This is a genomic window from Embleya sp. NPDC020630 (genome assembly GCF_044334985.1).
GTDB lineage: Bacteria > Actinomycetota > Actinomycetes > Streptomycetales > Streptomycetaceae > Embleya.
In genome coordinates, this window is sequence record NZ_JBIRUB010000023.1 from 55,905 (window position 1) to 113,575 (window position 57,671).

The 57,671-nt window shown below is 71.5% G+C and carries 42 protein-coding genes and 1 pseudogene (2 of these 43 cut by a window edge); 17 read left to right on the top strand and 26 right to left on the bottom strand.

Translation table 11 applies throughout. The features are described from left to right. On the top strand, window positions 1–353 hold the 3' end of the coding sequence (locus ACH4XV_RS41380) for a DUF6745 domain-containing protein (protein WP_395798581.1). Its footprint begins 865 nt before the window's first position; only the last 353 of its 1,218 coding nucleotides appear in the window; the start codon falls outside the window, past its left edge; the stop codon is at window positions 351–353. 28 nt (window positions 354–381) lie between these two features. Here the strand turns inward: ACH4XV_RS41380 and ACH4XV_RS41385 are convergent, their stop codons facing one another. From ACH4XV_RS41385 to ACH4XV_RS41415, 7 genes are all read right to left on the bottom strand, one after another. Further along, window positions 382–1,338, bottom strand: a complete 957-nt coding sequence (locus ACH4XV_RS41385) for an STM4011 family radical SAM protein (protein ID WP_395798583.1) — start codon at window positions 1,336–1,338, stop codon at window positions 382–384. Beyond that, window positions 1,335–2,678 (bottom strand): STM4012 family radical SAM protein, encoded by a 1,344-nt coding sequence (locus ACH4XV_RS41390; protein WP_395798585.1) that lies wholly within the window; start codon window positions 2,676–2,678, stop codon window positions 1,335–1,337. Before ACH4XV_RS41390 ends, ACH4XV_RS41385 begins: the two co-directional genes overlap by 4 nt. Window positions 2,679–2,811: 133 nt before the next feature. After that, entirely contained in the window at window positions 2,812–3,621 is an 810-nt protein-coding gene (locus tag ACH4XV_RS41395; protein ID WP_395798587.1) for an STM4013/SEN3800 family hydrolase, read from the bottom strand. A gap of 56 nt (window positions 3,622–3,677) precedes the next feature. Next, entirely contained in the window at window positions 3,678–4,841 is a 1,164-nt protein-coding gene (locus ACH4XV_RS41400) for an STM4014 family protein (protein WP_395798589.1), read from the bottom strand. 22 nt (window positions 4,842–4,863) lie between these two features. Beyond that, window positions 4,864–5,841 (bottom strand): STM4015 family protein, encoded by a 978-nt coding sequence (locus ACH4XV_RS41405; protein ID WP_395798591.1) that lies wholly within the window; start codon window positions 5,839–5,841, stop codon window positions 4,864–4,866. Between the two features lie 88 nt (window positions 5,842–5,929). Further along, entirely contained in the window at window positions 5,930–6,913 is a 984-nt protein-coding gene (locus tag ACH4XV_RS41410) for an STM4015 family protein (RefSeq protein WP_395798593.1), read from the bottom strand. 42 nt (window positions 6,914–6,955) lie between these two features. Continuing rightward, window positions 6,956–8,569, bottom strand: coding sequence for a PucR family transcriptional regulator (locus ACH4XV_RS41415; RefSeq protein WP_395798595.1), 1,614 nt, complete (start codon window positions 8,567–8,569; stop codon window positions 6,956–6,958). Window positions 8,570–8,867: 298 nt separating this feature from the next. Here ACH4XV_RS41415 and ACH4XV_RS41420 point away from each other — a divergent pair, with 298 nt between their 5' ends. After that, window positions 8,868–9,983, top strand: coding sequence for a serine hydrolase domain-containing protein (locus tag ACH4XV_RS41420; RefSeq protein WP_395798597.1), 1,116 nt, complete (start codon window positions 8,868–8,870; stop codon window positions 9,981–9,983). Between the two features lie 66 nt (window positions 9,984–10,049). Here the strand turns inward: ACH4XV_RS41420 and ACH4XV_RS41425 are convergent, their stop codons facing one another. From ACH4XV_RS41425 to ACH4XV_RS41460, 8 genes are all read right to left on the bottom strand, one after another. Next, window positions 10,050–10,916: an MBL fold metallo-hydrolase gene (locus ACH4XV_RS41425; RefSeq protein WP_395798599.1), complete on the bottom strand. Its 867-nt coding sequence runs from the start codon at window positions 10,914–10,916 to the stop codon at window positions 10,050–10,052. Further along, window positions 10,909–11,781 (bottom strand): NAD-dependent epimerase/dehydratase family protein, encoded by an 873-nt coding sequence (locus ACH4XV_RS41430; protein ID WP_395798601.1) that lies wholly within the window; start codon window positions 11,779–11,781, stop codon window positions 10,909–10,911. Before ACH4XV_RS41430 ends, ACH4XV_RS41425 begins: the two co-directional genes overlap by 8 nt. A 175-nt stretch (window positions 11,782–11,956) precedes the next feature. Continuing rightward, entirely contained in the window at window positions 11,957–14,902 is a 2,946-nt protein-coding gene (locus ACH4XV_RS41435) for a LuxR C-terminal-related transcriptional regulator (RefSeq protein WP_395798603.1), read from the bottom strand. A 44-nt stretch (window positions 14,903–14,946) separates the two neighbouring features. Further along, the gene (locus ACH4XV_RS41440; protein ID WP_395798605.1) at window positions 14,947–16,077 is read right to left on the bottom strand and encodes an ABC transporter ATP-binding protein; all 1,131 of its coding nucleotides are present in this window, start codon (window positions 16,075–16,077) and stop codon (window positions 14,947–14,949) included. Beyond that, window positions 16,074–17,171 carry an ABC transporter ATP-binding protein gene (locus tag ACH4XV_RS41445; RefSeq protein ID WP_395798607.1) on the bottom strand — a complete coding sequence of 366 codons (1,098 nt, stop codon included), beginning with the start codon at window positions 17,169–17,171 and terminating at the stop codon, window positions 16,074–16,076. Before ACH4XV_RS41445 ends, ACH4XV_RS41440 begins: the two co-directional genes overlap by 4 nt. After that, on the bottom strand, window positions 17,168–18,166 hold the full coding sequence (locus ACH4XV_RS41450) for an ABC transporter permease (RefSeq protein WP_395798609.1): 999 nt from the start codon (window positions 18,164–18,166) through the stop codon (window positions 17,168–17,170). Before ACH4XV_RS41450 ends, ACH4XV_RS41445 begins: the two co-directional genes overlap by 4 nt. A gap of 72 nt (window positions 18,167–18,238) precedes the next feature. Beyond that, a complete protein-coding gene (locus ACH4XV_RS41455) occupies window positions 18,239–20,050 on the bottom strand; it encodes an ABC transporter substrate-binding protein (protein WP_395798611.1) in 1,812 nt (603 codons plus the stop codon). A gap of 80 nt (window positions 20,051–20,130) precedes the next feature. Beyond that, entirely contained in the window at window positions 20,131–21,162 is a 1,032-nt protein-coding gene (locus ACH4XV_RS41460; protein ID WP_395798613.1) for an ABC transporter permease, read from the bottom strand. 699 nt (window positions 21,163–21,861) lie between these two features. Between ACH4XV_RS41460 and ACH4XV_RS41465 the strand changes: the two genes are divergently transcribed. The 3 genes and pseudogenes from ACH4XV_RS41465 to ACH4XV_RS41475 all read left to right on the top strand — a co-directional run bounded on the left by ACH4XV_RS41465 (window position 21,862) and on the right by ACH4XV_RS41475 (window position 24,488). Further along, entirely contained in the window at window positions 21,862–22,638 is a 777-nt protein-coding gene (locus ACH4XV_RS41465; RefSeq protein ID WP_395798615.1) for a GNAT family N-acetyltransferase, read from the top strand. A 24-nt stretch (window positions 22,639–22,662) separates the two neighbouring features. Beyond that, window positions 22,663–23,772: an o-succinylbenzoate synthase gene (gene menC / locus ACH4XV_RS41470; RefSeq protein WP_395798617.1), complete on the top strand. Its 1,110-nt coding sequence runs from the start codon at window positions 22,663–22,665 to the stop codon at window positions 23,770–23,772. A gap of 153 nt (window positions 23,773–23,925) precedes the next feature. Further along, a pseudogene (locus ACH4XV_RS41475) lies at window positions 23,926–24,488 on the top strand (type 1 glutamine amidotransferase domain-containing protein). Between the two features lie 48 nt (window positions 24,489–24,536). On the opposite strand, the gene ACH4XV_RS41480 reads toward ACH4XV_RS41475, so the two are convergent. The 3 genes from ACH4XV_RS41480 to ACH4XV_RS41490 form a co-directional block, all read right to left on the bottom strand. Continuing rightward, window positions 24,537–25,511, bottom strand: coding sequence for an alpha/beta hydrolase (locus ACH4XV_RS41480; protein ID WP_395798619.1), 975 nt, complete (start codon window positions 25,509–25,511; stop codon window positions 24,537–24,539). Window positions 25,512–25,655: 144 nt separating this feature from the next. Next, on the bottom strand, window positions 25,656–26,321 hold the full coding sequence (locus ACH4XV_RS41485) for a hypothetical protein (protein WP_395798621.1): 666 nt from the start codon (window positions 26,319–26,321) through the stop codon (window positions 25,656–25,658). Between the two features lie 71 nt (window positions 26,322–26,392). After that, window positions 26,393–27,958, bottom strand: a complete 1,566-nt coding sequence (locus ACH4XV_RS41490) for a protein kinase (RefSeq protein ID WP_395798623.1) — start codon at window positions 27,956–27,958, stop codon at window positions 26,393–26,395. A gap of 221 nt (window positions 27,959–28,179) precedes the next feature. Here ACH4XV_RS41490 and ACH4XV_RS41495 point away from each other — a divergent pair, with 221 nt between their 5' ends. Together ACH4XV_RS41495 and ACH4XV_RS41500 are read left to right on the top strand one after the other, a co-directional pair. Continuing rightward, window positions 28,180–29,748 carry a glycosyltransferase gene (locus ACH4XV_RS41495; protein WP_395798625.1) on the top strand — a complete coding sequence of 523 codons (1,569 nt, stop codon included), beginning with the start codon at window positions 28,180–28,182 and terminating at the stop codon, window positions 29,746–29,748. Further along, window positions 29,745–31,403: an ArnT family glycosyltransferase gene (locus ACH4XV_RS41500; RefSeq protein WP_395798627.1), complete on the top strand. Its 1,659-nt coding sequence runs from the start codon at window positions 29,745–29,747 to the stop codon at window positions 31,401–31,403. The genes ACH4XV_RS41495 and ACH4XV_RS41500 overlap by 4 nt, the downstream gene beginning before the upstream one ends. Here the strand turns inward: ACH4XV_RS41500 and ACH4XV_RS41505 are convergent. Next, a complete protein-coding gene (locus tag ACH4XV_RS41505) occupies window positions 31,396–31,998 on the bottom strand; it encodes an RNA polymerase sigma factor (RefSeq protein WP_395798629.1) in 603 nt (200 codons plus the stop codon). The two genes, ACH4XV_RS41500 and ACH4XV_RS41505, sit on opposite strands and share 8 nt — an antisense overlap. Window positions 31,999–32,692: 694 nt before the next feature. Between ACH4XV_RS41505 and ACH4XV_RS41510 the strand changes: the two genes are divergently transcribed. Next, window positions 32,693–33,298 carry a helix-turn-helix domain-containing protein gene (locus ACH4XV_RS41510; RefSeq protein ID WP_395798631.1) on the top strand — a complete coding sequence of 202 codons (606 nt, stop codon included), beginning with the start codon at window positions 32,693–32,695 and terminating at the stop codon, window positions 33,296–33,298. 39 nt (window positions 33,299–33,337) lie between these two features. Continuing rightward, window positions 33,338–33,523: an antitoxin gene (locus ACH4XV_RS41515; protein WP_395798633.1), complete on the top strand. Its 186-nt coding sequence runs from the start codon at window positions 33,338–33,340 to the stop codon at window positions 33,521–33,523. Window positions 33,524–33,637: 114 nt separating this feature from the next. On the opposite strand, the gene ACH4XV_RS41520 is transcribed toward ACH4XV_RS41515, so the two are convergent. Then, window positions 33,638–36,031 carry a collagenase gene (locus ACH4XV_RS41520; protein ID WP_395798635.1) on the bottom strand — a complete coding sequence of 798 codons (2,394 nt, stop codon included), beginning with the start codon at window positions 36,029–36,031 and terminating at the stop codon, window positions 33,638–33,640. Between the two features lie 289 nt (window positions 36,032–36,320). Between ACH4XV_RS41520 and ACH4XV_RS41525 the strand changes: the two genes are divergently transcribed. The 3 genes from ACH4XV_RS41525 (at window position 36,321) to ACH4XV_RS41535 (ending at window position 39,344) form a co-directional block, all read left to right on the top strand. Beyond that, complete coding sequence (locus tag ACH4XV_RS41525) at window positions 36,321–36,860, top strand: putative immunity protein (RefSeq protein ID WP_395798637.1); 540 nt, start codon at window positions 36,321–36,323, stop codon at window positions 36,858–36,860. 177 nt (window positions 36,861–37,037) lie between these two features. Further along, window positions 37,038–38,561 carry a carotenoid oxygenase family protein gene (locus tag ACH4XV_RS41530; RefSeq protein WP_395798639.1) on the top strand — a complete coding sequence of 508 codons (1,524 nt, stop codon included), beginning with the start codon at window positions 37,038–37,040 and terminating at the stop codon, window positions 38,559–38,561. Window positions 38,562–38,951: 390 nt separating this feature from the next. Next, the gene (locus ACH4XV_RS41535; protein ID WP_395798641.1) at window positions 38,952–39,344 is read left to right on the top strand and encodes a chaplin; all 393 of its coding nucleotides are present in this window, start codon (window positions 38,952–38,954) and stop codon (window positions 39,342–39,344) included. 252 nt (window positions 39,345–39,596) lie between these two features. Here the strand turns inward: ACH4XV_RS41535 and ACH4XV_RS41540 are convergent, their stop codons facing one another. The 3 genes from ACH4XV_RS41540 to ACH4XV_RS41550 are packed head-to-tail and all read right to left on the bottom strand — an operon-like array spanning window position 39,597 to window position 42,608. Continuing rightward, entirely contained in the window at window positions 39,597–41,033 is a 1,437-nt protein-coding gene (locus ACH4XV_RS41540; RefSeq protein WP_395798643.1) for a hypothetical protein, read from the bottom strand. Further along, entirely contained in the window at window positions 41,030–42,274 is a 1,245-nt protein-coding gene (locus ACH4XV_RS41545; RefSeq protein WP_395798645.1) for a beta-ketoacyl-[acyl-carrier-protein] synthase family protein, read from the bottom strand. The genes ACH4XV_RS41540 and ACH4XV_RS41545 overlap by 4 nt, the downstream gene beginning before the upstream one ends. 1 nt (window position 42,275) lies before the next feature. Further along, entirely contained in the window at window positions 42,276–42,608 is a 333-nt protein-coding gene (locus tag ACH4XV_RS41550) for a phosphopantetheine-binding protein (protein WP_395798673.1), read from the bottom strand. A 396-nt stretch (window positions 42,609–43,004) separates the two neighbouring features. Here ACH4XV_RS41550 and ACH4XV_RS41555 point away from each other — a divergent pair, with 396 nt between their 5' ends. The 3 genes from ACH4XV_RS41555 to ACH4XV_RS41565 all read left to right on the top strand — a co-directional run bounded on the left by ACH4XV_RS41555 (window position 43,005) and on the right by ACH4XV_RS41565 (window position 50,076). Then, window positions 43,005–43,883, top strand: coding sequence for an SDR family NAD(P)-dependent oxidoreductase (locus tag ACH4XV_RS41555; protein ID WP_395798647.1), 879 nt, complete (start codon window positions 43,005–43,007; stop codon window positions 43,881–43,883). Window positions 43,884–44,168: 285 nt separating this feature from the next. Beyond that, window positions 44,169–49,649, top strand: coding sequence for a carboxyl transferase domain-containing protein (locus tag ACH4XV_RS41560; RefSeq protein ID WP_395798649.1), 5,481 nt, complete (start codon window positions 44,169–44,171; stop codon window positions 49,647–49,649). Window positions 49,650–49,821: 172 nt separating this feature from the next. Further along, window positions 49,822–50,076, top strand: coding sequence for a hypothetical protein (locus ACH4XV_RS41565; protein ID WP_395798651.1), 255 nt, complete (start codon window positions 49,822–49,824; stop codon window positions 50,074–50,076). Between the two features lie 85 nt (window positions 50,077–50,161). Here the strand turns inward: ACH4XV_RS41565 and ACH4XV_RS41570 are convergent, their stop codons facing one another. The 3 genes from ACH4XV_RS41570 to ACH4XV_RS41580 all read right to left on the bottom strand — a co-directional run bounded on the left by ACH4XV_RS41570 (window position 50,162) and on the right by ACH4XV_RS41580 (window position 54,491). Beyond that, a complete protein-coding gene (locus ACH4XV_RS41570; protein ID WP_395798653.1) occupies window positions 50,162–51,025 on the bottom strand; it encodes an SDR family NAD(P)-dependent oxidoreductase in 864 nt (287 codons plus the stop codon). A gap of 55 nt (window positions 51,026–51,080) precedes the next feature. After that, window positions 51,081–51,875 (bottom strand): thioesterase II family protein, encoded by a 795-nt coding sequence (locus tag ACH4XV_RS41575; protein ID WP_395798655.1) that lies wholly within the window; start codon window positions 51,873–51,875, stop codon window positions 51,081–51,083. Window positions 51,876–52,094: 219 nt separating this feature from the next. Then, window positions 52,095–54,491: an MMPL family transporter gene (locus ACH4XV_RS41580; protein WP_395798656.1), complete on the bottom strand. Its 2,397-nt coding sequence runs from the start codon at window positions 54,489–54,491 to the stop codon at window positions 52,095–52,097. A 467-nt stretch (window positions 54,492–54,958) separates the two neighbouring features. Here ACH4XV_RS41580 and ACH4XV_RS41585 point away from each other — a divergent pair, with 467 nt between their 5' ends. Together ACH4XV_RS41585 and ACH4XV_RS41590 are read left to right on the top strand one after the other, a co-directional pair. Further along, window positions 54,959–56,053: an SDR family oxidoreductase gene (locus tag ACH4XV_RS41585; RefSeq protein WP_395798658.1), complete on the top strand. Its 1,095-nt coding sequence runs from the start codon at window positions 54,959–54,961 to the stop codon at window positions 56,051–56,053. Window positions 56,054–56,110: 57 nt separating this feature from the next. Next, window positions 56,111–57,671, top strand: the 5' portion of a protein-coding gene (locus ACH4XV_RS41590) for a PfaD family polyunsaturated fatty acid/polyketide biosynthesis protein (protein WP_395798660.1). 26 nt of this gene lie beyond the right edge of the window; only the first 1,561 of its 1,587 coding nucleotides appear in the window; it begins with the start codon at window positions 56,111–56,113; its stop codon lies off the right edge, out of view.

The following is a 57,671-nucleotide window of genomic DNA, read 5'->3' on the forward strand; positions in this document are numbered from 1 at the left end:
TCGTGACCACCCTCGGCCCGGCCGGCAGCGCGCTGAACGCCCAGCGGATCCGCGACGAGGACAACGCCGAACTCCGCCGTGTGATGCTGGAGATCTACGGCTACGACCGCTACCTCGCCGAGGTGGGCGCCCGCCCGCTGCACCGCGACGACACCGGCGTGTTGTGGCGCATCGAACTGCCCGGCGACGAGCCGATCGTGATGGTCGAGGTGCTCAACTCCACGCCCGAGCCCGACGGTTCGATCCGCGTCTACTGGCTGCGCGTGCCGCCGACCACGCGCACCGCCCGCGCCGGCGTCGCCTGGACCTTCGGCCTGACCGAACAGCAATACCGCCCGGCCCGGGAGACCTGAGCCGCCGACGCGGCGACAGGCAGCGGAATCAAGCGGTTTCCGCTCCGGCACCGGTCGGGAGTCGGGTCGCGTCGCCGTGGGGGCGCGGCCCGGTGCCGTACCCCGCCGGAATGCGCTCCAGGATCCCGCCCGCGAAGACGTCGTACAGCGGCAGCGCGTCCATGTGGACGTAGCCGATGTGGCAGTCGCACAGCGCGCGCGGGCACGGACGGCGCCCCAGGGCCGCGCGGAACGAGCCGTCGTAGAGGTTGCCCAGCACCTCGGGGACGAAGTGGCAACGACGCACCGCGCCGTCGCCGTCGACGCTGACCACCGTGTCCCCGGTCCGGCACGCCGCGCCCGCCGAGACGTGGGCGTGCCGGCTGAAGCCGAAGTGCGGGTCGAGGTCGGTCCACGCCTCGGCCTCGGCGTCGGTGTACGTGCGGCCCTCGGCGGCGTTCACCCACAGGTACACCTCGGCCGGCAGGTCGCCGCGCAACCTCCGGGCGGCGGCCAGGTGTTCGGGCAGCCCGACGATCCCGACGGCGAAGCGCACGCCGCGCGCGCGGAGTTCGCGGCAACGACCGAGGAAGCGCTCGTACGGGACCTGGTCCGGGTGGTACGTCCCCCACAGCGCCAACCGCCGCAGGTCCGCCGCCTCGGTCCACGACGGCCGGGCGCCCAGGTTGGTCTGCACGGCGACGCGGTCGACGTTCGGCAGGTGGGACAACTCGGCCAGGGTACGCCGGTACCAGGGCCGGACCAGTGCCTCGCCCCACGGCGTGAACAACACCGAGATCCGCTCCGGGGCCGCCGCGATCCAGCCCGCGAAGCGCGCCAACGCCTCGCGGTCGGCCAGGAGTTCCGCACGCGAGTCGCGGCGTTTGGCGAACGGGCAGTAGCCGCAGTCGTAGTCGCAGGAGGCGAGCGGCCCGCGATACAGGATCGTCAACGGCCGTGCGGCTTCCCGGGCCGAGGCGAGGGAGAGCGACAGCGGCACGCTCACCGCGCCCGATACCCGTCCATGAGCGCCGCCGTGGCCGAGGAGAACAGCGCCGGGCCGATGGCGTCGGACCAGGCGAGGCCGTCCTCGGTGAGCACGACGCGCTCGGCGTCGACGCTCAACAGGCCGCCATCCGCGAGGGGTTCCAGCTCCCGGGCGAAGTCCGCGACCGCGTCGGAGGCGAACCGGGCGCGATACTCGGCGACGTCCAGGCCGTCGGCCTGGAGCAGCGAGGTCAGCAGGTACCTGCGTCGTTGCTCGGCCGCGTCGAGGCGGTAGCCGAACCGGGCCCGGGAGAAGGCGTCCCGGTCCAGGGCCACGTACTCGTCGATGATGCCGCGGACCTCGCCCACGTTCACCGCGTAGTCGAACGAATAGTGCAGCTCGCTCGTGTACGACCTGGCCCCGCAGCCAAGCCCCACCATCCCGTCGCGCTGGCACCGGTATCCGGTGTCCACGTCGGCCGGAGCACCGGCACGGCGGAACATCCGCATCGACACCTGCTCGTATCCGGTCGCGCGCAGGTGATCGCGGCCCGCGCGATAGAGCGCGAGCCGGTCGTCGTCCCAGTCGGCGCGCGAGACGGCGCGTCGGCCCAGGCCGGTGAGCGGGCGCACGTACAGCGGGTACAGGTAGATCTCCTCGGGCCGCCAGGCGAGCGCCGCGTCGAGGGAGGCGAGCCAACTGGCGTGCGTCTGGCCGTCGATGCCGTAGATCAGGTCGATGTTCAGCGTCGGGAAGGCCGCCTCGCGGATCGCGGTGAGCGCCGCCTCGACCTCGGCACGCTTCTGCGGCCGCCCGGCGGCCCGTGCCTCCGCGTCGAGGAACGACTGCACGCCGATGCTCACCCGGGTCGTGCCGTGCGCGGCCAGGACCGCGAGCCGGTCGGGCGTCGCGGTCGCCGGCGAGGTCTCCACGGACAGCGGCATGGATCCGAACTCGGCGCCCATCACCTCGGCGGCGATGCGGAACATCCGGGTCAGCTCGGCGGCTTCCAGGTAGGTCGGCGTGCCGCCGCCGATCGCCCCGACGGCGAAGCGCGCGTCGGGCACGGCCTCGCGTACCGCGTGCGCCTGCCGCTCCAAGGCGTCCAGGTAGCGCGCCACCAACTCCTGCGGCGCGCCGGTGCGGGTGAACAGGTTGCAGAACCCGCAGCGCATCTCGCAGAACGGTATGTGCAGGTACAGGAACAGCGCGGACAGGTCCTGTCCCGCCCAGACCTCGCGCAGCGCGGGCGCGGGTTCGAGCGGCCGATAGGCGGTCTTGTGCGGGTACGAGTAGACGTATCCGGTGTACGGGGACCCGACGGCCACGGACGGGGCCTCGGCGGCGGTCGGGGCCATGGACGGATACCTCCGGACGTACGACGGGTGGTGCGGCGAACTCCGCGAGCCTAGGCGGCGGGCCCGACACGGTGGGCACCCGGGCCCGGCACCGCCGCCGGCCGGGCCCGTTCCGGTCCGCCCGGGATCGTGTTCACCACTCGCCGGGGGTCAGGGTGAAGTGGGCGTACGGCACCGTCCACACCACCTCGTGGCCGAGCCGATGGCCGGTGTAGCCGTCCTCGCCGTAGGCCGTGCCGTGGTCGGAGGTGACGATCGCGAAACACGGACGGCGGCTGCTCATCGCCCGGAACAGCCGGCCGATGTGCCGGTCCACGTACTCCAGTGCCGCGGCGTGCGTCTCCCGGGTGTCGCCGTCGGCCGGGTCGGCGCCCGCCAGGTGGAACCAGTTCGGCTGGTGCAGCGCCGAGACGTTGAGCAGCAGGAACAACCTCCGGTCGGGGTCCAGCGCGCCGACCACCCGCTCGGCGCACGCGACCTGGGCCTCGAACGAGGTGGGCGAGGCGACGCCGAGTTCCGGATCCCAGTGGCTCTCCGCGAACATGCCGGGCAACACCGAGCCGAGCGCGCCCCGCTTGTTGAAGAACCCGACGCCGCCGATACAGGCCGTGTGGTAGCCCGCCGCGGCCAGCGCGGTCGGCAGGTCCGCGTCGTCGAAGACCCACGTGTGCGACGCGGTCGACTCGCTCCCGCCGAACCGGGCGGCGAACAACCGCGGATGCGGACCCTGACCCACCGGCGTCGGCAGGAAGCCGGCGAGGAAGGCGGTATGCGCGGCGAACGTGAAGCTCCCCGGCGTATGCCGGCGCTCCCATCGGCCGTCCGGGAGCACCCGCGCCAGGTTGGGCAGGCGCCCCGCCGCCACGAGTTCGGCGGCGACGTCGTAGCGCAGCGTGTCCAGGGTCACCATCAGCAGGTCGTGCCGGCCGACGACGGCGTTCATGTCCACAGGCGCGGACCGGCTGCCCCGGCTCCCGGGTTCGGGTGATGGTGGTGTCGTCATCTCGGGCACGGAACTCGATCCTCGTCTCGTGGCGCCGCCCCGGTGGATCCGGCCGGCCGCCAACCCGCCACCAGGGCGTGGACCTGCTCCCCCCACGTGTCCCGACCCTGATGCAGCACACCCGGCAGCAGGTCCCCGAACGCGTTGACCTCGCCCACGGCGTGCCGGCGCCGGTCCACCGCGAACAGCAGGTCGACGCCGACGTGCAGCGTACGGGGGAAACACCCGGCCGCCCGGACGCAGGTCGCCATCGCCCGCGCCCACGCGTCCTCCCCGACCGCGCCACGCACCGCCGCGACGTCGCCGCGCGCGTTGCCCAGGTGCAGGTTCGTCATCGGCGACCGGCTCGACCGGGCCACGACGTGCGTGGCCCGCCCCGCGACGACCAGGACGCGCAGGTCGGTCGCGCGCCCGTCCAGGGTCAGCTTCGGCAACCACGCCTCGACGTGCAGGCCGCCCGCGTCGCAGTCCGCGCCGAGCGCGTCCACGAGCGCCGCGACATCGGCCTCATCGCGGTATCTGCTGATCCGCAGCGAGTTGTACAGGGCGACGCCGCCCGCCTCGCGCACGAGTTCGACGGACGTCGTCGCCTGGACACGACTCGTCCCGTGCGTCTCCAGGGCCACCACGCCGGACGCCGACGACCCGTGCGGCGGCTTGACGAACACCCGAGGGCAGCGCGCGTCGGCCATCCGCCGCCGCAGATCGGCGTACGAGCGCACCGGCTCCGCCCCGGGCCCGGTCAGCGCGCGCGGCAGCGCAACGCCGCGCGCCGCCAACACCGCGTGTGCCCGGCGCTTGTCGAACATCACCGCGATCTCGCCGGCGTCGTTCACCGACCACGCCCCGGGCGAGGCCGCCACGGCGGCCTCGATCCGCCCGAGCGCGGCGACGAGCGCGGCATGCCGGGTGCTGCCGCCCTCGACCCGGAACGGGTCGGCGGGCGCGCCGCTCAGCAACGTGTGCACGTCCGCGTCCTCGCCCGGCGAGTCGATTCGCACCGGCCCGGCGGGGAAGGCGAGCGGCTCCCGGGTGAGGACGTCGCGCCAGGCGACCACTCGCGGCTCGGGCAGCCCCGCGGCCTCGGCCGCCGCGGCGAACCCGGCCACGCGGCGGTGGCCGGGATTGCCCACGACGGTGACGGCAGGACGTTCGCTCACGCCGCCACTCCCGCGCGGCGGGTCATTCGGAGACCTCGACGTAGCGACCCGAGCCCCAGTCCCGCAGCTCCTCGGCGCGAGTGATGTCGACGGTGACCCCGTGCGGGCCAAGCGTCTCGCGCAGGCGCGCGGCCATCGTGTCGGACACGAAGTGGTGGTTGATGCGCAGCGTCTTCAGGTGGGTGAGCGGCTGACCCGCGAGCAGCGCCTCGACGCCCTCGTCGCCCAGGGTCCCCATCGACAGGTCGAGGGATTCCAGACGGGCGGTCAGCGGCGCGGCGGCCACGGCCGCGGCCACGGCGTCCTGGATCTCACTGTTCATCAGGCCGAGCCGGCGCAGCGCCGGGACGCGTACGCCGGACAACAACTCCGCGAGGTCGTCGACGGTCGCGGTGCCGTCGTACTGGTTGATGCCCAGCCAGAGCTCCAGGTTCTCCAGCGCCGGGAGGTCGCAGAGGCCGATGGCGCCGACGAGGCGTGCGGACAGGCCGCCGCTCTCGAACCGCAGGGCACGCAGCGCGTCGTGCCGCAGCGGCTCCAGCGCCGGCGCGACATCCGGGTTGCCGTCGAAGGCGCCGCCCCGCACGATGAGTTCTTCGAGCCGCGGGTATGCGTGCAGCACCGGGGTGAGGGTGCCGATGTTCATCCACGAGATCTCGGACTCCTCCTGGACGACGTCGCCGAGGAACAGGTGACGCAGGTTCGGAAACCGGTCCGCGTGCTCCACCAGGAGCCCGAGCGCGGGACTCTCGGCGGACAGGTCGTCCGTCCAGCACCCACACAGCAGCGCGGTGACCCGGGTGGTGTCCACGGTGTCGAGGAAGTACCGGAAGTGCTTCTCGAATTCGGCCTCCTCGTGTTCCCACGGGTCCACCCGGATTCGCCAGGCGACCGCGCCCGGCGCGTCGCCCGGCGTGATCGACGTCGCGGTGGAGTCGCGGGGCCGGAGGTCGGCGACGGGGAGGCCGCCGAAGTGCGAGGTGAACTCGTAGAGTGACATGTGCTGTTCCTGGTTTCCGGGCGGGTTCGGACGGCCGGGCGGCGGAGTGCCTTCGGCCGGAGGGCGGTGTGCGGGGTGTGCGGGTTGCCTACTCGGCGACGGCGATGTAGCGCCAGGTCTCCTCGCCGTCTTCGTCGGGCTGCTGCGGGTCGCCGAGGTCGAGCCTGAGGCCGGGTGTCGCGAGGGTCGCGGTAAGTCGCTCCTGCATGGCGGGGGTGATGAAGTGGTGGCTGAGGTCCAGCACCCGCAGGTGTCCGAGGGGCTGGCCGAGGAGCAGCGCCTCGGCGCCCTCGTTGCCCAACGCGCCCATGGACAGGTCGAGTTCGGTAAGCCGCCCGAGGACGGGGGACGCCGAGACCGCCGCCGCGACCTCGTCCTGGATCTCGCTGTTCATCAGGCCCAGCCGGGTGAGCGCGGGTAGGCCGCCGGCGCGCAGGATGCCCTCGATGTCGCGGACGGTCGCGTCGCCGCCGTACTCGTCGGTGCCCAACCACAACTCCAGCGTGCGCAGCGCCGGGAAGGTGCTCGCGCCGACCGCGCGCACCACGCGCGCGGGGAGCCCGCCGGTGCGGAACTCCAGATGCCGCAGGTTCTCGTGCCGCACGGGCTCCAGCACGAGGTCCTGGCCGCCCTGGACAATCAGCGTCTCCAGCCGGGGAAACGCCTCGAACAGCGGCGTGATGTCGGACTGGAGGATCCACGAGATCTCGTTCTCCTCCTGCGCGATGTCGCCGAAGTAGAGGTGGCGCAGCGCGGGGAGCCGGTCGGCGGCGTCGACGAGCGAGCGCACCGCCTCCTTCGAGCTCTCGCCCGGCTCCCACATGCCGACCAGCAGGGCGGTGACCCGCGGGGTGTCGACGGTGTCGAGGAAACGCGCGACGTGCTCGGCGAACGTCTCCGTGCTCCGATACCCCTCGATCCGCAACCGCCACGCCGCGTCGGCCGCCGCGGGCAGCGGCCTCGCGTTCCTCGCCGCAGCGTTCTCGGCCCGCGTGGCCTTGGGGTTCGCCGGCGGGTGGAGCTCGGCTATGGGCAGTCCGGCGAACCGCTCGTCGCCGTCGTAGTTCGACATGGGCCATGCCTACCAGAGCCCGGTGACCACGGGGCGGGGGGTCTACCAGTCGAGCCTGCCGCCGAGGCGCAAGCGCAGCCACAACACCAGGCGTTCGTCCGGGTCGGCGAGATCGAATCCGAAGATCTCCGTGGCCCGGGACAGCCGGTAGCGGATCGTGTTCGGGTGTACGGACAGCAGCTGCGAGGCGGCGGCGACATCGCCGTCGGCGTCCAGGTAGGCGAGGATGGTCGACGCGTAGGTGGTGCCGTGTTCGAGGTCGTGGGCGCGGATCGCCGGTCCGAGCCTGCGGGGGACCACCTCGTGCGTGGCCAGCATCGCGGCCAGCGCGGACAGTGTCGCGCCGGCCCACATCTCGTCGATCGAGGCCACCTGGCACGGCTCCGGCTCACCCGGCCGCTCGGACAGCGCCCGCAGCACCAGATCCGCGTCGGCGCGCGAACTCTCGATCGAGCGCAATTCCTGGACGAGCGCGCCGAGTCCGGCCCGCACGGGCACCCGCAGCGCGCTGTGCGCCCGCCGTGCGATGTAGGCGACGAGTTCGCGGTGCGCGTTCGGCGACGGTTCGCTCGGGAGCAGCGCGTATACCGTTCCGTCGATCAACGCGCAGCCGTGCCTGCCGTAGCGCGCCTCGCAGTGCAGGCTGACCAGGTCCGCCAGCCGGGTGGCCGCGTGTGCGGTGAGCGCGTCCTCGGTGTCGACCGAGGCTACGGCGAACGCGGCCATGGCGACGGGCAGGTTCGGGTCCAGACCCAGCTGTGGGGCCACCGCCGTGACACTGCTCGGGTCGGCCAGCAGCCGTCGCAGCAGGTCGGCGTACCTGCGCCGGACGGCGGATTCGGTGGTGCGGGCCGCGAGCAGGTGCAGCGCGACGTTGTCCGCCACATCGGACAGGGCCTGTTCGGCGACGGAGTCCAGGTGTTCGCCGGCGTCGACGACCCAGATCGACCCCAGTACCTCGCTGCCCACGCGCACGGCCACGCCGAGCCGGGGAAGTCCGCCGGGAACGGCGGGGAATCGGCAGGTGCGCCCGAGCCGGGTGAGCACCCGGTACTGCTCGTCGTAGTCCGGGCCGTCGGGCACCTGGAGGCCGAGGATGCCCTGCCGGCGGCCCTCGTCGACGGCCTGGCCGGGCAGGGTCGAGTAGGCGAGGATGCGCCGGTGCGGATCCTCGATCACGGTGGCTCCGCCGACCATCCCGGCGATCGCGTTGGCCAGCGCGAACAGGTCGCCGAAGGCGGGGGCGCCGGCGGCCTGCCCGAAGCGCACGGTGGGGGTGAGGGCCGAGGAGATCATGGCGTCCAGGTGGTGCCAGGCCACCGCCTCGTTGGCGGCCAGGAGCACGATGCCGGCCTGCCGGGCGGCCTCCACCAACGCGGTGACCGGCTCGCCGAAGCTCTTCACCACCACGCACGTGTACCCGGCCTGGGCCGCCGAGCCGATCAGGTCCATCGTCCGCGCCTCGTCCATTCCCACGCCGACGGCGAGCAGGATCGCGTCGGTGACGGCGGGGAGGGGGAGCGGGGCGCGTCGTTCGAGGATGAGTACGCCCGAGACCGGGACCGGTTTTTCCGGCGGTTCGGTCAACGGCCGCAACAGTGACGATCCCAATACCTCCAGGACCTGTCCGAGATCGGGAACCCCGGTACCGAGCATTCTCACCTCTTTGGCCGGACACACAAAGCATTCGGGGAATCTCTGGACCGGCGTCACATGCCCCCGGCCGATCCGGGCGCCACGCTTTCCGCATGCACAATTCGGCGGGCTTGCGGCGGGCACTTCCGGTGACCGTACCTGCTGTGACCCCATGGAGCGCAACCGACCGCAGCCGGCCGTGACGAGCCGAATGCCGCAGGTGACCGTCGACCGTTTGCCCGCTCGCCGATATCGAAATCCGTATCCGTCGGGCGTTATCGATTACGGCACACGTATAAGTGCTGCAGAAGGAGACATTGTGCGATACAGGACGAGTGCGGTCGTGGCCCTGGCGTGTGCGGCGTCTTTGTTGACGGTGCCGGCGCGGGCGGGCGCGGCGCCGCAGTGTGACACCACGCCCATCCGGACGGCGATGAAGGCACTGGAAGGTGTCGGCGCCACGGGGATGAGCGTGACGGTGAAGAGCCCGAACTGTGGGGTCCGAACGGGCGGTGTCGGTGTCGCCGATCGCGGAACGGGCCGCAAGGTCGTCGGCGACGAGCACAGCCGCATCGGCAGCGACACCAAGACCTGGACGGCCACGGTCGTGCTGCAACTCGTCGGGGAGGGCCGGATCGCCCTCGACGACACCGTGGACGACTACCTGCCGGGGCTGATCCGCACCAGGCTCTACGACGGGCGCACCATCACGATCCGACAGCTTCTGCAGCACACCAGCGGCCTGCCCGACTACCTGGACGCGCCGTTCTGGGAGGACGAGGACGCGCACCGCTGGGATCACATCGAGCCCCTGCGAACGGTCCGGCAGGCGCTCGCCCTGCCCAGGCCCGAGCGCGCGCCGTCGGGCTTCGCCTACTCCAACACGAATTACAACCTGGTCGGTCTGATCGTCAAGGAGGTCACGGGCCGCACCATCGCCACCGAGATCGAGGAGCGGATCATCGAACCGCTCGGACTGTGCGAGACCTCATGGGCCGGCGATCGCACCACGCTGCCCAAGCCGGAGTTGCGCGGCTACGCGCAGCGGGGCAAGACCCTGGTGGACCGGACCGAGTGGAACACCTCGGAGGCCGACGCGTCGGGCGCGCTGATCTCCGACGGCGCGGACACCACCGCCTTTTGGACCGCGCTGTTGACCGGGAAGCTGCTGGCCCCGGCGCAACTCGCGGAGCTCAAGCGCACGGTCGCGGAGGACGTCGCGAACGAGCGCTACGGGCTGGGCGTCGAGCGCCACGAGCCCTACCCGGGCTTCGTGTTGTGGGGACACAGCGGCAGCATGTCGAGTGGCCACAAGTTCCGCAACGCCGTCACCGACGACGGCCGACGGGCGGTGACGCTGCTGATCGGTTCGGAGTCGTTCGACTCGGACCGGGTGGACGCCATCATGAGCAAGCTCCTGCGCGACCTGCGCTGACGCGCGACATCGCCGCGGCGGAGCCGGTTTCGGCTCCGCCGCGACGACGCGTGTCGGGTGGTGCGGTCAGGCGGTACGGTCCGTCGTGGCGCCCTCCCAGGCGAGGTAGCGGTCGACGGAGCGGCGCAGGACCGCGTTGCCGTCGGCGGTGACCACGCGGTCCCACCAGGCGCCGTAGATGCGTTCGAAGCGGTGGCGGCCGAGGAGTTCGGCGGCGTGGCGGACGGCGTCGGGGTGTTCGGGGATGTGGTTGGCGTAGCTGTGCATCACGGTGATCCAGCGGCAGTCCGGGCAGACGTTGAGGACGTCGCCCGAGAACAGCGCCCCGCCGCCCGCGCTCCAGTGCAGGACGGCGCTGCCCGGGAAGTGGATCCTCGGGTTGATCAGCGTGAGTTCGTCGGTCAGCCGGTGGGTCTCGCCGGACCAGAAACGCAGCGCGGGGTCGGGGCGCCCGACCCAGGAGCGGTCCGCTTCGTGCAGGTGCACGGGTGCGTCGAAGGCGTGCGCCCACTCGACCATCACGGAGTAGAAGTGCGGGTGGCTGATCGCGATGGCGGTGATGCCGCCGAGGTCGGCGACGGCCTCGACGATGGAGTCGTCCAGGTAGGGCGGGCAGTCCCAGAGGATGTTGCCCTCGGTGGTGCGCAGCAGCAGTGCGCGTTGGCCGATGGCGATGGACTCCGTGGTGCCGATGCCGAGGACGTCGGGGCCCTGTTCGGCGAACTTCGCGGTGTGGCCCGCGGCGTGCAGCTCGGCGAGGGTGGTCCACCGCTGGCCGGCGACGGGGACGTACTGGCGGTCGTCCCGACAGACGGGGCAGTCGGGGCGGGGGTCGGCGTACTGGGTGCCGCAGGCGGTGCAGATGGGGAGATGGGCGCCGGGATAGGTGCGCCGGGCGGCGGTGGCGGCCGGCGCGTTGTCGGTGTCAGGCACGGGTGTCGGCGGTGAGGTCGGTGGTCGGGTGGGCCTGGGTGGGCCGCCAGCCGAGCAGGCGCATGGCGCGCTCGCCGGAGATGGTCTGGTCGAGCGCGAGCGCCTCGGCGAACGGGAACCCGAGGGCTTCGGCGGCCTGTTCGAGCGGCCAGGGCTCGGCGCGGCCGACACCGCCGGCGGCGACGTCGACGGCTGCGGCGAGTGCCGGGGTGGCGACGGCCTGGACGGCGACGCCGTGCCAGAGGGTGCCGGCGTCGGCCTTGGCGAGGACGAGGGAGTACAGGGCGGCGAGGTCGTCGATGTGGACCATCGGCCAGCGGGTGCCCGGCGTTCCGACGTAGCGGCCGGTGCCGTGCTCCTTGGCCCAGCCGAGCATGAGCGCGGGTATGCCGCCGCCGTGGCCGTACGCGATGCCGGGTCGGATGACGGCGCTGCGGACGTCGTTCCGGGCGGCGGCCAGGACCTGCTGCTCGATGCGGGGGCGGTAGCCGACGATGCCGATCGCGTTGGTGGGGGCGTCCTCGTCGACGGCGTCGTCGCCGGTGGCGCCGAGCACCCAGATGCCGCTGGTGTAGACGAAGGCGCGGCCGGTGCCGTGCAGTGGTGCGGTGAGGGCGTCGACGGCGGCGGCGTCGGCCTGTTCGTCGCCGGTGGGAGTGGCGAGGTTGACGACGGCCTCGATGTCGTCGGTGACGGCGTCGATGAGGCTGTCCGGGTCGGTGAGGTCGCCGAAGCGGGCGTCGACGCCGGGCTCGGACGGGGCGCCGGTCTTGAGGAACGGGACGACGGTGTGGCCGTCCTCGATGAGGCGGCGGGTGACGGCGGTGCCGATGTAGCCGGTGGAGCCGAGGACGAGGACCTTCATGGTGTGCCCCTGGTGCGTGTGGGTCCGTGGGCCGATCCGGTGGTGATCGGCGTTGCGGGCACGACAGTAGGGGAGCGCGGGGCGCGGCGGATCCGTCGAATGACCGGGGTGGGTACCGGGGCGCCGGGGTGCCGTCGATCGTCGCGGATGCCCTTGCGATCTCCCGGGCGGTGGGTCAGGTGGTCGGCCAGTCGAGGGTGCCCAGGGCGGCGCGGGAGGTGATGCCGAGTTTGGGGTAGGCGTTGGAGAGGTGGTAGCCGACGGTGCGGGGGCTGAGGAACAGGCGGGCGCCGATGTCGCGGTTGCTGAGCCCGGTGGCGGCCAGGCGGGCGACGTGCAGCTCCTGCGGGGTGAGCCGCGCGGTGGCGTCGGTGTGGCCGCCGGTGTCGACCGGGCCGGCTGCGGGGGCGCCGACGGCGCGGAGTTCGGCGGCGGCGCGGTGTTGCCACGGGCCGGCCCGGAGCGTTTCGAAGGCGGTGAGGGCGGCCGTGAGGTGGGTTCGGGCGGCGGCGCGCTGCCGGTTGCGGCGCAGCCATTCGCCGTAGAGGAGTTCGGTGCGGGCGGCTTCGAAGGGCCGGCCGTCGCCGCGGTGGGCTTCGAGGGCGGACCGGTACAGGTCGCCGGCGGTGTCGTCGGCGGCGAGGAGGGCCCGGCAGCGCAGCGCGACGGCGTGCGCCCACGGGGTGCCGGTGCCGTGCGCCCACGTGGTGAACCGCTCGGCGGGGCGCCGGGCTTGGTCGGGACGGCCGAGGCGGGCGGCGGCCTCGACGTGGTCGGCCAGGCCGTGGATGGCGACGGCGACGTGGGCGCGGGGGCCGTCGGCGATGTCGGTGAGCCGGGTCAGCGCGGTTTCGTGGCGGCCCCGGCCGAGGTCGAGGAGAGCTTCCGCGCAGGCCGTCCAGACGGCGGGCCCGCCGCCGGCGCCGGCGTGGCGGGCGGCGGCGTGATACCCGTCCTCGTCGCCGTCGATCGCGGCGAGGACGGCGAGTACGCCGTGGAGCATGGCCTGGTGGTGGTGGTTGGCGGTGCTTCGGGCGATGTCGAGGCCCTCGACGGCGGTGCTGTGCGCGTGCTCGTGGCGGCCGAGGAACAGGCGGCAGCGGGCGAGCCGGAGCAGCAGCGTGGGCAGGATGCCGATCGCGCCCTGCTCGCGGGCCTGCCGCTCGAGGATCTCGGCTCGGTCGTGTACGCCCCGGTAGTCGCCGAGGAGCATGTCCCAGCCCTGGAGGCGGGTTTCGTCCGCGAGCGGGCGGGTGCCGCCCGTGGCCCGCGTGCCGTCGGTGAAGCGGCGCAGGAGGGGGTGGCCGGCCTCGGGGTTTCCGGTGGCGAGGTGGTGGAGGGCGAGGGCTCCGGCGTGCGCGGGGCCGGCCCCGAAGTCGAGGCCCGCGAGCGTGTCGAGGATGCCGGAGGTGGCGCCGGCCGGATCCGGGGTGTCCCAGGCGGCGGCGACGGCCTCGAAGAGGATTCCGGCGGCGGTGTCCGGGTCGTGGGGAGCGGTGGTGCGTGCGGCCTCGAGGAGGATGAGGCGGGCGGCGTCGGGGCGTCCGGCGGTGTGTTCGACGGTGGCGCGGATCGACGCGAGCCTGGCGGTCACCGCCGGACCGTCGGCGTACGGCGCGGCGGCCTCGGCGAGCGCGGCGGCGGTCTCGGGGCGACCCGCCTCGGCGGCGGCGAGCGCGGCCTGGGTGAGCCGGTGGGCGCGCAGTCGCGGGTCCTCGGTGAGTTGGGCCGCTCGCCGGTACGCGGTGGCGACCGTCGCCCGCCCGCCCCGGGCGCGGAAGTGTTCGGCCGTCTCCTCGAGTCGGTCGGCCACGGCGGCGTCGTGGCCGACCGTGGCGGCGGCCAGGTGCCAGGTCTGCCGGTCGCGGTCGCTCTCGGGCAGCGCCGTGGCGAGCGCGTGGTGGGCGGCGTTGCGCCGGCCGAGGGTGGCGCCGTGATAGGCCGCCGCGCGGGCGAGCGGATGGTGGAAGGCGAGGTGCGTGGGGGTGAGGTGGATCAGCCCCGCCTGTTCGGCGGGTTCGAGATCGTCGGGCACGGCGCCGAGTTCGCGTCCCGCGCGCAGTACGAGGGCGGGGTCGCCGGTGTCGTCGGCCGCGGCGAGGGTGAGGAGGGTGCGGGTGGCGGCGGGCAGGGTCGCGATACGTTCGTCGTACAGGCGTCGTACCCGCCAGGACGCGGGCAGCACGGCGATCTCGTGGTCGTCGAGCAGGTCCGCCTCGGTGCGCAGGCCGGGTGTGAGCGCGGCGGCGAGTTCGACCAGGGCGAGCGGATTTCCGGCCGCCCGGCGCAGCAGCCTGCTGCGCACGGCCGGGGTGAGGCCGGGGGCGTGCCGGTCGAGCAGCGCGGTGCCGGCGTCGTCGTCGAGCGGCTCCAAGCGGTGCACGGGCAGCCCCGGCGCGTCGAAGTCGGCCGACCCGTCGCGCGCGGCGAAAACGATCGCCACGGGCTCGGCCGCGAGCCGGCGTGCGGCGAACAGCAGGGCGTCGGCGCTCTCCTGGTCGAGCCAGTGTGCGTCGTCGACGAGCACGAGCAGCGGCTGCTCGTCGGCGAGTTCGCCGAGCAGACTGAGCGCGGCGGCGCCGACGAGGAACCGGTCGTAGTCGCCCGGCACGGCCGGATCCGCCGCGGTCCCGTGCACGGCGTGGCGCAGCGCCTCGGCCTGATGCCGGGGAAGCCGGCCGGCCAGATGCAACGCCTCCCGAAGCACGACATGCAACCCCGCATACGCCAACCGAGCCTCCGACTCGACCCCAACCCCCCGCAACACCCGCACCCCGGCCACCCCATCGGCACCACGCGGCACGGGCAGCCCCGTCGCGCCGTCCGCGTCCGCGCCACGCGGTACGCGCAGCCCGGTTCCGGCCTCCGCCCCGGCGCCGCGCGGTACGCGCAGCCCCGTCGCGGCGTCCGCGTCGGCGCCGCGCGGTGCCCCCGTCCAGGACTCCGCCCTCGCGTCGCGCAGCGTCCGCAGGTTCCTCGCGGTTTCGGCGGCGGCGTCCAGCAGGGCGCTTTTTCCGGTGCCGACGTCGCCGACCAGCACGATCGCGCCCCCGTGGCCCCGGGCGGCGGCGCGGATCAGGGCTTCGAGGGCGGCGGTGTGGGATGTTCGTCCGTGGAGCACGAAGGTCAACTTATCCGGGCCCCTCGGCCCCGCCCGCGCGGGTGTTACCGACGAGTCGGCGCCACCCGTGCCGGCGTGGCCGCGCCGGTGTCCTGCGGGGCCTGCTCGGCGGTGTTCTCCGGGTGATGGCAGGCCACCTGTTGCCCCGGCCGCAGCTCCTCCAACGGCGGCTCGGCCGTCGTACAGACCCACGTCGCCTTCCAGCACCGGGTATGGAAGCGGCAGCCGCTCGGCGGGTCGATCGGCGAGGGCACGTCGCCTTCGAGCCGCACGCGCTCGCTCCGGTCCTTTCTGCGCCGCGGGTCCGGGATCGGGACAGCCGACATCAGCGCCTTCGTATACGGGTGCATCGGCGCCCGGTAGAGCAGTTCCCGGTCGGCGAGTTCGACGATCCTGCCGAGGTACATCACCGCGATACGGTCCGAGACGTGCCGGACCACGGACAGGTCGTGCGCGATGATCACGTAGGTCAGGCCCAGTTCGCGCTGCAGGTCGTCCATGAGGTTGACGACCTGGGCCTGGATCGACACGTCGAGCGCGGACACCGGCTCGTCCGCCACCACCAGCTTCGGCCTGAGGGCCAGCGCGCGGGCGATGCCGATGCGCTGGCGCTGACCGCCGGAGAACTCGTTCGGGTAGCGGTTGTAGTGCTCGGGACTGAGACCGACCACCGACAACAGTCGCTGTACCTCCTTCTTGATGCCGCCGTCGGGCTCGACCCCCTGGAGCCGGAAGGGGGCGCCGATGATCGTGCCCGTGGTCTGGCGCGGGTTCAACGACGAGTACGGGTCCTGGAAGATCATCTGCACGTCCCGGCGCAGCGGGCGCATGCCCCGCACGCCGAGGCGCGTGATGTCCTCGCCCTCGAACTCGATCGTGCCCGAGGTCGGTTCGAGCAGGCGGGTGATCAACCGGCCCATCGTCGACTTGCCGCAGCCCGATTCGCCCACCACACCCAGCGTTTCGCCCGAGCGCACCTCGAAGTCGATGCCGTCGACGGCACGCACCGCGCCGGCCCGGCGCCGGAAGAGGCCCTTGCGGATCGGGAAGTGCTTCTGCAGCCCGGTCACCTTCAACAGGACCTCGCCGGTGTCGGACGAGCCGACCCCGCCGGCCCGTTCGCCGTCGCCCTGCACAGGGTTGTTCACTGCGTCGTCCTTTGCGTTCTCGCTCACGACCTCGGCGCAATCTCTTCGGTCCGGATCCGCTCCCGCTGCTCCCGGGTCAGGTGGCAGGCGGCCCAGTGCCGCTCGCCGACCTCGGTGGGTTCGGGGCGGACCGTGCGGGTGACGTCGTCCTTCGGGACGTCCGCGTACGGGCAACGCGGGTGGAAGGCGCAGCCGGACGGCAGATTGATCAGGGACGGCGGGGAGCCCTCGACGGGGACCAGCCGGTCCTGCTGCTCGCGGTCCAGGCGCGGCATCGAGCCGAGCAGGCCCCACGTATAGGGGTGCTGGGGCTCATGGAACACCCGCTCCGCCGGGCCGCGTTCGACGCAGCGGCCGGCGTACATCACCAGGATGTCGTCGGCGAGTTCGGCGACGACGCCCAGGTCGTGGGTGATCACGATGACCGCCGAGCCGAACTCCTTCTGCAGGTCCAGGACGAGGTCGAGGATCTGCGCCTGGACGGTGACGTCGAGGGCGGTGGTGGGCTCGTCCGCGATGAGCAGTTCGGGGTTGTTCACCAGGGACATCGCGATCATCGCGCGCTGGCGCATGCCGCCGGAGAACTCGTGCGGGTAGGCGTCGAACCGCTTGTCCGGCTGCGGGATGCCGACCCGGTCGAGCATCTCCACCGCCCGTTTGCGGGCGGTCTTGCGGTCGACGTCGTGGTGGATCCGGTACGCCTCGACGATCTGCCGGCCGATCGTGTAGTACGGGTGCAGCGCGGACAGCGGATCCTGGAAGATCATCGCCATCCGGCGGCCCCGCAACCTGCGTACGTGTTCGGGTCCGGCCGACAACAACTCGGTGCCGTCCAGCCAGATCTCGCCGGAGATCCGTGCCTTGCGCCTGCCGTATTGCCCGGTCGTGTGCAGGCCCATGATGCCGAGCGAGGTCACCGACTTGCCGGAGCCCGACTCGCCGACGATGCCCAGCGTCCGGCCCTTCTCCAGGTGGAAGCTGAGCCCGTCGACGGACTTGACCAGGCCGTCGTCGGTCGGGAAGTGCACCCGCAGGTCGCGCACGTCCAGGAAGGGGCGCGGCGCGGTCGAGGCGCCGGCGGGCCGATGGGATACGGCGGCGCTCGTGTCGGGGGTGGTCATGCGAGCCTCACTCGGGGGTCGATCACGGCGTAGAGCACGTCCACCAGGAGGTTGGCCAGCAGCACCGAGAGGGAGGTGATCAGGACGACGCCCAGGATGATCGGAAGGTCCTGGTTTCGGATGGCGCCCAGCACGGCCTGGCCGAGGCCGGGCAGGTTGAACGTCGACTCGGTGAGGATCGCGCCGCCGATGAGCGCGCCGAGGTCCATGCCCAGCATGGTCAGGATCGGCGTCATCGTGGAGCGCATGGCGTGCTTGCCGATGACGGTCCGCTCCGGCAGGCCCTTGGCACGCGCGGTGCGGATGTAGTCCTCGCCCAGGACCTCCATCATCGTGGCGCGGGTGATCCGCGCGTACATCGCCGCGTACAGGAAGGCGAGGGTGATCCACGGCAGGATCATGCCGCCGAACCAGCCGCCGGGATCCCGGCCGAACGGCACGTACTGCGCGTCGAGCCACCTGAGTCCGAACGCGAAGGTCGCCAGGGAGAGCATGCCGGTGAAGTAGATGGGCAGGGACACCCCCGCGAGGGCGGCGACCATCGCGCCGCGGTCCCACAGGCTGCCGCGCCTGAGCGCGGAGAGCACGCCCGCCGCGACACCGAAGACCAGCCACAACACGGCGGCGCCGAGCGCGAGTCCCAGGGTCACCGGGAAACGGTCGGTCAACACCGGCCAGACGGCTTGTTCGCTCTTGAACGAGTAGCCGAAGCACGGCGCGGAGCAGTGCACGACGTCGCCGCCGGTCGAGTAGGTGCGGCCCGCGAAGACGCCCTTGAAGAACTCCCATGCCTGGATGTGGATGGGCTCGCTCAGACCGAGCTTCTCCCGCACGGCCTCGACGGCGGCGGGGTCGGCCTGTTTGCCCACGAAGCTCGCGGCGATGTCGACGCCCGTCCACTTGGGGACGAGGAAGAAGATGCCGAAGACCACCATGATGATGACCACCAGCATCACTGCGGCGGCGAACAGCCGCCTGATGAGGTAAGTGAGCACAACTGACGGCCCGCGGTCACGCCGCGCCGGCCTTCACCTGCCTTTCGTGCCGTTCGACGGGTGGCCGGGGGTTCACTGCGAAGTCGCCGACGACTTCGATGAGTTCGCGGACTTCGTGGAGTTGAGACCGAGGCTGACGAAGTCGTAGCCGTTGTAGGCGTCCGTCATGTAGACGTTGGTGAGTCGGCCGCCGCGCCAGTTCAGATACTTCTCGTAGGTGAAGGGCAGGTAGTACCCGCCCTCCATGACCCGGTGGTTGATCTGCGCGGCGATGCGGCCCTTGTTGCCCTCGTCGGGCTCCTTGGCGTAGGCGTCGAAGAGGTCGTCGATCGCCTGGTCCTTGATCAGGGCGTAGTTGACGTTGCCGCTCTCCAGGACGTACTTGCCGTCCCACAGCGGCCGGCCGAAGCCCTGGACGGACGGGAAGTCGGCGGCCCAGCCGTCGATGACGATGCCGTAGCCCTTCTTCGCCACGTTGTCGGGGCTGCCGACGATGCCGGAGGTCTGCGAGCCGTCGTACTGGTCGATCTGCGCGTCGATGCCGACCTTCTTCAACGACGCCTGCAGGGACTGGGCGGTGGCCACCTCGACCGGCTTGTTGTTGCGGACGGCGATCGTGGTGGTGAAGCCGTCCGGCTTGCCGCAGGCCGCCAACTCCTGCTTGGCCTTGGCGACGTTGCCGTTCCTGTCGGCGCCGGCCAGGTCGAACGGGTCGTACTTCTGTCCCTCGGAACCGGGGACCGACGGCGGCAACATGTTGGTTCCGATGTCGCCTCCGGCCACGGGGCCGCCGCGCGCGGTCTGCAGGGACAGGTGGTCGGCCCCGTGGATGACCGCCTTGCGGCAGTGCTCGTTGTCGAACGGCTTCACGTTCTGCGGGAAGGTCGCGTAGCGGACGTAGCCGGAGAGCGGGTTGTCCAGGTTGCCCTTGTGCTGCTTGAGCGCGGTCTGGCGGCCCTGCGGCGACAGCCCGGACTGGCCGAGGTCGAGGTCGTAGTCGCCGGCGATCAGCCGCTGGTCCATGTCGTTGGCGTTGGAGAAGAACTTGACACTCACGGCGTCCGGGTAGGCCTTGCGGACCGGGTCCGAAGCCTGCTTCCACTGCGGATTGCGGACCAGTTCCAGGCCCTTGCCCGGCTCGTACGACTCGAACCGGTACGGGCCGCTGGAGAAGGGGCGCAGGCCGTACTTGGACTTGGTGTCCTTGTCCTGGCGCACCGGGGAGGCCGACGGGATCGCGAGCATCTGCGGGAAGTCGCTGTTGGGTTGCGGCAGTCGGAAGACGATCGTCCTGTCGTCGGGCGTCTCGATCGCCTTCAGGCCGAGTTTGTCGGCGGACTCGTCCTGGTAGGGGCCGTGGTACTCGCCGTCGGGGTCGAGGACGTCCTTGAGGTAGACCGGACCGCCCGACAACACGTCCTGCGCCCATTGGCGTTCGATGCCGTACTTGACGTCCTTGGAGGTGATCGGCTTGCCGTCCTCCCACGTGATCTCGTCGCGCAGGGTGAACGTGTACGTCTTGCCGTCGTCCGAGACCCTGCCTCCGTCGGTGGCGAGGTCGGGGGTCAGCGCGGCGCCCGCCTTGCCGGGTTCGGTCTTGTAGGTGACCAGCTGGCGGCTGTAGAAGCGCATGAAGTTCCAGGCGAAGCCGTAGTAACTGCGGGTGGTGTCCCACGAGTCGCCGTCCTGGGTGCCGGCGAATCTCAGGGTGCCGCCTTTCGTCGTGGCGGCGTTCACGACCTTGGTGGTCGCGGCGTCGTAGCCGGCCGCGCCCGCCTCGTCGCCGCCGCCACCGCCGCATGCCGCCGTGGTCAGCAGTCCTGCGATCACGGCCGCGGCGGCCAGTGCCTGCTTGCGTCGCCCTGGGGCGTGTCGGGTAGTCACGATCTCGGATCCTCCGGATTGCGTGCGGGACCCCGGGACAAGTGCCGCGGGTCGCCTCGGGTGGCCTCGGGGAGGGTGGTTCAGCGCGAGCCCTTGGGGTCGAGCGCGTCGCGTACGCCATCGCCGAAGAGGTTGAAGGCAAGAACGGTGGTGAAGATGGCCACGCCCGGAACGATCATGTACAGCGGATCCGAGTCGTAGTAGTCGATCGCGTTCGAGAGCATCTGTCCCCACGAGGCGGTGGGCGGCTTGACGCCCACACCCAGGAAGCTGAGCGCGGCCTCGGTCAGGATGTTCGTGGGGATCATCATCGTCGTGTAGACGACGATCGGGGCCACGAGATTGGGCAGCAACTCCTTGGCCAGGATGTGGAAACGCCCGGCGCCCAGCGCTCGGGCGGCCTCGACGTACTCGCGTTCGCGCATCGACAACGTCTGGCCGCGCACCACGCGCCCGATGTAGGGCCATCCGAAGAAACCGATGACCAGGATCATCACGAAGACGCGGACGCTCGAACCGGACATGCCCAACATGTCGTTCGGCATGACCGAGACCAGCGCGATGATGAACAGCAGTTGTGGGAAAGCGAGCAGACCGTCCATGACGCGGCTGATGGCGGCGTCCACCCAACCGCCGAAGAAACCGGCCACAATCCCCAGGACCGTGCCCAGGACGACCGCGACCAGGGCGGACAGGAAGCCGACGAGCAGCGAGATTCGGGCGCCGTGGAGGATGCGGGCGAGGATGTCCCGGCCGTTGACCGGCTCCACGCCCAGCAGGTGTTCGCCGCTGATGCCGCCGAGGGATCCCCTGGGGGTGCCGAACAGCGGGTCGATCGTGTCCTCGTGGAAGACGTCCGGATCCTGTCCGATCAGGTTCGAGATCACCGGCGCGAACACCGCGATCACGACGAGCGCGAGGATGACGGCGCCGCCCGCCAGGGCCAACCTGTCCCGCCTGAGCCGGTCCCAGGCGATCCGCGCCGGCGAACGGCCCTGTACGGGCTCGGTGTTGCCCCCGACCGCCGCCGCTTCCTCGACCGCTCCGGGGGCCGCTGCCGCGACCGGGCTCGGGGCCGCCTTCGCGGTCGGCTCGTGCAATGGTGCCGTCATCTGACAGGGACCCCTCTCGACCGGCGCCGGCCGGACCGTAATGGATGCGCACCGGGCGCGCGACGACCACACCGCGCCGCGGAGCTCGGCCATCGGGACCGGAGCGCGGATTCGCCACCGCTCACACCGGCACTTCCCACGAGGCGGGACGGGCCCGCCGCACGTTTGCCGGATTGTGCCTGCCGAAAGCGTGGCCCCTGGATTCGCCGGAGGCATGTGATGCCCGTCCAGAGATTCCTCGAATGCTTTGTATGTCCGGCCAAAGGGGCGCGCCGGCGCGATACCGGGGTCCGGATCCCGGAAAACTCCCGGAATTCCCGGATGCGCGCGCGCCCGAACCGCGCGCGGGCGCGGGAATACCAAATTCCCGGCACGCCGGAATTCTGCTGCGGGGCGGACCCGCCCCGGTTGTACCGGCGTACAAAACGGCGGGCGTATCCCGGTAGCCGGCAACAAAGGCGCCGGAACCCCGCCGGTTTTAACCTGCGGAAGTGACGTGAACGCGTTCGGCCACGGCCCACCGCGGCGGACGGCTTCCGTGCGGCCCGATACGGCAACCACCCCGGCGGGGTGGGGAGTTCCGTGCCCGGTGGCCGCATGCGCGACCGGCCGTGCCGCGCACACCGATCACCCACATGCCCTCACCGCCACCGTGCCGGCCCGTGCCCGGCCGCCGGCCCACCCACTCGGAGCACTGCGATGAACGGATCCACAATCCGAGAACTGCGCATGATGGAGGACCTCGATGCCGTCAGCCTCCTCTATGCCGGCATCTGGGGGTCCCGACCCGGCAACTCACCCATCTCCGCCGAGGTCCTGCGGGCACTCGCGTACACCGGGAACTACGTGGCGGGAGCGTACGAGGACGGCCGCCTGGTGGGAGCGTCGGTCGCCTTCTTCGGCGAACCCGTCGGGACCAGCCTGCACTCGCACATCACCGGCTCCGTCGTGGGGCGCGGCGTGGGCCTCGCCCTCAAGATGCACCAGCGGCAGTGGGCGCTCGCCCATCGACTACGCCGCATCACCTGGACCTACGACCCCCTCATCCGCCGCAACGCCCACTTCAATCTGACCAAACTCGGCGCACTGCCGCAGGACTACGTGCCGTCCTTCTACGGCGCGATGCACGACACCATCAACGGCGGCGACGAGTCCGACCGGGTCCTGGTCGCCTGGGACCTCACCGCGCCCACCCCACCCGAGGCGGTCGAACCGCCGCTCGGCGCCGCCCACGGCGTCCGCAATCACCGGGGCCGCCCGGAGACCGCCTCGACCGACGCCGAGACCGTACTCGTCGACCTCCCCGACGACATCGAGGCGCTGCGCCTCACCGACCCCGACACCGCCCGGGCCTGGCGGCTGGCCGTACGGGCCACCCTGGGCGGCCTGCTCGCCGAAGGCGCCCGCGTCGTCGGCTTCCACGAACGCCGCCGCTACGTGGTGCAACGCACTACAGCCACCACCACCCGTGTCTGATCCCCGGTACAGGAGCCACCAGTCATGAAGACGAAGATCACCGGCATCGAACTGCGTCGGATCGCGATGCCCCTCGTCACCCCGTTCCGCACCTCCTTCGGCGTGGAGACCACCCGCGACGTGCTGCTGGTCCGTGTCGTCACCGCCGACCACGAGGGGTGGGGCGAGTGCGGGGCCATGTCCGAGCCGCGCTACTCCTCCGAGTACGTGGACAGCGTCCAACACGTGCTGCGCCGGTTCCTGATCCCCGCCCTGCCGAAGGACGGCCTGGACGTGCACGATCCGGGCCGGGTCATGGCGCCCTTCACCGGCCACCGCATGGCGAAGTCCGCGCTGGAGACGGCGGTGTTGGACGCGCATCTGCGCGCCGCCGACGAGTCCTTCGGCTCCTACCTGGGCGCCGAGCGGGACCGGGTCCCCTGCGGTGTCTCGGTCGGGATCATGGACTCCGTGCCCGAACTCCTCGATGCCGTGGAGCGGTACATCGCCGAGGGCTACGTGCGGATCAAGCTGAAGATCGAGCCCGGGTGGGACCTCGCTCCGGTACGCGCGGTGCGCGAGCGCTTCGGCGACGATCTCCCGCTACAGGTCGACGCCAACGCGGCCTATACCCTCTCGGACGCGCAACACCTCGCCGGACTCGACGACTTCGGCCTTCAGTTGATCGAACAACCCCTGGCCGACGACGACCTGATCCGGCACGCCGCACTGGCCAAGCGACTGCGCACCCCGATCTGCCTGGACGAATCCATCACGTCCGCGGCCGACGCGGCGGCGGCCATCTCCCTCGGCGCCTGCTCCGTCGTCAACATCAAGCCGGGGCGCGTCGGCGGCTATCTCGAAGCCCGCCGCATCCACGACCTAGCCCGGGCCCACGGCGTCGCCGTCTGGTGCGGCGGGATGCTGGAGACCGGCCTCGGCCGCGCCGCCAACGTGGCCCTGGCCGCACTGCCCGGCTTCACCCTCCCGGGCGACACCTCCGCGTCCGCCCGATACTTCGCCACCGACATCACGAAGCCATTCGTGCTCTCCGACGGCCACCTCGACGTCCCCACCGCCCCCGGCCTCGGCGTCGAACCCCTACCCGACATCCTCGACGCGGTCACCACCTCGACCGAGTGGATCAAGATGTAGGCGCCTCGGGGCGTGCCGGGGGCCGTGGTGAAGAACACCGGGCGGTGACCGATCGCCCCGGGCCGTCGTGCGGCTGATGATGGGCAAGGGCGCTCGTGCCGGGTCTGTGCGGACGGCGGCACCGAACCTGTCCCCGAAGCAAGGGAGAACGACATGACCAAGGTCCTCTTCGTGGTGTCCGCGGCGAACCGTTGGACGCTGCGCAACGGAGTGGTACACCCCTCGGGCTTCTGGGGAGAGGAACTGGCGATGCCGCACAAGATCTTCACCGAGGCCGGGTGGGAGAGCACGATCGATCGTGTTTCTACCCCGGCGGCCATGGGCCGATGGAAGACCTCGCGGTCGACCCGGTCTCCGGGGCGCTGCTCACCCGCGTCCTGGCCTCCGGCAAGCCCCTCGCGCTGCTGTGCCACGGCCCCGCCGCGGCATTCGCGGCGACCGACGCGGACGGATCATGGCCGTTCACCGGATATCGGATGACCGCCCTGTCCAACGTCGAGGAGAAGTTCAACAGCTTCGGGCGCAAGGCCCAATGGCTGCTGGAGGACCGCCTGCGCGACAGCGGCGCCCACTACACCAAGTCCCGGATCCCGCTGCGCCCCTTCGTCATCGTCGACCGCAACCTCTACACCGGCCGGAATCCGGCCTCGTCCGAACCACTCGCCAAGCAACTCGTGGCCGACGTCGGCCGAAACCGGACCCGGTCTGCCCGATAGGGCGACGGGGCCCGGTCTCGTCGTGTGGTGGGGTGGCGCCGCGTCGGGTCAGTTGCCGTGCAGGGCCGTGTGCAGGGCGTTGACCGCGAGTGTGCGGGCGACGTTCGCGGCGCGGGTGTCGCGCAGGCTGTCCAGCAGGAGGAAGTCGTGGACCATGCCCGCCACGCGGACGGAGGTGACGTCGACGCCGGCCTCGCGCAGCCTGTTGGCGTATTGCTCGCCCTCGTCGCGCAGCACGTCGGCCTCGTCGGTGACGACCAGGGTGGTCGGGAGGCCCTTGAGCTGGTCGAGGCTCGCCCGCAGGGGAGAGGCGTGGTGTTCGGCGCGTTGGGCGGGGTCGGTGGTGTAGGCGTCCCAGAACCACTTCATGCCGTCGCGGGTGAGGTAGTAGCCCTCAGCGAACTGCAGGTACGAGGGGGTGTCGAAATCGGCGTCGGTCACGGGGTAGAGCAGGACCTGGGCCTTGAGGTCGATGCCGCCGCGCTCCTTGTTCATCAGCGCGAACACCGCAGACATGCAGCCGCCGACCGATTCGCCGGTGACGGCGATCCGTGAGGTGTCCAGGCCATGGTCGGCGCCGTGCTCCAGCACCCACTGCCCCACGGCGTAGTTCTGCTCCACCTGGGTGGGGTACTTCGCCTCGGGCGCGCGGTCGTACACGGGGAAGACGCCCGCGGCGCCCGCGCCGACGGCGAGTTCACGGAAGAGGCGGTCGTGGGTCCGGTCGTCGCCGAAGACCCAGCCGGCGCCGTGGATGTAGAAGACCACCGGCAGCGGGCCGACGGCTTCCTTGGGCCGGATGATGCGGGTGCGGACGCTGCCCCACTCGCCGGCGTCCACGTCGACCCACTCCTCGTCGACGTCCGGGCGCGGCACCGTCGGGTCGCTCTGCAATCCCAGCAGGATCTCGCGGCCCTTCTCGGGCGGTACTTCGTAGATTCGCGGATGCGGGGCGGTGGCGTCGCACAACTCCTGCGCGGCGGGTTCGAGGTAAGGCTTGATCGGCGGGGGAAGCGCGGTCATGTCGACTCCGATCACGAGCTGCGTGGCCTGGAATGTGCGTCCCGCGCCGACGGCCGACCGCTCGGGTGCGGACGGCCGCTCACGGGACGAGCCCCCCTGGCCCATCCTGGTACATATCGGCCGGGTTCGCCTTCGAGGCAGTCGCTACGGTTGCCGGCTCGGGGTGAAGCAGCGGCGGGGGTGGGTCGTGGGGTGGGTGTGCTCGGCGAACGTGGTGAGCAGGTGTTGGGGGCGCAGTCCGTTCGAGGTCATGTCCTGGCGGAATCCGTCCATGAGCACCACCGTGTGGTGGGCCAAGGCCCGGGCCACCCCCGGTGGGTTCGCGATCGCCTGCGCAAATGCGCGCCTGGCCTGTTCGTCCTCGCTGAGCGCGGCCAGGACGCCGATCCGCACCCGTTGGGTGAGGGCGTTCCACATGTGTTCGTCGTCCGGGGCCGGCGTTCGGCGCCACGCGCCGTGGTAGTCGAGCCCGCGAGCACCCTCGATCGCCGACATCCCGGTACGGACCTCGCACGCGACGCACCACAGCGCGATGATCCAGCTCAGCCCGGTGAGGACCGGCAGGGGTTCGGCCTCCACGAGATCGATCAGTTCGCGATGCGCGTCCGGCGAGGCCGCCAGGTTGGTCGCGGCCGAGGCCAACCGGTCCAGCCGCACCAGGTCGTCCATGACCAGTACGTCCTCGCCGGGTCTGACCACGACGGCCGAGCGCCCGGACTCCGGGTCGACGATCTCCAGCGAATCGGCGTGCGCCGTACGGACCAAGCGCAGGTCGCCCGAGTCACGCGACTCCGGCCGGCTGTTCGGCATTTCCCTCCTCGGGGCGCTGCGGGCGAACGGATCGGGACCACCCGAACGTACCCTGCCGCCGCGCCCGGGGCTCACCTGTCTACGGTCGGCACCGCGCGGTTGCGAAACCACATCTCCTGGAGTACGGTCAGCGCCGCCAGCGCGGCCAATACGGTCCACAGGAGTTCGGTCCGGGTGTCGGCGCCGAGTCCGCGATATCCGCGCAGCGCGTCGAGGCCGGTCAACCACATGCCGGCCGCGACCACCCCGCCGTTGGCGCCCCGTCCGCGTGCCCGCACGTACACGAGGAACAGGATCAGCGCGGCGACCGCCTGTACCGGCCGCTGGGCCGCGCCGTCGAAGTGCCCGGTGAACAGGGAGCCCACGTCGCTCCCGGTCCACGACGGGTCGTCGGGCGCCGCGACGACGAGTGAGCCGGCCAGTACTCCCCAGGCGATCAACGCCGACAGGCGCGCGCACGTCAGCAGCAGCACAGCCGCGAGGATCCACGCGTAGCGGGCCGCCGCGCCGAGCGCGTCGGGAGTGCCCACCGACCACAGCAGTACACAGCCCAGCACGGCGAGCACGCCGTCCGAGGTCGGGTCGAACCGCACCGCCCAGGCGCTGCGGCGAGGGCCGCCCGCGTCGGCGGGCCGGCGCGGTTCCGGTTCCACCACCACGACGGTCGGCGCGAGTCGGGGCGCCACCGGCACCGCAGTCTTCGCCTCGGCGAACGTGCTCGCGTCCCGGGTCGGCTCGGCCTGCGGATGTCGCGGTTCCGGTTCGACGGTTCGCCCGGGCAGGGCCGCGAGCATCGCCGCCGCGTCCGGGAAACGCTCGGCGGGAGCCTTGTGCAACGCACGTGTGACCACGGCGTCGACCTCGTCCGGGAGGTCGTCGCGCAGCGTCGACGGCGCGGCCGGCTCCCGGTACAGGTGCTGGTGCATGACCGCGAACGGCGAATCCGCCACGAACGGCGGTTGCCCGGTCAGCAGTTCGTACATCAGGCAGCCGACCGCGTACAGATCGGCGCGGCCGTCCACGGGGTCGCCCTGGATCTGTTCCGGAGACAGGTAGGCGGGCGTGCCGATCGCGGCGCCGGTCACCGTCAGCCGGGTGGTCGTCTCGGCGAGCGCCTTGGCGATGCCGAAGTCCAGCACCTTCACCGCGCCGGAGGGCGTCACCATGATGTTCGACGGTTTGATGTCCCGGTGGATCAGGCCGCGTTGGTGGCTGTAGGACAGCGCCGCCAACACCTCGGCGGTGACGGCGAGCACCCGTTCCGCCGGCAGCGGGCCCCGGGCGAGCGCGTCCACGAGGGTGTGGCCCTCGACGAACTCCATCACCAGGAACGGCAGCGTCTCGCCGTCGCCGGCCGGGTCGTCCTCGGCGACGTCATGCAGCATCGCGATCCCCGGATGGGCCAGCGCCGCGACCGTGCGTGCCTCGCGGTGGAAGCGCCGGCGGAACTCCTGATGTTGCGTCAGGTCGGGGGAGAGCACCTTGACCGCGACGGTGCGCCCCAACCGCTGGTCCAGCGCCCGGTACACCTCGCCCATGCCACCTCGCCCCACCCGCTCGTCGAGTCGGTAGCGGCCCGCCAGGACCTGTCCCGTCAGGGCCGCCCGCCCCGATGTCGCGATTCGCTCGTCGTCCATGCCGTACGCCCCCCACCGCTCGCCCCCACGGATGTCCGCCGTTCGGGACACCCGACGAACGCCACACGTCCGTCGCGGTATTCGACGTCCGCCCGGACCCGGTTGTGGCAGCGCCGCGCGGAACCGGCCGGAAACCTTTTGCTTCGCCGTCACAGACCGCCCGCTTCCGTCGTCCGATACCAGTGCCTGCACCACTCGCCGCCCGAGGACCTGGAGATCCGTTGACCCCGCTGCACCGCCCCGGCGCCGCACTCGTCACCGCCGCCGTGGCCGTCCTGTTGGTTGCCGGGGGCGGCGTCGCCGCTGCGGCCCCGCTCGCCGCGTCCGACGACGGCGGCCGTCCGGTGTGGGTCGTCACCGGCATCGGCCTGCTCGTCGCCGTCTCGCTGGCGCTCACCGTGGTCTCCTCGATCACGCTCGCCTGGATGTTGCACGCCTGGCGCACCCCGGAGACGATGGCGGCCACCCGCTTCGACGCGCCCGACCTGCCGCCCGCCCACCGCTTCTCGCTCCTGGTCCCCGCCCGACACGAGGAGCCGGTCCTCGGCGCCACCCTCGACCGCCTCGCCGCCGGTCGGCATCCGAACGTCGAGATCCTCGCCATCGTCGGCCACGACGACCCCGGCACCGAGGCGGTCGCGCGGGCCGCCGCCGAACGCCACCCGAACCTGATCCGCGTGGTGATCGACCACACCGTGCCCAAGACCAAACCGGCCGCGCTGAACACCGCGCTGGCGCACGTCACCGGCGACGTGGTCGGCGTGTTCGACGCCGAGGACGAGGTACACCCCGAACTGCTGTCGCGCGTCGACGCGTTCATGCAGGACGGCGGTGCCGCCGTGGTCCAGGGTGGGGTGCAACTGGTCAACCTGGACAGCAGTTGGTGGGCGCTGCGCAACTGCCTCGAATACTTCTTCTGGTATCGCAGCCGGCTGCACTTCCACGCCCACGCGCGGTTCGTCCCGCTCGGCGGCAACACCGTCTTCCTGCGCACCGACCTGATCCGCGAGGCCGACGGCTGGGACGCGAGATGCCTGGCCGAGGACTGCGAGTTGGGTGTGCGGCTGTCCGCCGACGGCGCCGATATCGCGGTGGCCTATGACCCCGAATTGGCCACGCGCGAGGAGACGCCGCCCACGATCGCCGCCCTGATCCGCCAACGCACCCGCTGGGACCAGGGGTTCCTCCAGGTCTTCCGCAAGGGCGAATGGCGCCGACTGCCGCTGTGGACGCAACGCGCCCTGGCCCGCTACACGTTGGCGATGCCCTTCCTCCAGGCCTTCTCCGGGTTGATGATTCCGGTCTCGGCGGCACTGATGATCTGGGCGAAGGTACCCACGCCGGTCATGCTGACCAGTTTCCTGCCGCTCGCGCCGACGTTCGTGACCCTGGTCGTGGAGGTGTGCGCGCTCGCCGAGTTGAGCAAGTCCTTCGCCCTGCGCGCCCGCGCCCGGGAGTACATCCTGCTCGTCCTCGGCACCTTCCCCTACCAGGTGCTGCTCGCGTTCGCGGCGGTGCGCTCGGTGTGGCGCGAACTCCGGGGCGAGCGCGGCTGGGAGAAGACGGCGCACGTGGGCGCGCACCGGGTCGGACCCGCGGCGATCGAGACTCCCCACGAGCTCGCCACGGTGGTGCTGCCCGCCGGCGCCGCCGCCGTGACCCTGGTCAAGTCCCCCGCGCCGGCCCCGCTCGCCGGTTCGGACGGCGCCGCGCCCCACCCCGAGCCGGGCACCGTCGACGCCGGCGCCGCGCGCGGCGACGAGGGGCCCGCTCCGGAGCGCGAGGGATGACTCGCAGCTCGCGGCGCGGCGACCTCCGCCTGCTGATCCCGCTCCTCGTGCTGTCCGCGCTCACCCAGGCGCACGGGATGACCGGTACCCCGCAGTACACCGACGACGAGGGCACCTACGTCGCCCAGGCGTGGGCGGTGCCGAAGCTGGGTGCGCTCGGCCACTACACCTACTGGTACGATCATCCGCCGCTGGGCTGGCTCCAGTTGTCGGTGTGGACCACGCTCACCGACGGCTTCGCCCGCTACGACGCCGCCGTGTCGGCGGGACGCGAGGCGATGCTCGTCGCGCACGTGATCGCGGGCGCGTTGTTGTGGATGCTGGCCCGACGCGCCGGGCTCTCTCGGCCGGGCGCAGCCATCGCGCTGGGGCTGTACGCGTTCAGCCCGCTCGCGGTGGCCTTCCACCGCATGGTCTACCTCGACAACATCGCCGTCGTGTGGCTGCTCGCCGCGCTCGTGCTCGCCTACAGTCCCCGGCGCCGGTTGTCGGCGTACGCGGGCGCCGGACTGTGTCTGGGCATCGCGATCCTGAGCAAGGAGACCTTCCTGCTCGCCGCGCCGCTGGTCCTCGCCGTCGTATGCCGACGCACGCCACGATCGCTGCGCCCGTACGCGACCGCCGTCACCGGGGCGATGACCACGCTCGTCCTGGGTGCCTACCTTCTGGTCGCGATGCTCAAGGGCGAGTTGTTGCCGGGCCCCGACCACGTGAGCCTGTGGCACGGCGTCGCCTTCCAGCTGTGGCAACGCCCTTCGGGAGGAAGCCTGTTGGACCCCGGGAGCCTGACCCGGACGACGGTCGACCTGTGGCTGCGACGCGATCCGGTGTTGCTTTCGGGCGGCTTGCTCGCGGCGGTGGTCGTGCTGCTCGCGCGCCGGCGCGCGGAACTGCGCCCGTGGCGGGCGACCGCCTGGACCCTCGTGGTGGCCGCGGCGTTGTCGCTGCGCCCGGACGGCTATGTGCCGGTGCCGTACGTGGTGATGCTGCTGCCGCTGTGCGCGTTGCTGGTCGGGGCGTTGGTGGACGGCGGGTTGCGGATGACGCGGGCATCGGCGGATTCGGGGCCGGAAGCGGCGCCTTCGCGGGATCCCGCGAAGGCGCGGGAGCGCGTGCCGGTCTCGTGCCGGGAGGCGGTGCCGGAGCCGGCTTCGCCGACCGAACCCGGCGCGTCCGACCGGGGATCGCCGGACGCGAGTGGGACCGCCGTGGGGCGCCCGGGCGGCGTGCGGGTCGATCATTCGGCCGTCGATCCTCGGATCCGGATCGTATGTGTCTGCGTGGCGGTGCTGTTGGCCACGCACTGGGCCCAACCGCTGCTGCGGGCGCCCGACGACGTACGGTCGATGGCCGAGGCCCGGACCTGGTTGGAGGCGCGGATCCGACCCGGGGAACGGGTGTTGGTCGACGACGCAATGTGGCTGGACCTGGTACGGGACGGGATGGACCGCGAGCGTGTGGTGTGGTTCAGCAAACCCGGCGCGGACCGCGACGTGCCCTCGCGCCCGGAGGACTACCGCTACCTGGTGGCCACCGAGTCCGTGCGGGCCTTCCAGCACGACCTGCCCAGCCTGGCCGAGGTTCTGCGCCGTTCGACGACCGTGGCCGTCTTCGGCACCGGGCCGCAACGGGTGGAGGTGCGCCGGATCAGCTGAGCTGGACGCGCCCCGCGGGGACGTCGGTACTCTCGACGGTGTCTGGTACGGCCAGCAGTCGGGTCAGTGCGACCCGACCGCGGGCCACCCACGTGCGCGCGTTGGCCTCACTCACCCCGCATACCTCGGCGATTTCGGGATACGGCATTGCCAGCAGGTGGCGCAGCAGTATCGCGGTGCGGTGGCCCGGCGGGATCAGTGCCAACGCCCGCCGCAGTCGGTCCCGTTCGGCGACACCGTCCTCGGGGCCGGCGATCGCGCCGAGGTCGGCGTCGGTGCGGTCCGGATCGGGCAGCGCCACCGTGTGCGGCCTGCGCTCGTCGCGTCGGGCGAAGTCCACGCCGGTGCGGTGCACGATGGCGAACAGCCAGGTACGCAACCGCGCGTCGCCGCGGAATCCGGCCGCGCCGTGCCAGACCTTGATCCACACCTCCTGCACCAAGTCCGGAACCTGCTGCCGGTCGGCGCACCACCGGGTGGCGAAGTTCCATACGTCGGTGCCGTAGCGGGCGATCAGTTGTTCGAATGCGGCCGGGTCGCCGAGCGCCACCGCCGCCGCCAACTCGCTGTCCGACGCCCGTTCGTCGTCTCGCATGTCGTGTTCCTCCCCCGCCGGCCCGAGCCCGCCCGAACCGGCCCGCCCCACCCCGGGGTTCCGCCCCGTGACGCGGGCCCCCACCCGTCGCCCCCTCGAATCGGCCTACCGCCCGGGGTTCGGCGGCCGATCCGCGCGCGGTTCGCGAACGGCCGTCGCGATCACGTGCGCCCAAAACCCTACCGGTGGTGCGGGCCCCCGCGCGGCCGTCAAGCACAACTGCAACGCGGCCTTTTCCTCGTCGCTCGGCCGGGCATCCGGCTCGGCGGTGGCGAGCGCGTCCATGTCCACCCATCCGGTGGCCGCATCGATCGGGACACCCTCACCCGAACCCGACCGCAAACCGTTCTCGTGCCCCACGCCGTCGCCTCCCCAAACCCGGTTCACACCCCGCGCGCACCCGACACACGGAGCGACCAACCCCTACGTTACGGCTCACCGTGCACGGCGCGTTGGTCGGCCGCGGCGACGGTGTCGGGGGTTTCCGGCGCGTCCACGGTAGCGGGAACGCTGATTTTCGGGCCGCGGAAGGTGATGTGCATGCCTTTCCGGGCGGTGTCCGCGGGCCCCCGGGGGATGCCCGTGGGACGGTCCGCCACGGCGCCGCGGACAGACGCCGGCCGGATCGATCGCGGGGCGCCGGCGAGTGGGGCCGAGTCTCGACGCTGAGCCTGCTTTGCATGAAAGGCATACAATGTTGCCTATGACGCAAGAAGATGGGGAGCTGGACAGCCTCGTGCGCAAACGCATCCGTGCCCTGCGGGTGGCGCAGGGCTGGTCCCTGGAGGAGCTGGCCGGGCGCGCCAACCTCAGTCAGTCCTCACTGAGCCGGATCGAGAACGGGCGGCGCCGGCTCGCCCTGGATCAGCTGGTCACCCTCGCCCGCGCGCTGGACACCACGCTGGACCAGCTCGTGGAGACCGCCGCCGACGATGTGGTCGTCAGTCCGATGATCGACGGCGCGCACGGCCTGATGCGCTGGCCCATCAAGGGTGACCCGGGCATGAGCGTGGTGCGTCAGCGCATGACGGAGCCGCCGCCGGACAATCCCGCGCGGATGCGCGCCCACCCGGGCCGGGAATGGCTCGTCGTGCTGTCCGGCACGGCGATCCTGATGCTCGGCCATCGCCGCCTCCGCATCGAGACGAATCAGGCCGCCGAGTTCCCCACGATGTTGCCGCACGCGATCGGCACGGCCGGCGGGCCCTGCGAGATCCTGGGCATTTTCGACCGCGACGCCCGGCGTGGCCACCAGCGCGAGGGCGGCGACTCCGGATGCACCCCGCTGGAACGGGTGTGACGCTGGAGTGCAGGATCACCACGTTCGAGGAGGGCCACGATGTCCGTCATGGACAAGCTCAAGCAGATGCTGAAGGGCCACGAGGACAAGGCCGGGCAGGGCGTCGACAAGGCGGGCGACTTCGTCGACGACAAGACCCAGGGCAAGTACACCGGTCAGGTCGACACTGCCCAGGACAGGCTCAAGGACCGACTCGGCCGGGATCAGGACACTCCGCCGCAGTAACGGCGCAGGCCACGACGGCGGTCCCCGCCATCCGACATCGGATGGCGGGGACCGCCGTCGTGCTCGGGGTGTTCCGGTGGCTCACCCCGGTTCAAGGATTGCCGGCGGACCGGCTCACTTGTACTGCGTGCTCGCGGTCACGCCGGTGAAGCTCTGCGCGGCGGCGAGGGTGAAGTAGACCCAGCCGGACGGCGGATCGGCGATCGTCAGGGTTTCGGCGTTGCCGGCGTTGGTGGACTTCGCCCGGTAGTCGGTGGTGGTGGCCCAGGTGCCGCCGCCGTAGTACAGGTCGGCGTTGCCGGTGCCGCCGGTGGTGGTGATGGTCAATTCCTTGACGCCGGCGGGCAGGTACAGGAAGTGGTACGCGGCGTTGCCGGTGGTGGCCGCGAGATTGTCCCGGCGGCAGTTCTTGTCGAACTGCCGGGGGTCGGCGTTGGTGCACAGCGCAATGGCCGCGGCCTCCGGCAGCGGGCCGCAGTCGGCGGTGGCGCAGGTGGTCGTCAGCCAGTTGGCGAAGTCGGCGTCGTAGCCGGTGCCGATGGTTTGCTTCAGGAAGGTGCGGGCGCCGGCCCAGTCGCCGGTGCGGTACTTGGCGAGTACGGTCTCGACGTCGGCGGGGTGCGCCTGGAGCATGTAGCGCACAGCCAGCCAGCCCCACCGGTAGACCCGGGCCGAGTTGACATCGGGGTTGTCGTCCTGGTCGTAGACGGTGTCGAAGAGTTGGCTGAGCGTGTAGGTCTTCTGTCCGGCCGCGGCGATCGCGTCGGCGTTGCGCTGGTTGCGATAGCCGTACGAGATGTTCTCGGCGATGCCCTCGACCCACCAGATGGTCGGAGTGGTCATGCCCGCCTCGAAGTCGCCGTACATGTTGTAACGGCCGTCGAGGTAGTGGGTGTACTCGTGGTTGAGGTTCCAGATCTGGAAGGACGGACGCAGCCAGTCGGCCTCGTGGGCGATGAAGCGGGCCTGGTTGCCGGCCAGGTTCGGGTTGCCCTCCTCGTACGTGCCGCCGTTGTCGACGTCGATGTCGTAGATGGCCCAGGCGTACAGCGAGTACTGGGTGTAGTCGTCGAAGACGACGACCTCGAGGTTGGTGTTCACATCGCCCGGGATCGCGCCCTTGTCGCCGATCACCCGATGGAAGTAGGCGTCCTGGTTGATCAGACTGCTACAGGTGCCGGTCAGTTGCGCGGGGGACATGTCCTGGGCGCGGATCTTCAGGTTCGGGCTACAGACGTGCTGGGTCGGCAGGACCACCGGGAGCACCCGGGCACCCAGGTCGCATATGGCGTACGCCGCACAGTTGTTCCGGTCGAACGCGCGGGTGTACCAGGCCAGGTTCATGGTGATCGGTCCGGTGGGGCCGATGTTCGGGTAGCGGTTGATCAGGTCCTTCAGCAGCGGCCGGACCCGATCCTTCAACTCGGGGATGTCGAGGGCGTAGCCGAGGAAGCGGCCGACGTTGCTGACCACGTCCAGGCGGTTGAGCTGAGCGTTGTTGCGGATGATGAAGTCGGCCCAGGTGTTGGTGATGGTGGGGTCGGCCTTGAGGGCGGCCCGCCAGCCGCGGGCGTCGTTCTTGGCCTTGAAGCCGTTCTCGGCGACCCACTCGACGTGCGCCACGGCGAGCGTCATCCCGTCGGGCCACGTGGCGTCGTAGCTCGCGAGGAGCCACTTGACGACACCGGCGTACCGACCGGCGGTGCCGGTGCTGTCGATCAGCGTGACGACCTCGTTGAGGGTCGCGCCGTTGGCGTCGGTGACGTCCTTGCTGTGCGGGGAGGCGAAGAAGGCGTCCAGCGCGGCGCGGGCCGCGGTGTCCAGCGCCGGGCCGTAGGCGCCGACGGCGTTCGTGTTGTTGTCCTGCACGTAGTAGCCGGCGCGCAGGAACAGCACCAGCTGCCCGATGGAGGTGGTGTTGGTGCCGGGGTACGCCGCGGAGGCGTCCCGGAGCGCGTCGGCGACGGTGACCATCTTGGCTTCGCGGAAGGCCGTTCCCGCGGTCGTGCCGGTGAGGTTGAACAACGGGTACGTGCACGTGACGTCGGGGAGCGCCGTCAGCTGTCGGATCAGCTCGGGGCCGCTCGCGTCGATCACTGCGGACAGGTCGCCGCATCCGTTGGCGGCGGCCGAGAACTGCCTGCCGTCCGCGCCGGGTTCGGCGGTCGGGGGGGCCGACTGGGCGCGCTCCTCGGTGCCTTCCTGCGAGGAGATGTCGAAGCCGGAGGCATCGGCCCGGGCGTCGGGTGACTTGGGGACCGGGATCGACCGGGGCGCGGTGGGCGGGGTCTTGCCGGCACTTGCGCGGGCCGCGGCCGGGGCGGTGGCGGTCTGGGCCTGGGCCTGGGCTTGGGCTTGGGTCTGAGCTTGGGTCTGAGCTTGGGTCTGAGCTTGGGTCTGAGCTTGGGCCTGGGCCTGTGGAGCGAATAGGCCGAGGGTCAGGAACAGGGCCACGCCGAGCGCGGGCAGACTTCGCGCGTGGGCCGTCGATATCCGGGAGAGACGCATGTGCGGGGGCCTCCGGAGCTGTTGTGGCCGCGTACCGGGACGCAGCCTTCCGATGTGCGACATGTAACATGGCACATGTCGCACCGCGCCGGAAGGGTCTCGACCGGAATGCCGCCCGCGACGCCTGAAACGCCGTCACATCGCGGGCCCCGAAAGGGCGTTGGCGTGGTCGGCGAGGCCGAGCCGGCGCAGCGCCTCGGCCGGGGTTCCCGGTCGTCGACCCGTGTGGCAACGCCGCGGGAGTGTTCGGGGGACCCGCCCGCGCGCAGGCGGTGGCAGGATCGACGCCGTGGCGAGTGTTTTCGGCGACTTCGAGCTGACCATGGACGAGTTGCGCGTCGTGACGCGCTATGCGGCGGAGAGCGCGCGGGACGTTCTGCCCGTGTTCGAGGAGGGTGTCCCCGGCGACCCTCGCCCGCGCGCGGCGCTAGACGCCGCCTGGGAGTTCGTCGACGGTGCGAGGCGGACCAGGCTGCAGCGCGTCGCCTCGTTGGACGCACACCGGGCCGCCAGGGACGCCGGCACCGAAGCGGCCCGCCTCGCCGCGCGCTCCGCCGGCGACGCGGCAGCCGCCGCCTACCTGCACCCGATATCGCGGGCCACCCAGGTCGGACACATCCTGCGCGCCGCCGCGAGTGCCGCCCGCATCGGCGAACTGGGCGCGGGCGGCGACCCCGCGGTCGGGGAGACGCTGATCGAACTGGCTCGACGACGTGCCACGCCGGAACTGGTCTCCGTACTGCGGCGATACCCCCTCGCGCCGACCTCGAGAAATCGCGTCGGACAGCTCATGAGCGCCCTCGACACCGCTCTGCGGGCGGGCGCCTGAACCACGGGGCGAGTGCCCGAACCCCCAGACACCGTCGCGTTGTTCACCCGACCGGGTCGGCTCGCCCCCATGGCCGGGGGTGGGTACAGGCCCACCGCGGTCATGGGGGCAGTGTCATCGTCGTGGTGCCGGGGCGGCGGCACGCTGGACACACAGCCCACGAAACGGAGTGTCGTCATGAACAGCCCCACACGACGGACCGTCCTGCGCGGTGGCGCACTCGCGGCGGGCGGCATCGCCGCAGGCGTCCTCGGCGCGACCGGACCGGCGTTCGCCGCCGCGCCGCAGGCCGATCCCGACGCCGCCGACAGTCGCCGATTCCCGTTCCTGGAAGGCGCGTTCGCCCCGCAGCGGGAGGAGGTCACCGCTTTCGACCTGCCTGTCACCGGTCGTCTGCCGCGCGCGCTCGACGGTCGTTACCTGCGCAACGGACCCAACGTCCTGGGCCTCGAAGACCCCCGGGCGCACCACTGGATGATCGGCGCGGGAATGGTCCACGGCGTACGGCTGCGCGACGGCCGGGCCGAGTGGTACCGCAGCCGCTGGGTGCGTTCCGCCGACGTCGCCGCGCGGCTCGGGGAACCGTACCGGGGCCCCCAGCCGCCTCCCGTCGACGACTTCGCGGCCAACACGCACGTGATCGGGTACCGCGGGCGAATTCTGGCGTGCCAGGAGGGCGGGCCGCTGCCCTACGCGCTCGACGGCGACCTGAACACCGTCGGACTGTGCGACTTCGACCGCACCCTCGACGGATCCTTCGCGGCGCACACCAAGTTCGACCCGCACACCGGCGAACTGCACGCGGTGACGTACGCCATCGACTGGGACCACGTGCGCCACATCGTGCTGGACCGAGCCGGACACGTCGCCCGAACCACGCGCGTGCCGGTGGCGGACTCGCCGATGATGCACGACTTCGGCCTCACCGAGAAGTACGTCGTCCTTTTCGACAACCCCATCACCTTCGACGCCGAGGCCGCCGCTGCCGGGGCCCTGGTGCCCTACGTCTGGAACCCACGACACCCGGCGCGCGTCGGCCTGTTGCCACGAGCGGGCGGCCCGGCGGCATGGTTCGACATCCCGCCGTTCTACTTCTCGCACACGCTCAACGCCTACGACGACGGGGCCGGACGTGTCGTCGTCGACTTCACGCGCATGCCCGCGCCCTTCGAGCCCGCCGGGCGCGGACTCGGCGGTCCGGCGGCGGCCGGGCCGCCCTCGCTGCACCGCTGGACGATCGACCCCGTGCGCGGCGTCGTGCGCACCGAACGTGTCGACGACCGCCCGCAGGAGTTCCCCCGGATCAACGAGGCGTACCTGGGCAGGCGTCACCGATACGGCTACACCGCGGCGTCCGTCGAGCTGTACCGCGCCTACGGGCCGGCGGTGAGCGAGAGTGGCATCCGGGCGGGCAACGGGCTGGTCAAGCACGACCTGGTGCGCGGTACGACCGCGGTGCACCGCCTTCCGCGCGGTGCGGACGCGAGCGAGCCGGTGTTCGTTCCGGCCGAGCGGGGCGGGTCCGCGGGACGTGCCGAGGACGACGGCTACATCCTCGCCTACGTGAACAACCCCGAGCGCTACGCCACCGACCTGGTCGTCCTGTCCGCCCAGGACTTCACCGGCAAGCCGGTGGCGCGCGTCCACCTCCCCGTCCGGGTCCCGCTCGGCTTCCACGGCAGCTGGGTCCCGACGGACTGACGCCGCGACGCGCCGCCCGCCGGGTGTGCGATCACGAACATCGCGAATACTTAAGGTTGTTGGTGTATTGCCGTGCGTGACTGGGGTAGTTGTACGAGTGTGCCGGCTCCCCCCGTGGCCGGTACCCGCGCGGCCCGACGTCGGTTGACCCCCGTCCGACCGTCGGGCCGCGTCCGCCTCGAACCAGTCGGGCCACGGCGTTTGCGTCAGGGATGATCCGGGCGTTCACACCTCGTAGCGACCGTGCTCCAGGAAGGCGCCGGGTCGTCGGGGGCGTGAGTCATTCGAGTGAACCGGGTGGATGGTGGTTGCCGGAGACGCGTCGTCTCGTTGAACCGGGTGCGCGTCGCGGTCCGGCGGCGCGGATGTTGCGCTATACGGGAGATTGTCGTGAACTCGTTCAAAAAGGCCGGAGCCCTGGCCGTCGGTACCGCCGCTCTCGTGATGGCGGGCACGGGTGCCGCGAGCGCGAGCTCCGAGGCCGACGCCGCCGCGGTGAAGTCCTCGGGTGTCTTTTCCGGCAACATCGGCCAGTCCCCGTTCCATACGCCGGCCGAGGGTTGCGCCAATACCGCCAACGCGGTCGCCGCGCTCAACCCGGCGTTCGGGAGCCAATGCGTCATTGCCGAGATCGAGAACAACGACTACGACGACGAGGACTACGACGACTACGACCACGAGGGTGACCACCACCGTCCCCAGGGCGGCCACCGCCCCCACGGCGGCGGTGGCTACCAGCACGACGACGGCCACCGCTCGCTCCTGGAGCGTGTGGGGGTCTGACGACCCGCCGAACCGGGAGCCTGCGCTCGCGCGGTCGGCCCCGACCATCGAAACGGACGCCGTTGGTTGAAATCGGTTCCCGTTGCCTCGCCCCGTCGGATCCCACCCGGATCCGGTGGGGCGAATCGGTTGGTGGACGACGGTGCGTGGTGTTCGTCATCCGGTCCACGTGACGACGTCGGCCTCCGAGACCAGAATCGTGGTCTCGGAGGCCGACGTCGTCACGTATGCGTGCGGGGTGCGGGGTACCGCTCAACAGGGTTGGTCGATGTGGTCCGCGTGGAAGTGCACGGCTCCCAGCACCTGCGGGTCGAACACGTCCAGGAGACCGCGCAGCGGCTCGTCGGGCTGGTCCGGGCCCCAGAGTTCCAGGGCCATCTCGCCGTGGTAGAGCATGGGCCAGCGCACGTAGTGGCGGGTGTCCGCGGGATCGTGCAGCGCGCGCGAGTCGGCCAGCGTGGAGCGGGCCACGTCGATCATCAGGTCGGTGCCACAGCCGAATCCGTACGGATAGCGGTCCCGGTCCGGCGGGATGCTCTCGATCAGCGCCGGGTCGGCGTACGAGACACCGACGTGCGCGTGCAGGCCCGCCCGAATGGCCGGCACCTCGTGGGTACCGTTCGGATCCCACTGCCAGTGCCCCGCCGCGTTTTTGCCGACCCGTACGGTGGGCGCCGCCTCGAACAGCGCGCAGACCTCCCACGCCTCCACCGACGGCGCCATCGGCTGCATGCCCTCGGGCGCCAGGACCCGCAGCCGGCCCCGGTCCAGGTGATGGTCGACGGCCACGAGGTCGCCGGTGGACAGGTCGCGTTTGTCCACCCCCCAGCGTCCGGACGCGGTGACCACGAGCGCGTCGAGGTCGGGATCGAACGCGAAGAGCATGCCCTCGCTGAAGCCCTGGAGGTTGAGGTACATCGCGTACGTGCGGCTCAGCCGGGGCGAGACGAAGTCGCGCATCGCGTGCGGCGCGGGCAACAGCCCGAGGTCCCCCATCCGGGTCCCGGCCGCCACCAGGCTTCGCGGCGCGCGGGCCGCGGCCCACGCCTCGGCGGTGATCGCGTCGCGCACCACGTCGTGCCGGCCCGCCACCTCGTGCGCACACGCCGCGGCGACCAGCCGATCGCAGATGCCCTGGGCGACATGCTCGGTCTCGGTGGGGTGTCCGCCCTCCATCGTGCACAGCGTCGCCTCGGCGACCTCCCCGGGCAGCGTGCCCGGGGTGATGAACACGACGGTGAACACGCCGACCCTGGCCATCAGGATCCGGGCGACGCGCACCACCTCCGAGTGCGCCATCTCGCTCATCCGCTCGGGCACTTCCGCGACCGCGACCAGTCGCCCGACCATGCCCTGCCGACCCTGGTCCTTGCGGAGTTTGAGGAGAAGCGGTGTCGGTTCCTCCACGATCCGGTCGGCCAGCGGGGCGGGGCCGTCGGGTACGGATACACCCACCAGGACCACGTCGAGCCGGGTCTCGTGATCGGCCGACGGGATCAGCCGGTGCCCGCCGCGGACGAACGCCGCCGTCAGGTCGTCCAGGAACGACCGCACCACGCCGGAGAGTTCGGGAGCCGGGTCGACGACCCGGACACTGCAAGAACGCCACCAGTCCAACTCTTCCAACCGCCGCCCCGAGGCCGGGGCGGCGCAGTGCGCCGACGTTGTTTCCGCTCGGGTCACGGTCATGCGGGGGCTCCTGAGGTTGCTGCGCGGAAGGCGAGGACGGCGTTTTGGCCGCCGAACGCGACCGAGGTGGAGATCGCGGTGTTCAGGCGGGCGGGGCGGCGCGGGACCTTGGCAACCACGTCCAGATCGATGTCGGGATCGGTGTGATGGTGATTGGCCGTGGGCGGGATGCTCCCGTGTTCGAGGGTCAGGACGGTGACGGCCGCCTCGATCGCGCCGCCCGCGCCCCCGGAGTGGCCCAGGACGCTCTTCACGGCGGTGACCGGCGGGCAGCGGTCGAAGGTGGCCGCGAGGAAGCGGGCCTCGGCGGCGTCGTTGAGGACCGTGCCGGTGCCGTGCGTGTTGACGTGGTCGACGTCGCCCGGACTCCAGTCGGCGTCGGCCAGCGCCGCGCGGGTGGCGAGCCGGGCGCCGCGGCCGTCGGGGTGCGGCGCGGTCACGTGGTGGGCGTCGTTGGCCGAGCCGTACCCGGACAGCAGGGCCCGCACCCGGGCCCGACGGGCCCGCGCGTGCTCCAGCCGCTCCAGGACCAGGACGCCGATGCCCTCGCCCAGCACGAAGCCGTCGCGCTCGGCGTCGAACGGCCGACACGCCCGCTCCGGGTCGCCGGACCGGGTGGACAGCGCGCCCAGTTGGGCGAAGGAGGCCGCGGTGATGCGGTTGCACATCGTGTCGGCGCCGCCGGCGAAGACGATGTCCAGGGTCCCCGCGCGCACCAGGTCGCGGGCGATGCCCAGCGCGGTCGCGCCCGACGCGCAGCCGGCGGCGGGCGCGAAGTTGGTGCCCTGGGCGCCCAGGTCGAGGGCGACCTCGGTGGCCGGGTTGTTCGGCAGGGAACGGGGTAGTGCGGCGGGAGAGATGGTGGTGGCCCGATCCGCGCTCAGTCTCGCGATGGCCTCCGTCAGGGACTCCATGCCCGGACCGCCCGAGCCGATGATCACGCCGACGCGGGTGGGGTCCCAGGCACCCGGGTCCAGGGCGGCATCGGCCAGGGCCTCGCGCGCGGCGGCGACGGTCATCCGAGCCGTCCGATCCATGCGACGGGACAACCGCCGACCCAGGAGGGCGTCCCCGTCGAAGTCGGGGACGCTACAGGAGACGTCGACGGCCAGGCCGGCGAGGACCGGGTCGCGGCGGGCCGTGGAAACGCCCGCACACAGGGTCCGCCAGGTGGCTTCGACGCCGATCCCGCCGGCGGTGACCAGGCCCAGACCGGTGACCGCGACCTCGGCCGGGGCCACCTCAGCCCTCCGAGGACGGGGCACCCGCAACGGAGGCCGAGCCGGAGGGAACACCGGCGCCGCCGGATGCGTCGGACGGGGCCGCGGCGCCGCGAGCCCCCGGGACGAGCGCCTCGCAGCGCGGGGCCGCCTCGAACGCCGCGGCGGCCTCGCCCAACGTGGTGTCCTTGTCCAGGTTGCCGAGCCCGCGGAAGTCCTTGTCGGTCCGGTCCGCGACGATGACCGCCAGCTCCGCCAGTGACAGCGAGTCCAACTCCAGCGTGGCGAACGTCGCTTCGGGAACGATATCTGCGGCGTCGATGCCGAACTCCTCGACCAACAACTCACACAGCATCGCGTACACGGGGAATGCCTTCCTGCTCGGTCGGACCGGGCACACCCGGCGGCGCGTCGCCGTACAGCAACCCCGATCGGGTATGCGATCGAGCATCTTGTGTATCGGTGACGAGGTCCGGGGCAAAACTCCCGCGCGACCGCCCCCGCACCCCCGAACCGGCCCTTCACCTGGGGCGATGCGTCGGGAACGGTACCGGGAGCCCGCCCGGATGTTCACCCGCAAGTACGCAACCATCAGGGGCCGCGAACGCACGACCGCGGACGTGGCGTGACCTTTGCCGAGCCTGTGCGGTTAACCGGCCCGTACGAGGTGCGCTCGCTCGTCCCTCCGCCCCGAGGACGCCCCCGGGGTGCCGGGTGGTTCGCTTCCGCCCGCTTCGAGAAGGAGGCAGTAATGTCCACGGCCCTGGTCACCGGCGCCAGTTGTGGTCTCGGCGTCGACCTCGCCCGCGCCCTGGCCGCTCGGGGTCACGATCTGGTCCTGGTCGCCCGCAGCGCCGAACCCCTCGACCGCCTCGCGGGCGAACTGGCCGCCGAACACCACATCGAGGCCCGTGCGCTGCCCGCCGACCTGACGGTCGAAGACGACCTCGAACGGGTGGCCGAGGTGGCGTGCGACAGCGACATCCTGATCAACAACGCCGGCGCCGCCCTGGGCACCCCCTTCGACCGCACGACCTGGGCGGACGAGCAGCGCATGCTCGCTCTCAACGTCGTCTCCCCGTCGCGGCTCGTCCACGCCGCGCTGCCGCACATGCTCCGGCGCGGCTCCGGCCGGATCCTGGTCGTCTCCTCGGTGGCCGCGCTCGGGCCCGCCTGGCAGGGCACCGCGTACGGCGCGACCAAGTCGTACGAGTTGGCCATGACCCAGTCGCTGGCCTACTCCCGTCGCATCCGCACCTCGCCCGTCGCGCTCACCGCACTCGTACTCGGCTACACCGCATCGCAGTTCCACGTGCGGGCCGGCATCACCGCCCCGCCCCCGTCGCTCACGCTCGCCTCGGCCTACGTCGCGAAGCAGGCGGTACGGGCCATCCATCGGCGGCGCCCGCCCGTCGTATGTGTCCCGAGCCTGCGCTACCGGGTGCTGGCCGGGCTCCTGCGCCATGCCCCGTACCGGTCGCTGACCGTCCCCGGCGTCGCCAAGGACTTCACCGCCGGCCCGCCCGAACTCGGCGGCCCCGACGCCGGTCGGGTGGTGTCGCCCCGCGATGAAGGCGCCGACGAGGTATCCGCCGTCGAGGGTCGCCAAGACGGCCGGGCGCGATCCTGAGGAGTGATACTGCGCCGAACGAGCGACCGCCAATCAGGCGATCATCACGCCCCGGAACTCGGCTCTCGTCGATATGCCCTGGTCAGGCGCGTGCGCACGATGACTCGTGGGCATTTCCCGTGCGCCGCGCCCGGTAGCCTGCCCGGTCTGCGACGTGGCCGCAGCCGGGGGACGGAAAGCCGTCACCGCCGGAACCGCCCCGTCGCGGCGCGCACATCGTTGACTCACAGGAGGTTCGGTCCGGTGTTCAGTCGTGTTGCCATCGTCAACCGTGGAGAGGCCGCGATGCGGCTCATCCACGCCGTCCGGGAGCTGGCTGCGGAAACGGGGATCCGGATCGAGACGATCGCTCTGTACACCGACGTCGACCGTACGGCCACGTTCGTGCGCGAGGCGGATCTGTCGTATGACCTGGGGCCCGCGTCGGCGCGCCCGTACCTGGACCTGAAGGCCCTGGAGCGCGCGCTGGTGGCCACCGGCGCCGACGCGGCGTGGGTCGGGTGGGGCTTCGTCGCGGAGGATCCGGCGTTCGCCGAGCTGTGCCGGGAGTTGGGCGTGGCGTTCGTCGGCCCGAGCGCGGAGGCGATGCGCAAGCTGGGCGACAAGATCGGCTCGAAGCTGATCGCGGAGGAGGTCGGCGTCCCCGTCGCCCCGTGGAGTCGCGGTGCGGTGGAGACCCTGGACGCGGCCCTGACGGCCGCGGCCGAGATCGGTTATCCGCTGATGCTCAAGGCGACCGCCGGCGGCGGTGGGCGTGGTATCCGGGTGATCAGGGACGACGCGGAGTTGGTCGACGCGTACGAGCGCACCAGCCAGGAGGCGGCGCGCGCGTTCGGCAGCGGCATCGTGTTCCTGGAGCGTCTGGTCACCGGTGCTCGGCACGTCGAGGTCCAGGTGATCGCCGACGGCCAGGGCACCGCGTGGGCGCTGGGTGTGCGCGACTGCTCGATCCAGCGGCGCAACCAGAAGGTCGTCGAGGAGTCCGCCTCGCCGGTCCTGGCACCGGAGCAGGTGGCCGAACTCAAGGCGTCGGCCGAGCGTTTGGCGCTGGCCGTCGGCTACCGCGGCGCCGCCACCGTCGAGTTCCTCTACCACCCGGGAGAGCGGCAATTCGCGTTCCTGGAGGTCAACACCCGCCTCCAGGTCGAGCACCCGATCACCGAATCCACCACCGGATTCGACCTGGTCAAGGCCCAGTTGCGGGTGGCGGCGGGGGAGCGGCTGGACGGTACGCCGCCCGTGGAGCGCGGGCACGCGATCGAGGCCCGGCTGAACGCGGAGGACCCGGACCGCGACTTCGCGCCCTCCCCGGGCCGGATCGCCCGCCTGGACCTGCCCGCAGGGCCCGGCATCCGCGTGGACACGGGCGTCAGCGAGGGCGACACCATCCCCGCCGACTTCGACTCGATGATCGCCAAGATCATCGCGTACGGGCACGACCGCGACGAGGCGTTGGGCCGGCTGCGGCGGGCGATGGCGCAGACCACGGTGATCATCGAGGGCGGCGCCACCAACAAGAGCTTCGTCCTCGACCTGCTGGATCAACCGGAGCTGATCGACGGCAGCGCCGACACCGGCTGGATCGACCGCGTGCGCGGCGAGGGCCGCCTCGTCTCGCACCGCCACTCCGCCGTCGCACTCGCCGCCGCCGCCATCGAGGCGTACGAGGAGGAGGAACACGCAGAGCGGCAGCGGCTGTTGTCCACGGCCGCGGGCGGGCGACCACAGGTGCGGCATGAGAGCGGTCGCCCCCTGGACCTGAAGCTGCGCGGCGTGGGCTACCGCGTGCGGGTGGCGCGGGTGAGCCCGCACCGCTTCCGGGTCGGCATCGAGGTCGGCGAGGTGGTGCGTACCGCCGATGTCGAACTCGACCGGTTCGACCGGCACACCGGCCAGATCGTGGTCAACGGCACCCGCTACCGCCTGCTCACCGCCACGCACGGGCCGACCCACCTGGTCGAGGTCGACGGCGTCACCCACCGCGTCGGCCGCGACGAGGGCGGCGTCGTACGCTCCCCCGCGCCCGCCCTGGTCGTCGCCACCCCCCTGGCCGTCGGCGACGAGGTCGAGGCCGGCGCACCGGTCCTGGTGCTGGAGAGCATGAAGATGGAAACGGTGCTGCGCGCACCGTTCCGGGCACGCCTGAAGGAATGCGCCGTGTCGGTGGGCAGTCAGGTCGACGTCGGTGCGGCGCTGTTGCGCCTGGAACCGCTCGCCGCCGAAGCCGAAGCCGAGGGCACCGCGTCCGTCGAGCTGGACCTGCCGACCGCCCCCGAGGCGATCCCGACCCGGGAGCGCGCCGCTCGCGGCCGGGAGGACCTGCGCGGTCTGCTGCTGGGCTTCGACGTGGATCCGCACGACGAGCGCCGGGTGCTCGACGACTACCTCGCCGCACGCCGGGCGGCCCTGGCGGATGGCGACGAACGGCCGTTGGCCGGTGAGCTCGAACTCGTCGAGATGTTCATCGACCTCGCCGAGCTGGGCCGCAACCGCCCGGCGGGCGAGGACGTGGGGGGCGAGGGGCACGTGCACAGCGCCCGTGAACACTTCCATACCTACCTGCAGAGCCTCGACGTCGAACGAGCCGGGTTGCCCGAGGCGTTCCGAGCCAAGCTGGCCAAGGCACTCGCCCACTACGGCGTCACAGAAGCGGAGCCCTCGGCCGAGCTCGAAGCCGCGGTGTTCCGGATCTTCCTCGGCCGGCAACGCGCATCCGCCGACGCCGCGGTCGTCTCGGCGCTGCTGCGCGTGTGGTTGCGCGAGGCGCCGCCGGACGCGGCGTTGCGCGAGCCCGTCGGCCTCGCCCTGGAGCGCCTGGTCGCGGCGACCCAGGTGCGCTTCCCGGTGGTCGCCGACCTCGCGCGCGGCCTGGTGTTCGCGTGGCTGGCACAGCCGTTGTTGCGCCGCAACCGGGCCCGGGTCTACACCGACGTGCGCCGGCACCTGCGGCATCTGGACGCGCACCCGGACGCCCCGGACCGTGCCGAGCGCATCGCGTCGATGGTGCGCAGCACCGAACCGCTGGTGTGCCTGCTCGGCCGGCGGCTCGTCCGCGACGGCCTGGACCATACGATCATGCTGGAGGTGCTGACCCGCCGGTACTACGGCAACAAGGGCCTCACCGGCGTGCGTTCGAGCGAGGTCGCCGGCTGCACGTTCGTGGTCGCCGAGCGGGCGGGCACGCGCCTGGTCTCCGTGGCGGTGCGCTTCGACGAACTCGGCGGCGCGCTGCGCGGGCTCACGGAACTCTCGGACGGCGAGGGCGCGGTCGAGGCGGACATCTATCTCGCGTGGGAGAAGCAGCCGGTCGACCCGGACGCGATGGCCGCCGCGCTGCACGAGGCCGTGGACACCCACTCGCTGTCACACCGGGTCCGCCGACTCACCACCACCGTCGCGGGTCGCGGTGGCGCGGTGATGCACCACCACTTCACGTTCCGCCCGTCCGACAGCGGGATGGTCGAGGAGCGGTTGATCCGGGGCCTGCACCCGTACATCGCGCAGCGTATGCAGTTGGAGCGGCTGAGCAAGTTCGACCTCACCCGGCTGCCGTCCTCGGACGAGGAGGTCTACCTCTTCCAGTGCGTGGCCCGGGAGAACCCCGCCGACGACCGCCTGGTCGCCTTCGCGCAGGTCCGCGACCTGACCGAACTGCGCGACCACGAGGGCCGGTTGGTCGCCCTGCCGACCGCCGAGAACGTGGTCGCCACATGCCTCGACTCGATCCGCCGCGCCCAGTCGCGGCGACCCGGGCGCAAGTACCCCGACACGAACCGGATCGTGATCTACGTCTGGCCGCCGACCGAGATCACCCGCGCCGAGTTGGAAACGCTCGTCGACCGCGTATTGCCGACCACCGAGGGCGCCGGCCTGGAGGAGATCCTGGTCATCGCTCGGATGCGCAGCCGGCACACCGGTGAACTGGACAAGATCGCCGTACGGATCTCCGTCGACGCCTCCGGCGGCACCGAACTGACTGTCGGCGAACGCTCGTTCGAGCCCATCGAGCCGATCGACGAGTACCGGCGCAAGGTGCTCCGCGCGGCCGCGCGCAACACCGTCTACCCGTACGAACTGGTGCGTCTGCTGGGCGATTTCGTCGAGTACGACCTCGACGACGAGCACGTCCTGGCGCCGGTCGAGCGACCGAGGGGCACCAACACGGCGGCGATCGTGGCGGGCGTGGTCAGCACGCCGACCGAGCTGCACCCGCAGGGCATCGACCGGGTCGTTCTGCTCGGCGACCCGACGAAGTCGCTCGGCGCGCTGTCCGAGCCGGAGTGCCGTCGGGTGATCGCGGCGCTGGACCTGGCGGAGCGTATGCGGGTGCCGGTGGAGTGGTACGCGCTGTCCTCCGGTGCGCGGATCTCGATGGAGTCGGGCACGGAGAACATGGACTGGGTGGCCGCCGCGCTCAAGCGCATCGTCACGTTCACCCAGGACGGCGGCGAGATCAACATCGTGGTCGCGGGCATCAACGTCGGCGCGCAGCCGTACTGGAACGCCGAGGCCACCATGCTCATGCACACCAAGGGCATCCTCGTGATGACCCCCGACTCCGCGATGGTGCTCACCGGCAAGCAGTCGTTGGACTTCTCCGGGGGTGTGTCGGCCGAGGACAACTTCGGCATCGGCGGCTACGACCGGGTGATGGGCCCGAACGGGCAGGCACAGTACTGGGCGCCGAACCTGGGCGCCGCGCGGGATGTGTTGATGGAGCACTACGACCGGACTCACGTGGCGCCCGGCGAGGCGACGCCGCGGAGGGCGCCGACGAGCGACCCCGCCGACCGGGACGTCCGCGACTTCCCGCACACGTGGGCGGGCAGCGACTTCACCACCGTCGGTGAGATCTTCTCCGCGGAGCACAACCCGGACCGCAAGAAGCCGTTCGACATCCGCACCGTGATGCGCGCGCTGTCCGACCGGGACCACCCCGTGTCGGAGCGCTGGGCGGGCATGGCCGACGCGGACACCGCCGCCGTGCAGGACGTGCGCCTGGGCGGAGTGCCGGTGTGCCTGATCGGGATCGAGTCGCGAGCGGTGCCGCGCCTGGGTTTCCCGCCCACGGACGGCCCCGACACCTACACCGCCGGTACGTTGTTCCCGCAGTCGTCGAAGAAGGTCGCGCGGGCGATCAACGCGGCGTCCGGCAACCGGCCGCTGGTGGTGCTGGCCAACCTGTCCGGGTTCGACGGCTCGCCCGAGTCGATGCGGAAGCTGCAACTGGAGTACGGCGCGGAGATCGGCCGGGCGGTCGTCAACTTCCGTGGGCCGATCGTGTTCTGCGTGATCTCGCGCTACCACGGCGGCGCGTTCGTGGTCTTCTCCAAGGCGCTCAACCCGAACATGACCGTGCTTGCGCTGGAGGGTTCCTTCGCCTCGGTCCTGGGCGGCGCGCCTGCCGCCGCGGTGGTATTCGCGGGCGACGTGCGGGCCCGGACGATCGCCGACTCGCGGGTGCGGGCACAGGAGGCGCACGTCGCGACCGTCTTCGGCGTGGAGCGCGCCGCGGCCAAGGCGGCGCTCGACGAGCTCCGCGCGTCGGTGCGGGCGGAAAAGCTCGGCGAGGTGGCGGCGGAGTTCGACCGTGTGCACGACATTCGGCGCGCGGTCGAGGTCGGCTCCGTCGACGCCGTCATCCGCGCCGAGGAACTGCGCCCACGGATCATCGAGGCCATCGAACGCGGTTTGCGTCGCCCGACGGACGACGACCGGTCCCCGTCACCGGTCGCCCGAATGCAGCAGTGCGGAGCGCGTCCGTAGGGGTGGTTTCGAAAATCGCCGACATGCGCGGTGAGCAGCGACGATGCCCGAAGTCTCGGCATTCGTCAGGTTATTCGAGGCGGTTCGGATGCCCGCCGTCCGCGGATCCGCGTTCAGGATGAACCCGACCGCCTCAGGTGAGGTGGTCTCTTCGAGAGGACAAGGGGATCTCATGCGTAGGATCACGCGCGCTTCCGGCACCGTTGCCGCCGCGCTGCTCATGGCGGGTGCGGCCGCCGGCCCGGCGTTCGCCCTGACGGCGCACGCCGACCACGCGGCGCCGGCGTCGGTTCCGCAGGACGGCGGTTGGGGTGGTGGCGGCGGCCTGGGCGGCTGGGGCTACGGCGGCGGTGACGAGCACGGCGGCGGCGGTGGCGGCGGCTGGGGCCCGTTCGGCGGTGGCGGCGGCTGGAACGCCCCCAGCTGACGCCACACATGGACGTCGGCCTGCTCGATCCGATCGGATCGAGCAGGCCGACGTGTTTTTCGGAGGCTTGTGCGGCTTCGCCGGGTCAGGACCGCGGGGCCGCCTGGCGCACGACCTTCGCCCGAGCCCGTTCGATCGAGGCGTGTACGACCGGTTCGAACGCGGAGCCCAGCAGCCTGGTGCCCAGGTCCATGACCTTCGCGTCGAGGCCGATGCACACGCGGGTGCGGCTTTTGCGGACGCTGCCGAGGATCACGCGCGCCGCGTGCTCCGGCGAGGTCTTGGACAACGAGTCGTGCACCGCCACGACCTCGGCCCGGTCGGTGCCCCGCGCCGCCCGCGAGTTGCGCACGATGGAGGTCCTGATCCCGCCGGGGTACGCGGTGGTCACCCCGACCGCGCTGCCCTCACGGCGCAGTTCGTTGCGTACGGACTCGGAGAAGCCCCGCACGGCGTACTTGGTCGCGGAGTAGGCGCTGCGCTCGGGCATCCCGAACAGCCCGAACGAGGAGGAGACGTTGACCAGATGGGCGCCGCGCGCCGGATCGGCGCGGCGCAGGTGCGGGAGGAAGGACTTCGTGCCGTGGGCCACGCCCCAGAAGTTGACGCCCATGATCCATTCGAAGTCGGCCCACTCCATCTCGTCGACGCTCGCGGTCAACGCCACCCCGGCGTTGTTGATCACCAGGTTGACCTGGCCGAAGCGCTCCGCGGTGGTGTCCGCCCAGTCCTGCACCTGCTCGCGCCGCGCGACGTCGACCACGTCGACGTGCACCTGCTCCGCGCCCAACTCCCGGGCCCGCCTGGCGGTTGTGTCCAGGCCCTGCGCGTCGACGTCGGCGAGGGCCAGCCGCGCGCCGTGTTCGGCGAGGGCGAACGCGAGTGCCTGTCCGATTCCGGAGGCGGCTCCCGTCACCGTGCACACGCGTCCTGCGTAGTCTCGAATCACGGGTTCACTCCAAAAACTCGACCGCACGTGGATGAGGGGACATCGGCGCCGAAATTCAGGAGAAGGCGCCGATGGTGGAGCGCAGATCGGTGGAGAGGTCGGTCAGCAGACTCGGCAATGCCTCGTGCACGTACAGATGGCCGCCGGGATAGGTGCGCAGTCGCAGGGGCCGCGTCGTTTGTTCCTGCCAATTCGACAACGATTCCACCGGGACCAGGGTGTCGTCGCGTGCACCGAAGACACTCAACACACAATCCAACGGCGCCTCGTGGACGTACCGGTGCTGGAGGGCCAACAGGAGGTCGGCCATCATGGGCGGCCCGAAGGCCGCCATCGAGCCCTGGTCGCGAAACACCTCGGGCGGCAGCAGGTCGGTCAGTCCCAGTTGCCGCCAGGGCTGATCCGAGATCAGGATCGGCTGGCACGCGCGCGCGAACGCGCCGCCCTGCGGCGGCGGCACGGCCGACAGGGCCAGCAACGACGGCATCCGGTGACCGCATCGGCGCAGCTCGCGCACGGTGTCGAAGGCGATCATCGCGCCGATGCTGTGGCCGAAGAAGACGTACGGCCGACCGTCGTCGGATTCCAGCACGAGTTCCGCGACCATCGCGCTCAATTGGGCGGGGTCGGTGAGTGACACCTCGCCCGTACGTGCGCCGCGACCGGGAAGTCGTACGGCCGTCACCTCGACCGAATCCGGCAGGTAATCCACCCACGACGCGAACATGGTCGCGTCCGCGCCCGCATAGGGGATGGTGAACATCCGCACCGGTGCGTGCGGTCGGGGTGTATAGGTGACCAGGTCCGGACGCGGAGAGCGAGTGCCGAGCGGGCGGCAGATGGATTCCACAGGCGATTCTCGATTCGTCCTACGCGAACTTCGCGAAAAGGCGGGGGGTCGGTTGCGTTCGGCGAATGCCGGCCGATCGCGGAGACTCTATGCCCTCGGGGGAGCCCGGCCGGAAACACGATCGGCCGAACGGGTAATGGCGCGACTTTCGGCACGTGATATCCGAACAGCCTTGTGGGTCGGACGATTTGCCGTTTCGACCCGGCATCCCGAGGGCGGTCAGCCGGCGGGTCGGTCGGCCCCGTCGGCGGCGGAGTCGGCCGCCTGGCCGACGAGTTCGGGGTGGGCCTCCGTACGGGCGTCGGGCAACTTCGCGCCGGTGTCGCGGGGGCGTCGGGGCAACGACCACGAGGGCGCCCACCAGTTGGCCCGGCCGGTGAGTCGCATCAGGGCCGGGACCAGGACGCCGCGGACGACGGTGGCGTCCACCACGACCGCGACCGCGAGGCCGACGCCGACCGTCTTGAGCAGGGTGACGTGGGACATGGTCAGCGCGACCATGGTGGCGGCGACGATCAGCGCCGCGGCGGTGAACAGTCGACCCGTGTGCTCGATCCCGAAGACAATCGACCGGGTGTTGTCGCCGGTGCGCACGAACTCCTCCTTGATGCGGGCGAGGAGGAAGACCTCGTAGTCCACGGAGATGCCGAACGCGATGGCCAGGGTCAGCAGCGGCATCGTGGTCTCCAGCGTGCCGTCGGTGGTGAAGTCGCCGACCAGCCACCGCAGATGACCGTCCTGGAACACGTAGACGATGGCGCCCAGGCTCGCGGTCATGCTGAGCAGGCCCATCACGACCGCCTTGATCGGCACCAGGACGCTGCGGGTGAACAGGAAGAGCATGACCAGGGTGCCGACCAGCATGATCGCGGCGCCGTAGGGGAGTGCCTCGCGCAGGGTGTGCTTGGTGTCGGTCAACTCGGCCGCCTTGCCCGCGACCAGGTGGGGCTGCGGGGCGGGCAGGGTGCGCAACCGGTGGACGAGCGCGACCGTGTCGGGCGACTGGCTGTCGTCCGTGCCGACCACGCGCAGCACGCTGCCCACGACGGCGGGGCGGGTCGGCTCCGGCGGCGCGGCCGGACGCACGACCACGCTCGTCGTACCGTCGGCGGCGGCCCCCGCCGGCTGTGACGCCGGCAACTCCGTTGTCCGGACGGGCAGTCCCGCGCGGTAGTCGCCGGTGTCGGCGATCACGTGCGCGACGTGGGGCAGCGCGGACAACCGTCGGGCGTAGGCGTCGATCGCCGGGGCGTCGGTCGCCGCGTTCGCCCGGGGCAGGATCACCGGGATGATTCGCTCGGGCGGGTCGACGAAGTCGCCGCGCAACAGCTCCGCGGCGCGGTGCGGTTCGGAACTCGTCGGCAGGATCTTCTCGTCGATGGTGGTGAAGCGCGCGTGCAGGAAGGGCAGCGCCAGGACCAGAAGTAGGGCCGCGGCGATGCCTCCGCACAGGATCGGCCGGGCGGTGGCGAGCGTGGCGATGCGACGCCAGGCGGGGCTGCCGCCGCCCGCCCGTCCGCGCCCGCGCCGCAAACGCCGGAACGGGTCCAGTCGATCCAGACGCGGTCCCAACACGGCGAGCAGCGCGGGCAGTACGAGCAGGGACGTCAGCGACGAGATGCCCACCACCAGGATCGATGCCCACGCCAACGAGCGCAGCAGTTCCAGCGGGAAGACGAACAGCGCGGACAGACACAGCGCCACCGTCGCCGCGGAGAACAGCACGGCCCGCCCGGCGGTGGCCATGCTCAGCACGATGGCCCGGCGCGACTCGACGCCCCGGGAGAGTTCCTCGCGATAGCGGGTCACGATGAACAGGGCGTAGTCGACGGACAGGGCGAAGCCCAGCGCCGCGCAGATGTTGATCGCGAACACGGTGATCGGCATCGTGAGCGTCAGGGTGGCCAGGACGGCCAGTGCCCCGGCCACGGAGACCGCGCCGATGGCGAGTGGGATCGCCGCCGCGGTCAACGACCCGAACGCGAGCAACAGGATGATCATGGTCAGCGGCGCCGCCAGCAACTCCCCGCGTTCGAGGTCGCGTTCGGACTCGTCGGTGGCCTGCGCGTTCAACCACGCGGGCCCGGTGGCGTCGACCCGCAGACCGGCCGCCGCCTTGCGCACGGCCGGTACCAGGGCGCGCGAGGCCACCGCGCCGTCGCGTTCGCTCCCGGCCAGGTCGACGCGGATCAGCGCGCCCTTGCCGTCACGCGAGCGCAACAGGGGGGAGTTGGTGGTCCAGTAGGACTGCGCCGCGTCCACGCCCGGTCGGCCCGCGACCAGCGCGGTGATCCGCCGGCCCGCCTCGGCGACCTCGGCGTCGTCCACCGGCTTGTCGGCACGGATGTAGAACACCAGGTCCGCGGCGTCGGCCCCGTATCGGGCGGCGACCCGCTCGGCCTCCGCGGCCCGGGTCCCCGTCGCGGTGAAACCGCCGTTGGACCAGCGGTCCTTGGCGCCGGCGACCACGACGGTGGCCAGGAGCAGGACGATCAGCGCGCCGGCCAGGAGCGGGCGGCGGTGCCGTACGCACAGCCCGGCGAGGCGGCCCAGCGGGTCGCCGGGCGGGTCCGGCGTCTCGTGCTCGGGAGGTGGGACCGGGATGGTGTCGAGCATTGTGTGTGTCCTCCCAGGACGACGTCGTCTGTGCGATGGGCGAGGACGCCCGTGAACCGGGCTCGGGTGCGGGGAACACGGGCTCGGGCGCGGGCATGGCGAACTCCGGGCCGCCATCGCGTCGGGCGGCCGGGCAGGGGCGAATCCTGTCGCGACGGTCCGCCGCGTCCACGGATATCCGGAGGAATTGTTCGCACCGCAAGCGAGGGTACCGCGCATACGGACCACAACTCGTTATTGCCGGCCACGGCCGCCGCAGCGCAATAAATCGTATGTATAAGAATCGGATGTGTTCGACCGGCGGGCGAGTGGACAAATATGCCCATCGACACCCCGGCTCGGAACTAGCCCATACCGGTGAATCTGACTTCCCGCGCCGGGGCGTGGACTTTTCCAGCACCCGCGCATGGATAGTATCGACGTCGCAATAGACCGGCCATCGGTTCCACGAGAAGAGGAATGAGACCGTGCAGGTTGTATTGACCGGAGGCACCGGTTTCCTGGGTCTGCGGCTCGTTCGTGAACTCGTGAATCGGAATTGCTCCGTCACGCTGCTCTCGCGCCGCAGCAGTACGAGCGCCATCGACCGAATCTCGCACGCCCTCGGTCGACTGGGGGAGACACCGGATTTCATTCGGAAATTTCGGCGCCGCGCCGACGAACTGGACATCGAAATCGAGCGTCCCCTGTTCGGCCTCCCCGACGACCGGGTGGAAAAACTCGTCCGGCGAGCCGACATGTTCCTCCACAGTGCCGGAAACATCGATCTCAACACCGGTGCCCGCGCGATCCGGCCGGTGAATGTCAACGGAACGCAAAACTTCCTCGACATCGCCGCAAGGAGTCCGCACGGCGCGCCTTTCTGCCATGTCAGCACCGCGTTCGTGGCCGGCGCCCGACGCTCGGGCACCGTCGCCGAAGCCGACCTGATCGACACCTACGGCTTCGAGAACGAATACGAGCGGTCCAAGTGCGACGCCGAATCCCTGGTTGGCCGATGGGCCCGGGAAAGCGGAATGCCGGCACTGGTCATGCGACCCAGCATCCTCCTCACCGACCGGCCCCCGACCCCGGGACTCCCGGCGCACCCCTTTCAGACCATCAGCGCGCTGCTGCGTGCCTCGACGATCGAAAGGGGCATCGCCGGACTCTCCATTCCACGAGGTCTGCGGCCGGTCATCCACATGCAGGGACAGGCCGACGCGCGACTGAACTGCCTCCCCGTCGAGGACGCCGCGAAGGCCATCGTGAGCATCGCCGCGGAACACCGGTCCACGGACGCGGAGACATACCACATCGTCCACCCGGACGACGTCTCCGCCACGACGCTCATCGAACTCTTCGAGAAATTTGCCCCGATCCGCATCGTCCTCCGGCCCGAGCTTCCCGAAAGGCTCTCCCCGGCCGAGCAGCGCTTTCACAGCTACGCCGGGTTCGCCGCGTACTTTCGGCACACGCGGGTCTTCGACGACCGCAACGCGCGCCGTGTCCTGGGCGGACCCTGTTCCCGGACGACCGTCGACATGGCCTATCTCCTGGCCGGCACGCACGGGATTCTCTGACGGTCGACGAAACCCGACTCCGACACCCTTTCCGAAAGGCCACAGGAGAAACCGCTCATGACCATCGGACTGCAGGCATCACCTCGTCGTGACGTGTCGGATCCCACCGCCGACGGTCTCCTGGCCGTGCTTCGCCAACCGCGGAGCATGGCCACGATCGTTCGGCGCCTGTCCGACTCCGTGACCGGCGCCGTCCTGGGTGACGCGCCCGTCGACGGCTGCGAAGTCGTCGGCACACTCTCCCCGCTGTATCCCGAATGGCTCGGGGATCGTTCGTTCACCACCGACCACGGCGTGCGATTCCCCTACGTGGCCGGTGAGATGGCCCAGGGCATCGCGGGCATCGCCATGGTCGAGGCGATGGCGCGCGCCGACCTGCTCGGCATCTTCGGAGCGGCCGGACTGCCGATCGACGCGGTGCGCCGGGCGATCGAGGAACTGCGCCACAGGCTGCCCGAACACGCCCCGTGGGGGGTGAACATCATCCACAACCCGCACTCACCCGCGTGGGAGGACGAGGTCGCCGCCCTCGCCATCCGACACGGCGTGCGGTGCGTGTCCGTGTCGGCGTTCAGCAAGGTCACCCGCGCCCTTGTGCACTGCTGCGCGGCGGGCCTGCAGATGCGCGCCGACGGCCGGATCGTGCGTCCCCGAATGATGATGGCCAAGGTCTCCCGGCCCGAGGTGGCCGAACAGTTCCTCGCACCGGCGCCCCCCGAGCTGCTGCACGAACTGCTCGCCCAGGGTCTGTTGACCGCCGACGAGGTGGCCCTCGCCGCCCGCGTGCCGATGGTCGACGACCTGACCGTGGAGTCCGACAGCGGCGGGCACACCGACGGCAGGCCGCTGTCCACCGCGCTCCCGCAGATCCTGGCCCTGCGCGACACCGTCGCCCACCGGCACGGCATCGCGCCGCGCACCAGGATCGGCGCGGCCGGCGGCCTGGGCACCCCGCACGCCGTCGCCGCCGCGTTCGCGATGGGCGCCGCGTACGTGGTGACCGGATCGGTCAACCAGCTCAGCCTGGAGGCCGACACCTCCGACCGGGCCCGCACGATGCTCCAGGCCGCGGACACGATGGACGTGGCCATGGCGCCGTCCGCGGACATGTTCGAGATGGGCTCGAAGGTACAGGTCCTCAGCCGCGGCACGATGTTCGCCGCCCGGGCCTCCAGACTCTTCCAGCTGTACCGCGACCACGAGTCGCTGGAGGACATCCCGCCGGCGCAGATCGCCCGACTCGAACGCGAGATGTTCCGTCAGCCGGTGGCGCAAGTGTGGGCCCAAACGGAGGAGTTCTGGCGCAGCAGGGAGCCCGCGCAGGCCGACCGCGCGGCCGTGGACGGCAAACACCGCATGGCGCTGGTGTTCCGCTGGTACCTGGGCATGTCCAGCACCTGGGCGACCACCGGGGTCGCCGACCGCAGCGTGGACTACCAGATCTGGTGCGGCCCCGCGGTCGGCGCGTTCAACGACTGGCGCAAGGACGGATTCCTCGCCGATCCCGCGAACCTGTCCGTGGTGCAGATCGCCCGCAATCTCATGGAAGGCGCGACGGTGCTCACCCGCGCGCAGCAGTTGCGCAGCCACGGTGTCGACCTGCCCCCTCAGGCGTTCA

Coding starts and splice junctions, on each gene's coding strand:
- ACH4XV_RS41405 (WP_395798591.1), bottom strand. CDS start 5,841: ATGTCACTCTACGAGTTCACCTCGCACTTCGGCGGCCTCCCCGTCGCC.
- ACH4XV_RS41555 (WP_395798647.1), top strand. CDS start 43,005: ATGTCCACGGCCCTGGTCACCGGCGCCAGTTGTGGTCTCGGCGTCGAC.
- ACH4XV_RS41445 (WP_395798607.1), bottom strand. CDS start 17,171: ATGACCACCCCCGACACGAGCGCCGCCGTATCCCATCGGCCCGCCGGC.
- ACH4XV_RS41550 (WP_395798673.1), bottom strand. CDS start 42,608: ATGCTGTGTGAGTTGTTGGTCGAGGAGTTCGGCATCGACGCCGCAGAT.
- ACH4XV_RS41480 (WP_395798619.1), bottom strand. CDS start 25,511: ATGACCGCGCTTCCCCCGCCGATCAAGCCTTACCTCGAACCCGCCGCG.
- ACH4XV_RS41485 (WP_395798621.1), bottom strand. CDS start 26,321: ATGCCGAACAGCCGGCCGGAGTCGCGTGACTCGGGCGACCTGCGCTTG.
- ACH4XV_RS41460 (WP_395798613.1), bottom strand. CDS start 21,162: ATGACGGCACCATTGCACGAGCCGACCGCGAAGGCGGCCCCGAGCCCG.
- ACH4XV_RS41415 (WP_395798595.1), bottom strand. CDS start 8,569: ATGCTCGGTACCGGGGTTCCCGATCTCGGACAGGTCCTGGAGGTATTG.
- ACH4XV_RS41560 (WP_395798649.1), top strand. CDS start 44,169: ATGCGGCTCATCCACGCCGTCCGGGAGCTGGCTGCGGAAACGGGGATC.
- ACH4XV_RS41410 (WP_395798593.1), bottom strand. CDS start 6,913: ATGTCGAACTACGACGGCGACGAGCGGTTCGCCGGACTGCCCATAGCC.
- ACH4XV_RS41540 (WP_395798643.1), bottom strand. CDS start 41,033: ATGACCGTGACCCGAGCGGAAACAACGTCGGCGCACTGCGCCGCCCCG.
- ACH4XV_RS41515 (WP_395798633.1), top strand. CDS start 33,338: ATGTCCGTCATGGACAAGCTCAAGCAGATGCTGAAGGGCCACGAGGAC.
- ACH4XV_RS41580 (WP_395798656.1), bottom strand. CDS start 54,491: ATGCTCGACACCATCCCGGTCCCACCTCCCGAGCACGAGACGCCGGAC.
- ACH4XV_RS41565 (WP_395798651.1), top strand. CDS start 49,822: ATGCGTAGGATCACGCGCGCTTCCGGCACCGTTGCCGCCGCGCTGCTC.
- ACH4XV_RS41505 (WP_395798629.1), bottom strand. CDS start 31,998: ATGCGAGACGACGAACGGGCGTCGGACAGCGAGTTGGCGGCGGCGGTG.
- ACH4XV_RS41510 (WP_395798631.1), top strand. CDS start 32,693: ATGTTGCCTATGACGCAAGAAGATGGGGAGCTGGACAGCCTCGTGCGC.
- menC (WP_395798617.1), top strand. CDS start 22,663: ATGAAGACGAAGATCACCGGCATCGAACTGCGTCGGATCGCGATGCCC.
- ACH4XV_RS41490 (WP_395798623.1), bottom strand. CDS start 27,958: ATGGACGACGAGCGAATCGCGACATCGGGGCGGGCGGCCCTGACGGGA.
- ACH4XV_RS41500 (WP_395798627.1), top strand. CDS start 29,745: ATGACTCGCAGCTCGCGGCGCGGCGACCTCCGCCTGCTGATCCCGCTC.
- ACH4XV_RS41530 (WP_395798639.1), top strand. CDS start 37,038: ATGAACAGCCCCACACGACGGACCGTCCTGCGCGGTGGCGCACTCGCG.
- ACH4XV_RS41520 (WP_395798635.1), bottom strand. CDS start 36,031: ATGCGTCTCTCCCGGATATCGACGGCCCACGCGCGAAGTCTGCCCGCG.
- ACH4XV_RS41395 (WP_395798587.1), bottom strand. CDS start 3,621: ATGAACGCCGTCGTCGGCCGGCACGACCTGCTGATGGTGACCCTGGAC.
- ACH4XV_RS41390 (WP_395798585.1), bottom strand. CDS start 2,678: ATGGCCCCGACCGCCGCCGAGGCCCCGTCCGTGGCCGTCGGGTCCCCG.
- ACH4XV_RS41430 (WP_395798601.1), bottom strand. CDS start 11,781: ATGAAGGTCCTCGTCCTCGGCTCCACCGGCTACATCGGCACCGCCGTC.
- ACH4XV_RS41465 (WP_395798615.1), top strand. CDS start 21,862: ATGAACGGATCCACAATCCGAGAACTGCGCATGATGGAGGACCTCGAT.